The 48,818-nt window shown below is 42.8% G+C and carries 63 protein-coding genes; 55 read left to right on the plus strand and 8 right to left on the minus strand.

Annotated features, from left to right (window positions below; all coding sequences use genetic code 11):
* Window positions 1-165: 165 nt before the first annotated feature.
* Genes C234_RS0109450 through C234_RS0109470 form a run of 5 tightly spaced genes read right to left on the minus strand, consistent with a single transcriptional unit; the run spans window position 166 to window position 3,027 of the window.
* Window positions 166-1,437 carry a site-specific integrase gene (locus C234_RS0109450; RefSeq protein ID WP_027325560.1) on the minus strand — a complete coding sequence of 424 codons (1,272 nt, stop codon included), beginning with the start codon at window positions 1,435-1,437 and terminating at the stop codon, window positions 166-168.
* A complete protein-coding gene (locus tag C234_RS0109455) occupies window positions 1,427-1,720 on the minus strand; it encodes a hypothetical protein (RefSeq protein ID WP_027325561.1) in 294 nt (97 codons plus the stop codon). Before C234_RS0109455 ends, C234_RS0109450 begins: the two co-directional genes overlap by 11 nt.
* Window positions 1,717-2,163 carry a hypothetical protein gene (locus tag C234_RS0109460; protein WP_027325562.1) on the minus strand — a complete coding sequence of 149 codons (447 nt, stop codon included), beginning with the start codon at window positions 2,161-2,163 and terminating at the stop codon, window positions 1,717-1,719. Before C234_RS0109460 ends, C234_RS0109455 begins: the two co-directional genes overlap by 4 nt.
* Window positions 2,150-2,344 carry a hypothetical protein gene (locus C234_RS0109465; protein ID WP_027325563.1) on the minus strand — a complete coding sequence of 65 codons (195 nt, stop codon included), beginning with the start codon at window positions 2,342-2,344 and terminating at the stop codon, window positions 2,150-2,152. Before C234_RS0109465 ends, C234_RS0109460 begins: the two co-directional genes overlap by 14 nt.
* Before the next feature lie 2 nt (window positions 2,345-2,346).
* Window positions 2,347-3,027 carry a LexA family transcriptional regulator gene (locus tag C234_RS0109470; protein WP_027325564.1) on the minus strand — a complete coding sequence of 227 codons (681 nt, stop codon included), beginning with the start codon at window positions 3,025-3,027 and terminating at the stop codon, window positions 2,347-2,349.
* Between the two features lie 157 nt (window positions 3,028-3,184).
* On the opposite strand from C234_RS0109470, the gene C234_RS16235 reads away from it, so the two are divergent.
* The 33 genes from C234_RS16235 (at window position 3,185) to C234_RS0109635 (ending at window position 25,746) form a co-directional block, all read left to right on the plus strand.
* Window positions 3,185-3,412, plus strand: a complete 228-nt coding sequence (locus C234_RS16235; RefSeq protein ID WP_034536865.1) for a hypothetical protein — start codon at window positions 3,185-3,187, stop codon at window positions 3,410-3,412.
* On the plus strand, window positions 3,409-3,576 hold the full coding sequence (locus tag C234_RS17670; RefSeq protein ID WP_158330233.1) for a hypothetical protein: 168 nt from the start codon (window positions 3,409-3,411) through the stop codon (window positions 3,574-3,576). The genes C234_RS16235 and C234_RS17670 overlap by 4 nt, the downstream gene beginning before the upstream one ends.
* Window positions 3,563-3,820, plus strand: a complete 258-nt coding sequence (locus tag C234_RS16240; protein ID WP_034536867.1) for a helix-turn-helix domain-containing protein — start codon at window positions 3,563-3,565, stop codon at window positions 3,818-3,820. The genes C234_RS17670 and C234_RS16240 overlap by 14 nt, the downstream gene beginning before the upstream one ends.
* Window positions 3,817-4,209, plus strand: coding sequence for a LuxR C-terminal-related transcriptional regulator (locus tag C234_RS16245; RefSeq protein WP_051290228.1), 393 nt, complete (start codon window positions 3,817-3,819; stop codon window positions 4,207-4,209). The genes C234_RS16240 and C234_RS16245 overlap by 4 nt, the downstream gene beginning before the upstream one ends.
* Window positions 4,210-4,249: 40 nt before the next feature.
* Window positions 4,250-4,450 carry a hypothetical protein gene (locus tag C234_RS0109495; protein WP_034540514.1) on the plus strand — a complete coding sequence of 67 codons (201 nt, stop codon included), beginning with the start codon at window positions 4,250-4,252 and terminating at the stop codon, window positions 4,448-4,450.
* 60 nt (window positions 4,451-4,510) lie between these two features.
* Window positions 4,511-4,744: a DUF3853 family protein gene (locus tag C234_RS0109500; protein WP_235343311.1), complete on the plus strand. Its 234-nt coding sequence runs from the start codon at window positions 4,511-4,513 to the stop codon at window positions 4,742-4,744.
* A 5-nt stretch (window positions 4,745-4,749) separates the two neighbouring features.
* The gene (locus C234_RS0109505) at window positions 4,750-6,708 is read left to right on the plus strand and encodes an AAA family ATPase (RefSeq protein ID WP_027325567.1); all 1,959 of its coding nucleotides are present in this window, start codon (window positions 4,750-4,752) and stop codon (window positions 6,706-6,708) included.
* Between the two features lie 11 nt (window positions 6,709-6,719).
* Complete coding sequence (locus C234_RS0109510; RefSeq protein WP_027325568.1) at window positions 6,720-7,025, plus strand: hypothetical protein; 306 nt, start codon at window positions 6,720-6,722, stop codon at window positions 7,023-7,025.
* 9 nt (window positions 7,026-7,034) lie between these two features.
* On the plus strand, window positions 7,035-7,922 hold the full coding sequence (locus C234_RS16250; protein WP_051290229.1) for a hypothetical protein: 888 nt from the start codon (window positions 7,035-7,037) through the stop codon (window positions 7,920-7,922).
* Window positions 7,923-7,948: 26 nt separating this feature from the next.
* Entirely contained in the window at window positions 7,949-8,698 is a 750-nt protein-coding gene (locus tag C234_RS0109520; protein ID WP_027325569.1) for an MBL fold metallo-hydrolase, read from the plus strand.
* A 10-nt stretch (window positions 8,699-8,708) separates the two neighbouring features.
* The gene (locus C234_RS16800) at window positions 8,709-9,332 is read left to right on the plus strand and encodes a hypothetical protein (RefSeq protein WP_051290230.1); all 624 of its coding nucleotides are present in this window, start codon (window positions 8,709-8,711) and stop codon (window positions 9,330-9,332) included.
* Window positions 9,333-9,362: 30 nt separating this feature from the next.
* Window positions 9,363-9,794 (plus strand): hypothetical protein, encoded by a 432-nt coding sequence (locus C234_RS0109530; RefSeq protein ID WP_027325570.1) that lies wholly within the window; start codon window positions 9,363-9,365, stop codon window positions 9,792-9,794.
* A gap of 19 nt (window positions 9,795-9,813) precedes the next feature.
* Window positions 9,814-10,554 carry a hypothetical protein gene (locus tag C234_RS0109535; RefSeq protein ID WP_027325571.1) on the plus strand — a complete coding sequence of 247 codons (741 nt, stop codon included), beginning with the start codon at window positions 9,814-9,816 and terminating at the stop codon, window positions 10,552-10,554.
* A 56-nt stretch (window positions 10,555-10,610) separates the two neighbouring features.
* Window positions 10,611-11,471, plus strand: a complete 861-nt coding sequence (locus tag C234_RS0109540; RefSeq protein ID WP_027325572.1) for a Lin1244/Lin1753 domain-containing protein — start codon at window positions 10,611-10,613, stop codon at window positions 11,469-11,471.
* Window positions 11,465-12,217, plus strand: coding sequence for a hypothetical protein (locus C234_RS0109545; RefSeq protein ID WP_027325573.1), 753 nt, complete (start codon window positions 11,465-11,467; stop codon window positions 12,215-12,217). Before C234_RS0109540 ends, C234_RS0109545 begins: the two co-directional genes overlap by 7 nt.
* Window positions 12,218-12,249: 32 nt before the next feature.
* A complete protein-coding gene (locus C234_RS0109550; RefSeq protein WP_027325574.1) occupies window positions 12,250-13,029 on the plus strand; it encodes a Rha family transcriptional regulator in 780 nt (259 codons plus the stop codon).
* Window positions 13,026-13,628, plus strand: coding sequence for a DUF4406 domain-containing protein (locus C234_RS17675; protein WP_081725133.1), 603 nt, complete (start codon window positions 13,026-13,028; stop codon window positions 13,626-13,628). The genes C234_RS0109550 and C234_RS17675 overlap by 4 nt, the downstream gene beginning before the upstream one ends.
* Complete coding sequence (locus C234_RS0109560) at window positions 13,618-14,685, plus strand: DNA cytosine methyltransferase (protein WP_081688144.1); 1,068 nt, start codon at window positions 13,618-13,620, stop codon at window positions 14,683-14,685. Before C234_RS17675 ends, C234_RS0109560 begins: the two co-directional genes overlap by 11 nt.
* Before the next feature lie 6 nt (window positions 14,686-14,691).
* Window positions 14,692-14,883 carry a hypothetical protein gene (locus tag C234_RS0109565; protein WP_027325576.1) on the plus strand — a complete coding sequence of 64 codons (192 nt, stop codon included), beginning with the start codon at window positions 14,692-14,694 and terminating at the stop codon, window positions 14,881-14,883.
* Between the two features lie 26 nt (window positions 14,884-14,909).
* Window positions 14,910-15,119 carry a hypothetical protein gene (locus tag C234_RS0109570; protein ID WP_027325577.1) on the plus strand — a complete coding sequence of 70 codons (210 nt, stop codon included), beginning with the start codon at window positions 14,910-14,912 and terminating at the stop codon, window positions 15,117-15,119.
* Window positions 15,120-15,131: 12 nt separating this feature from the next.
* Window positions 15,132-15,695, plus strand: coding sequence for a 3'-5' exonuclease (locus C234_RS0109575; RefSeq protein WP_027325578.1), 564 nt, complete (start codon window positions 15,132-15,134; stop codon window positions 15,693-15,695).
* A gap of 277 nt (window positions 15,696-15,972) precedes the next feature.
* On the plus strand, window positions 15,973-16,344 hold the full coding sequence (locus C234_RS17895) for a DNA methyltransferase (RefSeq protein ID WP_200865070.1): 372 nt from the start codon (window positions 15,973-15,975) through the stop codon (window positions 16,342-16,344).
* Between the two features lie 10 nt (window positions 16,345-16,354).
* A complete protein-coding gene (locus C234_RS0109585; RefSeq protein ID WP_027325579.1) occupies window positions 16,355-16,912 on the plus strand; it encodes a nucleoside triphosphate pyrophosphohydrolase family protein in 558 nt (185 codons plus the stop codon).
* Window positions 16,913-16,952: 40 nt separating this feature from the next.
* Window positions 16,953-17,165 carry a hypothetical protein gene (locus C234_RS0109590; protein WP_027325580.1) on the plus strand — a complete coding sequence of 71 codons (213 nt, stop codon included), beginning with the start codon at window positions 16,953-16,955 and terminating at the stop codon, window positions 17,163-17,165.
* Between the two features lie 12 nt (window positions 17,166-17,177).
* Complete coding sequence (locus tag C234_RS16270; RefSeq protein WP_051290231.1) at window positions 17,178-17,573, plus strand: single-stranded DNA-binding protein; 396 nt, start codon at window positions 17,178-17,180, stop codon at window positions 17,571-17,573.
* 115 nt (window positions 17,574-17,688) lie between these two features.
* Window positions 17,689-18,177 carry a hypothetical protein gene (locus C234_RS16275; RefSeq protein WP_051290232.1) on the plus strand — a complete coding sequence of 163 codons (489 nt, stop codon included), beginning with the start codon at window positions 17,689-17,691 and terminating at the stop codon, window positions 18,175-18,177.
* Window positions 18,178-18,268: 91 nt separating this feature from the next.
* Window positions 18,269-18,826, plus strand: a complete 558-nt coding sequence (locus tag C234_RS0109605) for a hypothetical protein (protein ID WP_027325581.1) — start codon at window positions 18,269-18,271, stop codon at window positions 18,824-18,826.
* A gap of 3 nt (window positions 18,827-18,829) precedes the next feature.
* Entirely contained in the window at window positions 18,830-19,375 is a 546-nt protein-coding gene (locus C234_RS16805) for a ParB N-terminal domain-containing protein (protein ID WP_051290233.1), read from the plus strand.
* A gap of 54 nt (window positions 19,376-19,429) precedes the next feature.
* On the plus strand, window positions 19,430-19,924 hold the full coding sequence (locus C234_RS0109615) for a terminase small subunit-like protein (RefSeq protein ID WP_211231529.1): 495 nt from the start codon (window positions 19,430-19,432) through the stop codon (window positions 19,922-19,924).
* Window positions 19,924-21,393, plus strand: a complete 1,470-nt coding sequence (gene terL / locus C234_RS16285; protein ID WP_051290234.1) for a phage terminase large subunit — start codon at window positions 19,924-19,926, stop codon at window positions 21,391-21,393. The genes C234_RS0109615 and terL overlap by 1 nt, the downstream gene beginning before the upstream one ends.
* A 25-nt stretch (window positions 21,394-21,418) precedes the next feature.
* The gene (locus C234_RS0109625; protein WP_027325583.1) at window positions 21,419-22,891 is read left to right on the plus strand and encodes a phage portal protein; all 1,473 of its coding nucleotides are present in this window, start codon (window positions 21,419-21,421) and stop codon (window positions 22,889-22,891) included.
* A 391-nt stretch (window positions 22,892-23,282) separates the two neighbouring features.
* Complete coding sequence (locus C234_RS16810; protein ID WP_211231530.1) at window positions 23,283-25,460, plus strand: hypothetical protein; 2,178 nt, start codon at window positions 23,283-23,285, stop codon at window positions 25,458-25,460.
* A 31-nt stretch (window positions 25,461-25,491) separates the two neighbouring features.
* Window positions 25,492-25,746 carry a hypothetical protein gene (locus C234_RS0109635; protein WP_027325584.1) on the plus strand — a complete coding sequence of 85 codons (255 nt, stop codon included), beginning with the start codon at window positions 25,492-25,494 and terminating at the stop codon, window positions 25,744-25,746.
* Between the two features lie 262 nt (window positions 25,747-26,008).
* On the opposite strand, the gene C234_RS0109640 is transcribed toward C234_RS0109635, so the two are convergent.
* Genes C234_RS0109640 through C234_RS0109650 form a run of 3 tightly spaced genes read right to left on the minus strand, consistent with a single transcriptional unit; the run spans window position 26,009 to window position 27,693 of the window.
* Complete coding sequence (locus C234_RS0109640; protein WP_027325585.1) at window positions 26,009-26,566, minus strand: hypothetical protein; 558 nt, start codon at window positions 26,564-26,566, stop codon at window positions 26,009-26,011.
* Window positions 26,567-26,585: 19 nt separating this feature from the next.
* Entirely contained in the window at window positions 26,586-27,464 is an 879-nt protein-coding gene (locus tag C234_RS0109645; RefSeq protein ID WP_027325586.1) for a phosphoadenosine phosphosulfate reductase family protein, read from the minus strand.
* A gap of 1 nt (window position 27,465) precedes the next feature.
* Window positions 27,466-27,693, minus strand: coding sequence for a hypothetical protein (locus C234_RS0109650; protein ID WP_027325587.1), 228 nt, complete (start codon window positions 27,691-27,693; stop codon window positions 27,466-27,468).
* A 227-nt stretch (window positions 27,694-27,920) separates the two neighbouring features.
* Here C234_RS0109650 and C234_RS17680 point away from each other — a divergent pair, with 227 nt between their 5' ends.
* From C234_RS17680 to C234_RS0109765, 22 genes are all read left to right on the plus strand, one after another.
* On the plus strand, window positions 27,921-28,616 hold the full coding sequence (locus C234_RS17680; RefSeq protein ID WP_027325588.1) for a hypothetical protein: 696 nt from the start codon (window positions 27,921-27,923) through the stop codon (window positions 28,614-28,616).
* A 20-nt stretch (window positions 28,617-28,636) separates the two neighbouring features.
* Window positions 28,637-29,203, plus strand: coding sequence for a hypothetical protein (locus C234_RS0109660; RefSeq protein ID WP_034536873.1), 567 nt, complete (start codon window positions 28,637-28,639; stop codon window positions 29,201-29,203).
* A gap of 20 nt (window positions 29,204-29,223) precedes the next feature.
* Window positions 29,224-30,330, plus strand: a complete 1,107-nt coding sequence (locus C234_RS0109665; RefSeq protein ID WP_027325590.1) for a major capsid protein — start codon at window positions 29,224-29,226, stop codon at window positions 30,328-30,330.
* Between the two features lie 9 nt (window positions 30,331-30,339).
* Window positions 30,340-30,711: a DUF6706 family protein gene (locus tag C234_RS0109670; RefSeq protein ID WP_052001849.1), complete on the plus strand. Its 372-nt coding sequence runs from the start codon at window positions 30,340-30,342 to the stop codon at window positions 30,709-30,711.
* Window positions 30,712-30,713: 2 nt separating this feature from the next.
* On the plus strand, window positions 30,714-31,046 hold the full coding sequence (locus C234_RS0109675; protein ID WP_027325592.1) for a hypothetical protein: 333 nt from the start codon (window positions 30,714-30,716) through the stop codon (window positions 31,044-31,046).
* Window positions 31,037-31,504 (plus strand): hypothetical protein, encoded by a 468-nt coding sequence (locus tag C234_RS17805; RefSeq protein WP_034536875.1) that lies wholly within the window; start codon window positions 31,037-31,039, stop codon window positions 31,502-31,504. The genes C234_RS0109675 and C234_RS17805 overlap by 10 nt, the downstream gene beginning before the upstream one ends.
* Window positions 31,504-31,905, plus strand: coding sequence for a hypothetical protein (locus C234_RS0109685; protein WP_027325594.1), 402 nt, complete (start codon window positions 31,504-31,506; stop codon window positions 31,903-31,905). Before C234_RS17805 ends, C234_RS0109685 begins: the two co-directional genes overlap by 1 nt.
* A gap of 11 nt (window positions 31,906-31,916) precedes the next feature.
* A complete protein-coding gene (locus tag C234_RS0109690) occupies window positions 31,917-32,414 on the plus strand; it encodes a hypothetical protein (RefSeq protein ID WP_027325595.1) in 498 nt (165 codons plus the stop codon).
* 60 nt (window positions 32,415-32,474) lie between these two features.
* Window positions 32,475-33,044 (plus strand): hypothetical protein, encoded by a 570-nt coding sequence (locus tag C234_RS0109695; RefSeq protein ID WP_027325596.1) that lies wholly within the window; start codon window positions 32,475-32,477, stop codon window positions 33,042-33,044.
* A gap of 210 nt (window positions 33,045-33,254) precedes the next feature.
* Window positions 33,255-37,187, plus strand: coding sequence for a hypothetical protein (locus tag C234_RS0109705; RefSeq protein WP_027325597.1), 3,933 nt, complete (start codon window positions 33,255-33,257; stop codon window positions 37,185-37,187).
* Between the two features lie 30 nt (window positions 37,188-37,217).
* Complete coding sequence (locus C234_RS0109710; protein ID WP_027325598.1) at window positions 37,218-37,727, plus strand: hypothetical protein; 510 nt, start codon at window positions 37,218-37,220, stop codon at window positions 37,725-37,727.
* Between the two features lies 1 nt (window position 37,728).
* The gene (locus C234_RS0109715; protein WP_034536878.1) at window positions 37,729-38,934 is read left to right on the plus strand and encodes a LamG-like jellyroll fold domain-containing protein; all 1,206 of its coding nucleotides are present in this window, start codon (window positions 37,729-37,731) and stop codon (window positions 38,932-38,934) included.
* A gap of 32 nt (window positions 38,935-38,966) precedes the next feature.
* On the plus strand, window positions 38,967-42,878 hold the full coding sequence (locus C234_RS16815) for a phage tail family protein (RefSeq protein ID WP_152532455.1): 3,912 nt from the start codon (window positions 38,967-38,969) through the stop codon (window positions 42,876-42,878).
* Window positions 42,879-42,887: 9 nt separating this feature from the next.
* A complete protein-coding gene (locus C234_RS0109725) occupies window positions 42,888-43,115 on the plus strand; it encodes a hypothetical protein (protein ID WP_027325600.1) in 228 nt (75 codons plus the stop codon).
* 93 nt (window positions 43,116-43,208) lie between these two features.
* Entirely contained in the window at window positions 43,209-43,484 is a 276-nt protein-coding gene (locus C234_RS0109730) for a hypothetical protein (RefSeq protein ID WP_027325601.1), read from the plus strand.
* Between the two features lies 1 nt (window position 43,485).
* Window positions 43,486-44,805, plus strand: coding sequence for a hypothetical protein (locus C234_RS0109735; RefSeq protein ID WP_027325602.1), 1,320 nt, complete (start codon window positions 43,486-43,488; stop codon window positions 44,803-44,805).
* A gap of 359 nt (window positions 44,806-45,164) precedes the next feature.
* Window positions 45,165-46,193 carry an RNA-directed DNA polymerase gene (locus tag C234_RS0109740; RefSeq protein ID WP_027325603.1) on the plus strand — a complete coding sequence of 343 codons (1,029 nt, stop codon included), beginning with the start codon at window positions 45,165-45,167 and terminating at the stop codon, window positions 46,191-46,193.
* Window positions 46,156-46,542 carry a hypothetical protein gene (locus tag C234_RS0109745; protein WP_027325604.1) on the plus strand — a complete coding sequence of 129 codons (387 nt, stop codon included), beginning with the start codon at window positions 46,156-46,158 and terminating at the stop codon, window positions 46,540-46,542. The genes C234_RS0109740 and C234_RS0109745 overlap by 38 nt, the downstream gene beginning before the upstream one ends.
* A gap of 18 nt (window positions 46,543-46,560) precedes the next feature.
* Window positions 46,561-46,977: a hypothetical protein gene (locus C234_RS0109750; RefSeq protein ID WP_027325605.1), complete on the plus strand. Its 417-nt coding sequence runs from the start codon at window positions 46,561-46,563 to the stop codon at window positions 46,975-46,977.
* 7 nt (window positions 46,978-46,984) lie between these two features.
* A complete protein-coding gene (locus C234_RS0109755) occupies window positions 46,985-47,449 on the plus strand; it encodes a phage holin family protein (protein WP_027325606.1) in 465 nt (154 codons plus the stop codon).
* Window positions 47,436-48,008 (plus strand): glycoside hydrolase family 108 protein, encoded by a 573-nt coding sequence (locus C234_RS0109760; protein ID WP_027325607.1) that lies wholly within the window; start codon window positions 47,436-47,438, stop codon window positions 48,006-48,008. Before C234_RS0109755 ends, C234_RS0109760 begins: the two co-directional genes overlap by 14 nt.
* Window position 48,009: 1 nt before the next feature.
* Window positions 48,010-48,630, plus strand: coding sequence for a hypothetical protein (locus C234_RS0109765; protein WP_027325608.1), 621 nt, complete (start codon window positions 48,010-48,012; stop codon window positions 48,628-48,630).
* Window positions 48,631-48,818 lie beyond the last annotated feature (188 nt).

Raw genomic sequence — 48,818 nt, forward strand, 5'->3', positions numbered from 1 at the left:
TCCTGATAATCAATTGAAATCGTGGAGCGTATCGCTCTCTGTTGGTATTATTCATAACATATCAATAAATGCCAAATAGCTGAATATCAATTAAAAATAGAAAAGTGGAGACATCTTTAAATTTTATAAAATAGCATAAAATCGTGTACGGAATCGTGTACGAGGTCATAATTGGTCGAATTTATCCATTTCTGAACGCTTTAATGTGTCAACAATGGCAACGTATGGCTTTAAAGCATCATAATTAGAATGCCCCGTCCATCTTATTATCACCTCAACCGGAATGCCAAGTTGTAAGGCAGTTACGACAAATGTACGCCGGGCAACATGGCTTGTCAACAGTTCATATTTGGGGTAGTATTCATCATATCGTCTACCCCCTTTATAATATACTACTTGGGTCTCGGTATTCAAGCCCGCCAATCTACCAAGTTCCTTTAAATATTGATTGTATTTTTGATTGGATATTACCGGGAGAGCAAGGCGCCCTTTCACCCCTTTATATCTATCCAAAATATCAATAGCTTTTTTATTTAGGTCAATAATTATTGCATCAGCTGTTTTTTGAGTGACAACTCGAAACTTATTTCCCTGTATGTCTGATTTATTTAGTTTTTTTACATCGGAATATCTAAGTGAAGTATAACAGCAAAATAAAAAGACATCACGAACATGATAAAGGTGTTTCTTGGTTACCGGGATTTGGAAAGACTCTAATTGCTTTAATTCATCAAGTGACAAGTATATTATTTCCTTCTGATTTCCATCGGTGCCTTTCAAGCGTGGACGGAAATCTTCATCAGCACGCCCATTGTAATATCCTTTTCGCCGTGCCCAGCTAAGAAACCAACGGACAAACTGATAGTCTTTTGCCACTGTAGTATTGCGTAGCCCTTTCTTTAACAGGTATTGGATAAATTCATGAAGAACATCTGTGTCAATATGTAAAAAGCTCTTTCCATTCAATGAAGATACAAAATGCTTCTTCACAGTTTCATTTTTCTTATACGAAGATGGCGACCAGCTATTTTGTACACCAACGGAATTGATATATTCGTCAAAGGCAGATTCTACCGATATAATACCTTGAATTTCGTTCGATTCTTCAAAAACAAGCTTTCGACCTATCTCATCATTAAATAGTTGCTTAAATTCATCAGGCGATGGCTCGCGGTGTTCTAACACGCCATAGCGGATGAATACTTCATTTGCAGACGATTTCCACTTCTCAATTTCTCCATTTATATCATTCGCCTTACGCTCGGCACTGTTCACCCGTTGCCTTTCAGTGTCCCAATTTTCGATGTTGATTCTATGACCCATCGAAATATCAATGGGTCTTTTTGATTTAAGGGTGATACGCATACGAATGACCGCCTTGGTATCATCACTTTTTCGCTTGTGTAGTATAAATTTTATTTTGTAATCAATTATCATCTCTTTTCAACATCTTTCCACGTCCGAGCAACAACCATTCAGCCGACACGCCAAAGTCTGTGCAGATTCCCGAAAGTGCATCAATATCAATCATTTTATATCTCATTTCCCCAAGTGGCTTGTTTAAATCGTTCTTGATACGTGAATACTTGGTGCGATTCAAGTTATGCGATTCGCAAAAACCCTTCAACCCGTTCACTGCACCCAAAGAAACCGCCATTTCCAAGGCTTCAAAGAATCGGCGTTGAATTGCCAATGCTTGTGGATTGATTGACTTTTTCATTGGCTGATTCTTTTTACTTTGACAATGGATGAAGAAGTGTTAGTTTTGCCCTTGATATCCAAACGTGCCTTATATTCCCCATCTTCAACAGGCAAGAACGTGAACCTTATTTCAAGATTCCAACCACGTGGTTCGGTGACGTATGCAACGCCCTTTTTAGCATCAAAAGTCCATTCGCCTTGGGTGTACACGTCTTTGAACATGGTTTTGTCAATGGTGTACTTGGTGAACTTGTTTGGTCGTTCAAATTCGTATCGCATATTTTCATCACCCGATATGTCCACGAAGTAACCGCCGGAACACAAATAAGCATATTCAATCCACACGCCGGAAATGTCCGACAGTTGGGTTTCGGGTTGTTCATCTTCATTTGATGAACATGCGCACACGCACACACACGCACAAATAAGAATGAACGCGCGAATAATCTTAATTGCTTTCATCGTCCATCTTCTTTTTATAGTCAATAATCATTTTATCGAATGCAGTCTTTCCAACGGTTACATATTCTTCACCATTCAGTGATGCAGCTTCAAGTGCATCAAAGATTCCTTGGGGCATTACCGAGTAATAAGACGGGTTACCATAATAGTTATTCACCTGAATTTTGATTTTTTCTTCCATATCTATTTGATTGACATACTTAACAATACACGATAAACGCTAAAAATGTCTTCAAAAGACACTTCAAATGGTGGATAATCAGGGTTAATTGAAACACACTTCACTTTCCCTGGGTCCTTGTCATCCGCCGGGAATATCCTTTTTATAACACTTCCGTTGCAAGTGTCCAACACATACACCTTTCCCCAATCAATGAATGCCCTTTCATTTATTTTTTTGATTAAGATTTGAGACCCGGATGGGTATTCCGGCGCCATGCTATCGCCAGCAACCGTCATGGCAAAGTCAGCCCCCCTTATTGGCGAAATCACACGCTCACAATCGCTATCCTTGACAGACACAACGAAGTCATTCAGAGAGCCGCCTTGTGCCGAAATAGGTAATAATGGAACATACGTTGGCTCTTCAAAGTCTTCACCACCATAGAACACTTGTGTTTCTTTGATTAGTGATTCTTGCAACATATCACCATCGCCACCCATTACCCAATCAATATTTATCCGGTCGTCTAAAATCGAAAGTTTCTTTATAAACCTTTCGGATAATGGCACTTTTTGGTTCAGGATTTGGGACATTGAAGATTCGGTATAACCCATTTTCAAGGCTAAATCCTTTCTTGACTTTACGATTTTCTCGAAAATAAGCCAATCGACAACTTTTATAACTCTTTCAATATCAATCATAAAACATATTTTAACGGCGTTAATATAAAGTTTATTTTGATTTTGTATTGCCCAAATCGAAAGAATCTTTATATTTGCATCTGTAATCAACAACAATACAAAGATAGTATCATTGTGATACATAATAAATAGCAAAAATACGTCAATTTATCGAATTATGGAAAAGAAAACAAGTGAATTTTCATTTTGGAAAGGCTGGTCACAGGTAAGAATGAAAGACCAAGCTGATGTTCGGGACAAAATAATGAAAGCCTTGAACATAAACACAAGAATGGCTTGGTCTCAAAGAAGATTGGGCAAAGTAGAACCAAAGGTTTCAGAAGCGAAAGCCATTGAAGAAATCTTTGCTGAATATGGAATAAAACAAGTTTGGGGAGGTGTATGATGGAAGAAGAAAAAGATTTATACCCGGAAGAAGAAATGATGATTGAGCAAGAAGCGTACAAATCATTTCTTGATGTTGCAGAATATGGGAGAACAGGTATTGAGCATTTCAAAAAAGTATTTGATGAACTTGCAAAACGTTTGGAAGATTATGAAAAAGAATAGTAGTGTTATAGGAGTTCAAAAGCGCTTCCTTTTGAGAAAAGAAGCTATTGAATACTTGGGTGTTTCGCCAAGCATGATGAATCGCCTTTGCTTTAACCGCAAAGTAAAATATTACCGCCCCAATGGTAAGGACACATATTTTGCCATTGAGGATTTGGATGCTTACATAATGGGTGGTGAAGTGATAGAAGTGTGTGAAAACCCGGTACATGGTGATAGGTTTAATCAAGGAAAGAAAAAATGAATGAACTTGCAGAATTAACCAAACGCGAATCCGTAATTGCGGAATTATTCGCTTGGGGAGCAAGCAAAAAAGATGTTGCCAATCGGCTTTTCATTTCGGAACGGACGGTGGAAAATCACACCCGAAACATATATGAGAAAACCGGGTGTTCCAAAGTCAATGAATTATCCGCTTGGTGGTTTTGCAGGACATTCCACATTTCCTTTGATTTGTCGCCATTCAAACGCAACGCAATCACGGCGGTAATGCTTTTATTGATGATTCCACAAATGATTGACTTTGGCAATGTAGCAGTCAGGGCACGCACCAATACTTGTCGGGGTGTGCGCATGGTACGCACAAGAAGAAAATCAGAAAACGACAATGCAACGGTCGATTTAATGGTGTAAAACAATTAAAACTTTCGCAACAATGAAAAAGAGTGAATTAATGAAACAAGTAAGAACATCCATCGTGGGCATATTGGGTTGTATCGCATTCATATTGATGGTTGGCGAACCCGTCGAAGAAGAAGCTTGGTTTCGTGTTTTCTTCATAACAAAAGGGCTTGCATTCTTGATTGGGTATTGCTGTTGTGCACTTTATTGCCATTGGAAATCCAAGAATCTTTTGTCCGACGAAAAATTTTAATCTCCAATGATAAAAATTGACCCAAATATAAGAATTATTGACCTAACGGTTGGTGAGCTGATGGAGTTGTTGGAAACAATCAAGACAACCACACAAGAAGCCGTAAGAATGCCCGAAAAACGATTAGTGTACGGCATATCCGGAATTGCTCAACTATTCAATTGCAGCATGACAACAGCGAATCGCATCAAGGCAAGCGGACGGATAAACGGGGCTATCATGCAGAACGGAAGAACCATAGTAGTTGATGCCGACCTTGCTTTGAAACTATTTAATACTAACAATAAACTTTAAGCAACATGAGACAAGTAATTTTGAAATCCCTTTCCCTTTGCAATTTCAAAGGAGAAAAAGAAAGAACTACTAATTTCAATGTCGATGTCACCACGATTTCCGGTGGCAATGGACTTGGTAAGTCAAGACATTTTGACGCATTTATTTGGTTACTATTTGGCAAAGACGCCCAAGACCGAAAAGACTATGAGGTGAAAACGCGTGTGAATGGTGAAGAATTGCACAATGTGGAATGCAGTGTGTCTGGTGTAATTGTCGTTGATGGTGAAGAAATTACATTGAAACGTGCATTCGTTGAAGATTGGGTGAAGCCACGTGGACAAGTTGAAAGAGTGTTCAAGGGCAACCATACCGAATGCTGGTGGAACGAAACTCCGGTGAATGTGAGTGAATACACCAAGCGCATTGAAGCAATTATTGATTCATCATTATTCAAGATGATAACCAACCCGGCATTCTTTGTCAATATGAATTGGAAGTTGCAACGTGAACAGCTATTTCAGCTTGCCGGAACAATCACAGACGCCGAAATTGCTTCACAGAAGCCCGAATTTGCCCTTTTGCTTGATAAGATAAGCGGCAAATCACTTGCGGACTTCAAAGCTGAATTATCGGCACGTAAGAAGCGACTAAAAGACGAATTGGCACAAATCCAACCAAGGATTGACCAAACACACAAGATGAAGCCTGAAAATGAGGATTTCCACGCAATCGAAGTTGAGATTGAGAAAACCGACAAAGAGATTGCCGAAATCGACAAGGCAATTGCAGACATTACTGCCGCAATCCGTCGTCAATATGAAGCGGAGCAAAGCAAGCAAAACAAGGTGAACGCCTTGAAGTCGGAGTGTCAACAAATCGTTTTCGATGCCAAGACCAAGGCGCAAAATGCAGCCTTTGAAGCCAATGCAAGCCGTCGTGAACTTGAATCACAAATCAAAGGCAAGGAACGTGATTTTGAATTAACCAAACGTGAATCGACATCGGGACAAGTTGAGATTGCCAAGATTCACCGAGAAATCGAAAAAATTACATCCGACCAAGACCAATTGCGCCAAGATTGGTACGCGGAAAATGAAAAGACATACAATGGCGAAACGACTTGTCCACATTGCGGTCAGGACTTGCCAGAAGATATGATTTCCAAAGCCCGTGAAGTATTTACCAAGGCACAATCCGACAAGTGCAATGACCTTTCCACCAAGGGAAAGCAGCTTGGCGAAAAGGTGGCTGAACTTGAAAAAAGGGTTGCAGAAATCGAAAAAGACGTGAACAATGCCAAAGCGAATGCAACCAAAATTGAATCCGAACTTGAATCCCTGAAAGCCGATTTCTTGAAAATCCCGGTTGTCGATGCCGCCGCCGTTGTTCCTGAACTGATACCCGAATGGGTGGCAAAACAAAAGGAAATCGCCGACATTGAAACTACCATTTCAACTGACAATTCCGCCATTGATACAACCGACTTGAAGAATCAAAAAGACGAATGGAACAGCAAACGTGATGGTCTGAAATCACGTCTTGCAAAGCGCGATACCATTGCCCGTTGTGAAAAGGAAATTGCAGACCTTGAAGCCAAGGGCAAACAGCTTGCACAGCAAATCGCCGATTTGGAGCGCGAAGAATACACTATTGAACAGTTCACCAAGACCAAGATTGATGAATGCGAAAAGCGCATCAATACCATGTTTAAGTTCGTGTCATTCAAATTGTATGATTACACCCTCGATGGCAATGCCATTGAAACGTGCATTCCGCTTGTCGGTGGTGTGCCTTATGGTAGTGCCAACACAGCCGGACAAGTCAATGCCGGGTTGGATATTATCAACACCCTTTGCCGTCACTATGGCATTTGCGCCCCGATATTTTTTGACGGTCGCGAAAGTGTCAATGAAATTATCCCGACAGAAAGTCAGATTATAAACCTTGTTGTCACTAAGGACAACAAATTAACAATTAAATAATTATCGCAACAATGGAAAAGAGTATTGAAAAGGGCGAATTTCTTACCAAAGTGGAAGATTTCGCAAAGAGTATGTCAGAAATGACAAGTGAGCATGAGGGCGTAAAACGTGGCTTTGTAATCCTTGCAGCCGAAAAGGTCAAGGGCGAAGATGGCACAAAATCCATCATTTCACTTGTGGGCGATAAGCGTAAAATCGCCGAAGTAATTGCTGAATTTTCAACCCGTGAAGAAACGAAAGAAGTCTTCATTCAGGGAATAAAAATTGGCTCATTAAAAATGTTATTCGAAAAGGAGAAAGAGTTATTTAACAACTAATTTTTTATTATGAACGAAATTCAAAAAGCAAATGGCGGTGCAATGGTAGTTGCACAACAAAACCAATTAGGGTTCAACTTTTTTGACCCCATACAATTCGAGACCATGCAACGTGTGTGCAAGTTGTTCGCTTCATCCGAACTTGTGCCGGACATGTACAAAATCAGCGAAAAGAACCCGATTGAAAAAGCAATGGCTAATTGCATGATTGCCATTGAGATTGCACAACGTATCGGTGCAAGCCCTTTGATGGTGATGCAAAACATGGTTCCCATCTATGGCAAGCCGTCATGGTCGAGTAAATTCCTTGTCGCAACGGTGAATACTTGCGGTCGTTTCAACCCCTTGCAGTACCGATTCACCGAAAAAGGTATGTTGGGCATGGTTGATTATACCGACTACGTTTGGGATAATGCCACACGTTCAAAAAAGCCCGTTATCAAGCAGTTTGATGGTAAAAAAATAATGGATATTGAATGCGTGGCATTCACGACCGCCAAGGGGTCGGATAAGGTGTTGGAAAGTTCGCCCGTGTCCGTTCGACTTGCCATACAAGAGGGTTGGTACACCAAGAACGGAAGCAAGTGGCAGACAATGACAAAACAAATGTTGATGTATCGTGCCGCATCCTTTTGGACAAGCGCCTATGCCCCGGAACTTTCAATGGGCATGAAAACCGTTGAAGAATGGCAAGACATTCAGGATGTGGATTATCAAGAAATCATTGATGTCGAAAGGGAGAAAACGGATAATGCCAACAAGGTAACTATCGGTGTAGACCTTGCAGATGGTCAAGATACCACGACAAAAGCCGTTGTGGACACCGAAACGGGAGAAATAAAGGAAAGTACAACCGAAGCGCCACAAGGCGGACAAAAGCCGAATCCGGGCTTCTAAATAAGCAAATCCGAAAGGTTAAGGTTATGGAATTGAAAATTTTGGGTTCAAGCTCAAAGGGTAATTGTTACTTGCTTGACAACGGTAAAGAATCATTGGCAATAGAATGTGGCATTGCTTTCAAAGAGGTGCAAAAGGCGGTCAATTTTGACGTTTCACGCATCAAAGGTGCAATCGTGTCACATGAGCATGGCGACCATGCCAAATACGTTGAAAACTTCATTCAAGCACGTATTCCCGTGTATATGTCCACCGGGACATTGCACGAAGTGGTCAAGAAGTTTAAAAGCCCCTATTTGTCCCCACTAATGGCAGAAGCGGGATGTAAATTTGAAATCGGCAATTTTAGGATATTGCCGTTCAATGTCCAACATGATGCCGCCGAACCTTTCGGATTTCTTATCTATCACCCAGAATGTGGAATGGTCTTATTTGCGACTGACACGTATTATTTACATTACACCTTTGCCAAGTTAAACAACATCATTATTGAATGCAATTACCGACAAGACATTTTGGATGCTAATGTTAAAGCCGGGTTATTGCCCAAGGCATTACGTGCCCGGACTATCAAAAGCCACATGGAGTTTGATACGTGCAAAGAAACATTGCTTGCAAATGATTTGTCAGGGGTGAACAACATTGTGTTGATACACCTTTCTGATGGCAATTCAAGTGCGAGTGAGTTCCGGCAAGGAATCATGGAAGCGACAGGTAAGACCGTCCACATTGCAGAAAGTGGAATGACAATAAATTTCAATAAATCACCATTTTAATTTTACGAAAATGAAAAAGTTTGTATTAAAGAGAAAAGGAGAATCCGATCCAATCGCAACCTTTGCCACAAGAGTAGATGCAGCGGAAGAAATGGAGTGTATCATTGATGACAATAACGAATATCTTGATTCATCCGATGATAAATACTTGACCCCATTTGATTTTGACCTTGAAGAAGTAGAAATCAAGGAAGTAAACGAGTGTATCACCGACTTTGAGAAAGCCCGAAAGCATATTGGGGGCAAGCCTAATGCAGACTTCACCGTGTCGAAAAAGGTATTGTCCAGCAATTGCGTTCAGCTTGCAGACGTTGCACGTTTGGTTCAGGACGTGAACCCAAATCACATCAAAGCACTTGTTGCCCTGAACGAGTTATTCACCATTGCAGAGGCTTGGAACAAGGCGGACAACTTTGTGCCTGATTTCAGCGATGCAAGCCAATACAAGTATTACCCTTGGTTTGTATATGACAAAGGGGCTGCGGGGTTCGTTTGTGCGACTACTTATAATACGGCTACGCTTGCGGCTGCGCATTTCGGTTCTCGGCTTTGCTTCAAAACACGAAATCGAGCAATCCAATTCGGCAAACAGTTCGTGGGCTTGTATAACCAAGTTTTCTTGCTCAATAAGTAAAAATGTATCACTATAAAACAAAATCGAGTTATGGAAAGAGAACTTGGACAGGAATACAAGAATCTTGCACAACGTGAAGCATTCTTGAAAGACAATTGCGATGCTTGCGAACAAAAAGGCTATATGAAGCCATACACCCCGGAAGAATTGCAAGGACACAAAGAAAAACTTGCCAATGTGTCGATTGAGATTGCCGAAATCGAAGCAGAAAAGAAACAAGTTGAAGCCGACTTCAAGGGTCGCTTGAAACCATTGAAAGAATCAAGGTCAATAATGGTTTCCAACATCAAGTCAAAGGCGGAATATGTGAACGAAATATGCTATCGTTTCACAGACCAAGAAACCAAGGAAACCGGGTATTACAACAAAGAGGGAATTTTGGTTGAATGTCGCCCGGCAACGGCTGATGAACTACAACCGAACATCTTTTCAGTGGTGAGAAATACAGGAACAAATGATTAACTTTTAATTTTTGAAGAATATGCAGAACGAAAAATTGCAAATCAATCTTGCACCGGGAATGACAACCGCCGAAGTAATCTTGCGTGAGGGTGCAGCCGTGAAACAGCTTGAACCGAAAGCACCCGTAAAAACCGACCTGAAAGGTGTTATCGGTTGCGTGGTGGAGTATCTAACAAAGAGAATCAATGTTGGTCAGTTCGCCCAAAAGTATTGCCACATTCTTATCGACCGCGACAATGTGGAAATCACCTTGATAACCAACGAATCGGACGAATACACACGTGGAAAGGTTGTTGGCAAATTGAGTTACAACCCAAAATTTGTTGAGTTCGGAATCAACGGAAACAAGGCTTGGACACCAATTGAACTTGGCTTGTTTATCAAGATGAACCGTGCATTCTTTGCCGACCGCAAAACGAATATGGACTTGGTTTCAAAGCTGATGAACTTTACCGCCACCGTGAACAACAAGATTGAACGTGCCATTGCCGAAAATGGCAATCGTACCGACAATTTCGCCCAAGTGGTCAATTCCAACTTGCCGGATTCATTCACCATTCAAATGCCGATTTTCAAGGGAATGCCCGCCGAAACAATCGAGGTGGAAACATTCGCTCAAGTGAACGGACGTGAAGTTTCTTTCGTGCTTCTTTCACCCGGCGCGCAAGCAACACTTGAAGATTTACGCGACAAGGTAATTGATGATGAAATTGTAAAAATCAAAGAGATTGCACCCGAAATCGCAATCATTGAAATTTAGTGTACAACGCCCCCGGCTTGCCATTTGGCAGGTCGGTGGGCTTAACAATCACAACAATGAAAGATACATTTTATTTTCAACATGATTACAACGCGCGTAATGACCCAAAATTACAAGACGTGTTGATTAACCTTGGGGTTGAAGGTATCGGCGTATTTTGGTGCATTATCGAACAACTGTATGAACAGGGCGGAAAGTTGCCATTGCGTTCTTGCAAAAGTATTGCATTTGCATTGCATGTGGATTACAACAAGGTTGAATCCCTTGTGCATGACTACGGTTTATTTAAGAATGATGGTGTCAATATGTGGTCTGATTCAGTTTTAAAGCGATTGGACAAACGAAAAGACATTTCCGACAAACGCAAACAAGCAGCCATTGCAAGGTGGAAACAAAACCTTGAAAATCAAGCATTACAACCCCAATCGGCAAATGACAAGCAAACTACAAACAATCCAAATGTACTGCAAATGCAGAACACAAGCAATGCAAATGCAGGACATAAAGAAAAGGAAAGAAAAGAAAAGAATAATATATCTACTAACGTAGATACGTCAACTTGCGTTGACGCGCCGGAGCAAAAACGGGATTTTTCGATTGATTATTCAAGATTGTTGGCAGCTTGGAAAGAACATTGCCCATCATTTCCGCAACCGCGTTCCCTTGCTGATGACGACAAACGCAAGATTCGGCAACGGTTCGGCGAAATGATGACCGCCAAAGACCCGGAAACGGCATACCAGCGCATCAAGGAGATATTCCAAACAATAAACGCATCCGACTTTTGCAAAAAGGGGAAATGGTGTACTTTCCGATGGATATTCACCAACGCAACCAATTGGCGCAAGGTTGAGGATGGCAATTACAACGACCTCCCCGGCGGACAAAATAGCAAAAGAGCAAACGAAGAATGGTGAACAACGAAAATAAAAAACCGATAATGCCAAGCATCGCGCAAGTGTTGAACGCGATTGAGCAGCGCGAAATGTTCGCCGGATTCAAGCGTTACCAATACACCAAGCCGGGTTGGTATGACCTTGATAACGCGATTAAGATAATCGAAGCAATCGGGAAAAGCCGGAATCTGGCATTCGTCATTGACGATGAAAACCGATTCACATTTGAAAATTTCATCAAGTGGGCGCACGGTGACGCATCAATGAAGTGTCTTGACCCTGTTTCGGGACAAGTCATCCCCGGCAGACTGAAACGCGGAATATATATCGCCGGAAACACAGGAACGGGCAAAACGTGGTGCATGGAAATCATGCAAGCGTATATCCAAGCAATCGGAATCAAGGTTCTTTGGCATACCGACAACGACCCGCGCCCGTTGTATTGGCGCACAATACGCGCCGATGGCTTGTGTGATGTGTGGGCGGAATCCGGCAACATCCAGCAATACAAGACCGCGCCGATGCTTGCCATTCAAGACCTTGGCAACGAACCATCGGAAACGCTTTACATGGGCAACCGTCTTGATGTGGTGCGTTACGTCATCGAATACCGGGGTGATATGCACGCCGAAATGACATTCATCACGTCAAATTTGAGGATGGGCGGCGAAATCCTCAAAGAACGATATGGCGACCGTGTAGCAAGCCGATTGCAAGAAATGTGCAACTATCTTGTGATAAAAGGCAAAGACCGCCGCAAACTTTGATTTGGATATACTAACAATGAAAATTTACAATTATGAATGAAATCATCCAATCAAGCGTTTACAAAACGCAAAAGGGAACACCCGTGACCGATTCCGTCAAGGTGGCACAGGTGTTCGGCAAGATGCACAAGAACATAATGAAGTCCATCCGCAACATCATGGGGTCGGCTCAAAATTTAGCCAACGAACATTGGTTTGCCGAAACCACATACACGGATGCACAAGGGAAGCGGCAACCCATGTTCTTGATGAACCGCGATGGCTTTTCCTTGCTTACAATGTCATTGACCGGAGAAAAGGCAATGGCGTTCAAGGTGGCATTTATCAACGCATTCAACAAGATGGAGGAAACAATAAAAGGGCTTGCGCCAGCAACCCCGGCGATTCCTCAAACGTTCGCACAGGCTTTGCGCCTTGCGGCGGAACAGGCGGAAACAATCGAAATCCAACAAAAGCAGATTGAAGCGCAAGCCCCGAAAGTGGCATTCGCGACCGCCATCATCAATTCCCCGTCATCGTGCGGGATTGATGAACTTGCAAAGATTCTGAAACAAAACGGCGTGGATTTTGGAGAAATCCGGCTTTTTCAATGGTTGCGCGACAATGATTATTTGTGCAGTGTTGGAACGGCACGAAACCAGCCGACACAAAAAGCCCTTGACCTTGGGTTGTTTGAAATGAAACCGCAAACGTGGACAAATCCACGGACGGATGAAGTTATGACAACCACGCGAACGATGGTGACGGGAAAGGGCAAGGAATATTTCATCAATAAATTCATCTATAATGCAGAGAGGAAGAAAAGCCAATGAAAATTTATGTATCGGGCAAGATTTCGGGCTTGCCAATCGAAGAAGCAAAGCAACGGTTCGCCGATGCTCAAGCCTTGCTTGATGGAATCGGATTTGAAGCAGTGAACCCAATGAAAAAGAGTTTGCCAGCCAATGCAACTTGGGAACAACACATGGTCAAGGACATTGAATTGCTTTTCAAGTGCGATGCCATCTACATGATGGACAATTGGATTGATTCAAAGGGTGCGCTAATCGAATATGATATAGCGAAGCGCCTTGGACTTGATATCTGGTTCGAATCCAATGTTCGCCGAGATAATGACATAGTGACGCGTGTTCAAAATGCAATCCACGAGGTTACAGGAATGCAATTTAACGAGTACACAACCAAGAGCCGCAAGCGTGATGGATTCTTTGCCCGAATGTTGTTTGTTTACCATTGCCGCCGCAATAAAATGAAATTGACACAGATTGCCAAGTACGTGCATCGTGACCATTCTTCAATGCTTCACTTGTTGAACAAATATGAAGATGACTTCAAATACAATCCGCAATTCCGAGAAATGGCAACAAGAGTAAATAATATATTAAATACAACAAGCGCAAATGAAACATAAATTTGATTACCGTTGGAAATTAGCGGATACCAACTTCACGAAAAACAAAGGCACGGTCTTTTCGTGTTTCGCTTGTGGGGGGGGCAGTTCAATGGGTTACAAACTTGCCGGATTTGATGTTATCGGTTGCAACGAGATAGACCACCGCATGATGTACGCATATTGTCAGAATCACAACCCGCGTTTTCCTTTTCTTGAACCGATACAGGAGTTCAAGACAAAGGAAGATTTGCCACCCGAATTGTTCAATCTTGACATTTTGGATGGTTCACCGCCTTGTTCCACATTCAGCATGGCAGGAAGCCGGGAAGATGCTTGGGGTAAGATGAAGCACTTTCGAGAGGGTCAGGCAGAACAAGTGTTGGACACCTTGTTTTTCGACTTCATAGACCTTGCGAAGCGGTTACAGCCGAAAGTTGTTGTTGCGGAAAATGTAAAGGGATTGCTTCTTGGAGAAGCGAAACAATACGTGCGCCGCATTTATGAATCATTTGATGATGCCGGGTATTATTGCCAACATTACTTGCTTGACGCTCAAACAATGGGTGTACCTCAAAGGCGGGAACGTGTGTTCTTTGTGTGTTTGAGAAAAGATTTGATTGATAAAGTGCTGTGTCAATATGACTTATTCAATGCTTATCCATTCTTGGATATGGATTTCAAGGAAGAACCGATAATGTTTGGAGAGGTCGCCGACTTCAATGGGCGTGAAGCTAAATCAAATGTTATCCGCCTATTGTGGGAGAATCGCCAACACGGGGACTTGAACCAAGGAGCGGCAAATGAACGATTGTATGGCAAAGGAAGCAACTTCAATCAAACTTATGTGTACTTGGATAGGATATGTCCCACCCTTGCAAGCAAGGAATCATGCTTGATTCACTTTGAGCAACCCCGGTTTTTGAGTGCAAACGAAGTTTGTTGTATATCGAGTTTCCCACAAGATTACAACTTTGCCGGGCAAAGCCCCCAATACATTTGCGGAATGTCCGTGCCGCCTGTGATGATGGCACAAGTTGCATCCCGGATATATGAACAATGGCTATCAAAAATATAAAGAACAATGAATGCAAGACAATTTTTCGACAAGGTGGTGGAAATGCGCCGATTGCAAAAGGAGTATTTCAAAAGCCGCAATCATTTCATCCTTGAAAAATCAAAGATGATTGAAAAAGAAATCGACAAGGAAATAAAGAGGGTGCAAGACGTTGAAGCAGCCAACAAGCCATCCGAACCAAATCTTTTTAACCAATAATTGTGTCACTATAAAACAAATTAGATATGAATCAATTTAATAAAGGCTGGTGGAACTGCTTTTTATCCTATACGGATGAATTAGCGCAAATAAAACGTGACTTTGACGTGATAGCAAATGCGCAACTCAAAGCTGCTGGTGTTGAAAAGAAAGAGATTGAGGGTGTTCTTAAAACAGAAATGATGTCTGATAAAACGAGAGAATTTCTCACAGAGTACAAGGATAATTTAACGTAAAACAATACAGTAATGAAACTATTATTTTTTGACCTTGAAACGACCGGGACGAATCCCGGAAGAAATGGAATCCATCAAATTAGCGGTTCAATCGTGATTGATGGCAAACGTATTGAAGATTTCGACTTCCATGTGCAGCCGAACCCCAAAGCCGTGATTGAAGAAGAAGCCTTGAAAGTTGCCGGGGTGACACGTGAACAAGTCCTTGCATACCCACCAATGCAACAAATGTACCAAGAATTTGTGGCAATGCTTGGCAAGTATGTGGACAAGTTCAACAAGAAAGACAAGTTTTTTTTGGTCGGCTACAACAATGCGGCTTTCGACAACCAATTTTTGCGCGGATTCTTCTTGCAGAACGGAGATAATTATTTCGGCTCTTGGTTTTGGTCGAACACCCTTGATGTGATGGTTCTTGCGTCGGCGTACCTTGTAACCCGTCGCCCTGATATGGAGAACTTCAAGTTGTCCACCGTCGCAAAGACTCTTGGAATCGAGGTGAAAGATGATTCCTTGCACAATGCGATGTATGATATTGAATTGACACGGGCGGTTTATGATATTGTGAAGCGATGAACATTGAAACTTTCGGAAAAATTCAACTTGTGAATGCTGATTGCATGGATGTTATGCGAGAGTTGCCCGACAACGCCTTTGATTTAGCGATTTGCGACCCTCCTTATGGAATTGGGATTGATGGACAAAAGGAATGTATTTGCAAGAACCCAAAGCATAACAGGAAACAACATACGCAAAAGGGGTGGGATAAAATGCCCCCCCGGATGCGTATTTCAGAGAATTGGAACGGATTTCACGCAATCAAATCATTTGGGGCGCAAATTACTTTGTTCCGATGTTAAACAAAGGCACAAAAGGATGGATTGTGTGGTTCAAAGGACAAACAGGACTTACAATGTCGGATTGTGAACTTGCATATTCATCTTTTAATTGCCCAACGCGAGTTATTACAATAAATCGATGTGAGCTTGCAAAGCAACACACGATTCACCCGACAGAAAAACCAATTATGCTTTATGAATGGTTGTTGATGAATTATGCAAAACCGGGTCAAAGAATCATTGACACACATTTGGGTTCAGGTTCAATATGTCTTGCGGCACACGAAATGAATTTTGAAATGTTGGGGATTGAACTTGACCCCGGATATTATAATGCAGCCAAACAACGGTTGTTGTATAAACAAGCACAATTAAAGTTATTCTAAAAACAAAAATATGAATTACAACGAATTAAAAGAAAAAGCACATTCCAATGCCGTGAATCATGGTTTTTGGAAAAAACGGTTAAGCAACGAACATTTTTTGATGCTTGTTATTACAGAGATTTCCGAATTGGTGGAAGCCGACCGAAATGAATTAAAAGCCAACAAAGCGCGTTTTGATACAGGGATGGCAAATGCTTCTCAAGGCATAATCCACCCAGATTTGTTCAATAAAGTTTTTCGTGCGTGTATCAAAAACACACTCGAAGATGAAATGGCAGACATCGCCATTCGTCTTTTTGACCTTGCCGGGGCTTTGGGTGTTGATTTCGAAAAGATGCAACCATGTCGATATTGCAGGGATTTCGACCGATTCAGCTTCACGGAAAATGCTTTTGCGTTGGTGAAAGGTCTTTCCAAAGACCAAATTGCCATTGAAAAGCGCATCCAATTCGGGTTGAATTACATCGAAAGTTGGGCGAGACAACAAGGAATCAACCTTAAATGGCATATCACAAAAAAAATGAAGTATAATCAATCCCGTGAAGTAATGCACGGCAAGAAGTATTAACAAGCAAATGCAATGCACTTGCATAACAAATGAAGTACAAATGAAACGTGTTAAGATAACAGAAGACGGCTTTGTTTGGCACGTTCTGACAGAAGCGGAAGCCAAACAAGCATTGGGCAAAGTGGAAGTGTTCGCCTTGTATGACGATGATTCCGAAAGTCTGATTGAGAATGAAAAAGATATTGAAACCCATATTCGCCGGGGCGGTTATGTCGGCATTGAAGTGGGCTTCATGGATGATAACCAAAATTAAATTCAAAAAGCGATGTTACAATGTGAAGTTATCGGCAATATTGGAAATGATGCCGAAATTAAAGAGTTCAGCGGCAAGAAGTATGTGTCTTTCAATGTCGCACATTCTGAAAGAAGAAAGGATGCCAACGGAACAACCGTTGAATCGACAACATGGGTGTCCGTCTTGTGGTATGGTGATGGTGGCGGTCTTATTCAATACCTCAAAAGAGGTTGCAAAGTGTTCGTCCGGGGTCGCTTATCGGTGAAATCTTATCAAGACAGGAGTGGAAACATGCAAGTTGCCATCAATGTGAACGCAAGTGAAGTTCAGCTTTGCGGAATCAGGGTTGAAACAAATTCTTCACAAAGCGGTGAATCTAATATGGCAACAACACATGAAGAGACCATTAATGATGTTCCATTTTAATTTGAAGAGATATGGACGATGGATTTGAAAGAAAGATAATAACTGTTGTATCATCTATATTGTTAGTTGGAATAATATTTGGTATGATTGTGGGTTTCTTAATTGGTTATATGTTATGAAGTATGACAATATCATTGCCATTGACCCTGATAGGGAGAAATCGGGCGTGGCATTCCTGAAACCATCCATAAGACAAATTGAAGTGTCGAACCTTGCGTTTCCCGCCTTGCTTGATTATCTACAACATGCAAGGGAAAAGGCAGGGAGTGCAAAGGAAACCTTGGTTGTGGTCGTTGAAGCCGGGTGGATGGTGCGCAAAAGTAATTTTCACGAAGCACAAGGACGCCGCGCCGAAAAGATTGCAAAGGACGTAGGGGCAAATCATGAAGCTGGGCGAAAGATTATTGAAATGTGCAAGCATTACAGAATTGAGGTCGTGCAGCATCCGCCGTTGATTAAATGCTGGAAAGGGAAAGACCGCAAGATTACGCATGAAGAGTTAGCATCATTTACCGGGCTGATAGGGCGAACAAACCAAGACGCCCGTGATGCGGCTTTACTCGCTTGGTCTTTTGCCAACTTGCCTATAAGGGTGAAAGTTTGATAAGTTGTGCCTAACTTTTTTTATTAAAGCGTGTATTACTATAATGCACGCTTTAATTTTGTATTTGAATGCAAGATAATTTCAAAAGCAGATGAAGCCAGTTGATTTTGCGCAATCCACAAAGGTATTGCAAAGACCGTCCACGATGGCGGAAAGTGAATGTCAGTCGTTGCCCGTGTGGAACGATGGCAAACAATGTGTGTCATGTTGGAAAGTGACATTCAAAGAGAGATTGAAGATTTTGTTCGCCGGAAAAGTGTGGCTTGGTGTGCTTTCAGGAAAAACGCAACCGCCCGTTTTCGTGTCGGGTGAATCCGTTTTTGAGAATCCACCATTAAAAGCTCGAATTTTGGCTTTTGTTGCCGAAGTCAAGGAAGGTATCATTGGCATATGGGAAAACGTCAAGGAAGCCGCGAAACAGCCCGACAAACGCAAACATTTCATTGTTGGGTTGGCAATATCCCTTGTTTTTGGGTCTTTGCTTGGTTGGTGGGTTGGTTTTATCGCTGGAAGCCTTGCCGGAATTGTCAAGGAGTGGTGGGATTCCAAAGGACACGGAAAAGTTGAAGCAATGGACGCGATTTTCACGTTCATTGGTGCAGCTTGTGCAACCCCATTTTCCATATTGTTTCACTTCTTGATTTGGTAACGTATGGCAAAGATTATCGAAACGAATGTCGAAGTTCTTATTCCTGATAATAAAAACTTCAATAAGCATACGGAATATGGTATGCACATCCTTGAAGAATCAATCCGTAAGTTCGGCTTGGGGCGTTCAATCCTGATTGACAGGAACAACCGAATAATTGCAGGGAATGGAGTTGTTGAAACAGCTTCACAAATTGACCTTGATAAAGTCTTGGTTGTAGAAACAATGGGTAATACGCTTGTAGCGGTCAAAAGAACGGACATTGATTTGGATTCAGCCAAAGGGCGTGAACTCGCACTTGCGGATAATGCAACAGGCAAAGCGAACCTTTGCTTTGACACGGATTTGATAATGCAAGAAGCCGAGAAATTCGACTTTGACCCTGAAGATTGGGGCATTTCAATGGAACAGCCCGAAGAAGAACAATCTGAAGATGGTAAAAAGGTGATTGACACACGATTGATTGTTGAGTGTGGCGATGTTGCCAAGTTATCATTGTTATTCAGCGAGTTACAAGATAGGGGCTTTAAATGTGAATTGAAAGAATAGTCCTACCAAATAAGATAATTAAGATAAAAACAACCGTAAAAAGGGATTTTGAAGATGGCAAAGTATAGTAAAAAAGTGGTTGAAAGGGTTGTCGGACTTGTGAAGTCAGACACCTATACCATTGCGGAGATTTGCCAACAAGTAGGGATTTCGCAAGCCACCTTTCACAGATGGCAAGAGGAACACGAAGATTTTGCACTTGCTATCGAGGAAGCACGGGAATCACGAACGCAATTCTTCGTTCAGGAAGCCAAAAAGTCGTTGTTGAAGAAGATACAAGGCTATGAAGTAACCGAAACAAAGGTTGTAACCATCCCGACAAAAGGCGACCATTCAAAGCCTACTATCAAGGAACAGACGACAACGAAGAAGCATATTCAGCCCGACACGGCGGCAATTATCTTCACCTTGACAAATGGCGACCCTATGAGATGGCGAAACAGACAAACAACAGAAGTAACGGGCAAGGACGGCAAAGACCTATTCGCTAGCAAGACAGATGAAGAGTTGAATAATGAGATTGAGGACTTGAAACGCAAATTGGGGTGATGCAAAAAAGGGCGGACAAAATAAAGTTTTGCAAGGCATTGAAAGAACGGCTTATTCGTGAAAGTCGCTCCGATTTGTTGCGTTTTACCCTTTCCACAATGCCCACATTTCGCCCGGCAGACTTTCACCGCCGATATTATAAGGTGTTGACTGACTTTGCGGATGGGAATATTCGCAAACTTATGGTATTTATGCCCCCGCAGCATGGGAAATCGGAGGGTTCAACAAGGCGTTTGCCTGCTTTTCTCTTAGGTAAAGACCCAGACAAGAAATTGGCGATTGTGTCGTATAATGCACCCAAAGCAAGAAAGTTTAACCGAGAAATCCAACGTATCATTGACAGCCCCGAATATCACGAAATATTCCCCAATACAACCTTGAATGCTTCCAATGTTACAACGGTGGCGGGTTCTTGGTTGCGAAATGCCGATGAATGCGAAATTGTGGGTTATCGTGGCGGATTCAAGACGGTTGGTGTTGGCGGTGCATTGACGGGTGAACCCGTCGATATTTTGATTATGGACGACATTTACAAGGACGCAAAAACGGCTTGGTCGCCCATCGTCCGTGAAAGTGTTTCCGATTGGTACGATACAGTTGCAGAAACCCGACTTCACAACGATTCGCAACAACTGATTGTGTTCACCCGATGGCACGAAGATGATTTGGCGGGTACATTGTTACGCCAACAAGGTATTTATGACCCCGAAACGAACCCCGATGGTTGGGTGGTTGTCATATACAAGGCAATCAAAGAGGGCAAACCGACCGAATACGACCCAAGGCAAGAGGGTGAAGCATTGTGGGCGGAACGGCACAATCTGAAAAAGTTGCAGTCCATCCGCAAAAGAAATCCGCAAGTGTTTGATTCCTTGTATCAACAAGACCCGCAACCACGTGCCGGATTGATGTATGAAAGTGGATTCGTTGAATACTTGATTCGTCCGGCGACAAAGTATGTCAAGCGCAAATGTTATGTCGATACAGCCGACACAGGCGCGGACTATTTATGTGCAATCATATATGACGAAACCGATGTGGGTAACTACATCGTTGATGTGCTTTACACCACACGCCCGGTTGAGTACACCGAACCCGCACTTGCAAAGATGCTTACCAAACATGATGTTGCCGAATGTATTGTGGAAGCCAATAACGGCGGTCGCTTGTTCAAAAACAACGTGGAAAAACAATGTCGATTACTTGGTAATGGAAAGACCAAGTTTTCATCATTCCACCAAACCGAGAACAAGGACACACGCATTTACCAACATTCGGCAATGGTGCAGAACCTCACATTTATGCCCCAAGGGTGGAAAAGCCTTTTCCCGGATTTCTCCAAGGCAATTTGCGGTTACTTGAAAGCCGGACAAAACGACCACGACGATGCCCCCGATGCTTTGACAGGAACAATTGAAAAGCGCGCAAACCAAAAGAAATCGGACGTGGCAAGTCTTTTTGGATATTAGAGTGTATCACTATAAAACAATAATTATGACAATTGAAGAAATTATGAAGTTGGCGCGGGAAAACAAAGGCAATGCCGTGATTCCCGAATTGAAATCGCACCGCTACATTTCCCAACCAGACACGGAAGCAGCGAACAAGGCGATTGACCCCAAGTTGCATGATATTAACGACCATATCAAGCGACCCGACAAGCGAGTAAAAGTAACTGATGATACACAAGGAGAATCCGCGCAAAAGGTGATTGACACCAATGGGGAAAGTACGAATTTTCGCATGGTAAAAGTGGCGCGTGTCGCCCTTGCGCTTCAAAAGCTGATAATATCCCGTGCGGTGTCATTCTGTTTTGGCAATGCCCCGGAATACAACAGCACCCCGGAGAATGAAAAGCAAGCAATGATTGTGAAAGCTTTGAATCGCATTCTTTACGATGTCAAATGCAAATCATTGAACTGCAAAATTGGGCGGTCAATATTCGGTTACAAAGAATGTGCAGAGTATTGGCATTCCGTGGAAAAAAGTAAGAAGCATTCCAAGTATGGATTCCCGACGCAATTCAAGTTACGTTGTACATTGTTTTCTCCCGCTTATGGTGACACCCTTTATCCTTTTTTTGATGAAATCGGGGATATGGTCGCATTTTCAAGGGCATTTAGCCGGAAAGATAACAAAGACAATGCGGTTGATTACTTTGAAACATTCACAGACACGGAGCATTGGCTTTGGGTCAATGGCAACAATGGGTACGAGGTTGTAGAGGGCTATCCTAAAAAGATTGCTATCGGTAAAATTCCTATTGTGTATGGCAATCAACCGAAGTTTGAGACGGAAGATGTGGACGCACTGATTGACCGACTTGAAACCCTTTTGTCAAACTTCGCCGATACCAACGACTACCACGCAAGCCCGAAGATATTTACAACTGGGCAAATTACAGGTTGGGCGAAGAAAGGTGAATCCGGCGCAGTTATCGAGGGTGAAGAGGGTGCAACGATGCAATATGTGTCATGGCAGCAAGCCCCGGAAGCGGTTAAATTGGAGATTGAAACCCTTTTGCGCATGATTTACACCATTACCCAAACGCCAGACATTTCGTTTGATTCGGTCAAGGGGCTTGGTGCTATTTCCGGGGTTGCCCTGAAGTTGCTTTTCATGGATGCACATTTAAAAGTACAAGACAAAATGGAAATCTTCGATGATTACTTGCAAAGGCGCGTGAATGTCATTCTTGCCTACATTGGCATGATGAACACAAGCCTTGAAGAAGAATGCGAACAAGTGGAAATTGAGCCTGAAATCATACCATACATGATTACAAGTGATATTGATGATTTGAACTATTGGCTTACGGCGAATGGCAATAAACCCGTGATTTCACAAGAAGAATCAGTTGAACGTGTGGGAATATCCAAAGACCCATCCAAGACCATTCAGAAAATCAAGGAAGAACAGACCGCCGAAAATTCATTCTCTATTGGTGAACCCATAATTGATGCGTGATGGCAAAGCGAGTAATCAAGGCAAAAGGAGTAATCAAGTACAGATGTATAGATTGTGAGCATTCATACGATTGGCACGAAATAGGGGCAAACGGCAAGCCATTTATGTGTCGGTGTCTGTATTACACAGATGGCAAGTATTGTCGTTTCCTGAATGACCCACAATGTGAACACTTCAAAATGCGGCAATAATGGCAAAAAGGCAAAAGGCAACAAGGTTTTCAATCCAAGCATTCGACAATGCCCATTACAAGACAACGGAGCAATACACACGCGCCGTTGATGCGTTGTTTGATTCCACAACCAAAGCAATATCCCAAGCGGCGGCAAAAGGCAAATACGACCCCGAAAAACCCTTTTCTTTCGATGATTATCCCGGTGTTAAGTCGGTGATGCAAGATGTTACAACGCAGCTTGCAAACCGCCTTACAACCACCATTGAAACCGGGGCACGGAAACAATGGCTTTTCGCTTGCAAAAAAAATGATGGCTTCATTGCATCCATCATGGATACATCCAAGTTAAGCAAGGCACGATTGAACAAGATGCAAGACCAAAACTTGGATGCGTTGAAAGCCTTTCAGGTGCGCAAAGTCGAGGGTTTGAACCTTTCGGAACGTGTTTGGAGGTATGTTGGGCAATACCGGGAACAAATGGAAACCGCTCTTGATGCAGGATTGGGAGAGGGTCGCAGCGCACAACAGTTGGCAAGGGATGTCAAGCAGAACTTGAAAGACCCGAACCGATTGTTCCGCCGTGTTCGTGACAAACGTGGAAACCTTGTGTTGTCGAAAGCCGCCAAAGCATTTCACCCCGGACGCGGTGTTTACCGTTCAAGCGTGAAAAATGCACAGCGCCTGACACGTTCCGAAATCAACATGGCTTATCGTGAAAGTGATTGGCAAAGGTGGCAATCGCTTGATTTTGTTGTTGGTTTTGAGGTGATACGGTCGAACCACGAGCCATTGTGTGAGTGCAAGACGTGTGAAAGGCTTGTTGGTCGTTATCCAAAGACGTTTAAGTTCAAAGGTTGGCATCCTCAATGTATGTGTTACGCCGTTCCAATCCTGATGGACGAAGAGACTTTTGATGAAAATGAATTGGGCGACCTCAAAGCGGCATTGCGCGGAACGACATACAAGCACAGGGAAGCGGCAAATGTTGTCCCGGATGTCCCACAAGGATTCAAAGATTGGGTGAAAGACCATATTGACGCGCAAAAGAATTGGGCTTCAACCCCCTATTTCATCAAAGACAACTTCAAAGATGGCAAGTTGTCCGAGGGGCTAAAGATTGACTTGCCGAAACAGACCGTCCAAGTTGATGTTCTTGCACCCTACCAAACACAAATTGCCCAAGCAAGGCAACAAGCAACCAAATGGGGTTTGTCCGTGCAGCTTACAATGTTGGAAAAATATGTTGCCGACAAGGACATATCAAGCATTCAAAGCCGTGTTGCAACCATACAATCAAAAACAATGCAAATGGAACAAGCCGATGCGGATATTCGCCGCAAGTGTGCCGAATGGGGGCTTAATACATATCCCCTTGATGAAGCAATGCGCAATCCTGATTCAAAGAATATCTTGGCAAAAATGGCGGAATTGGAAACCCGTGTTTTTGATGCAGAAAAAGAATACAAGCAATTCATTTCAGATGCCAACAAAGCAGTAATCGAAGCCCGAAAATGCAAAGGTATTGACATTTCGGGAATGCTTGCAGATATTGCCACCATTACAGGCGACAAGCGCGAATGGGTTGTGGCAAAAGCATCTTATAAAAAGGCATTGCAAGAATTTTTGTACAAGATTTCAAATGCAAAGGGGGTAATGCCGATTTCAAGCCAAATGCCAAACGAATTGAAAGCGAAATCAACGTATTTGAATGGTGAAGATTATACCTTTGACAAAGATTTCTTTGATTTGATAGACCCGAACAAGCCGATTCGACTTGAAATACTTGATTCGGATAGTGGTTCGTATTCGTCTTATGGTGGTGATTTGGTACATATTGCTGGCAAGAAACGAAACGCAAACAGTTCTTGGGAAACCAAGGCGGTTATTTATCACGAATATGGACATTGTATTGATGCACAACGTGCATTATGGACGGATAGTAAATTGATTGATATGCGAAATGCCCAAATAAAGATGTTGAAGAAGAAAGGTGAATACACCGTTTATGAACGCAAATGGAATCACAAAGATGGCGGTTGGTATCATGAAAGAGTGACAAAAACAATGCCGATGGTTGAATATATTGATACCAAGCTACAACAGTTGCAAGAAAAAATTTTGGGAATGAAAGAAGATGTGTTCCAAAAACGCGGAATCACCAAATGGGATGCTATTGAGCAAATCGGAAGCACGCGCGACACCATTAAATCCCTTGTGGTTAAATACGGGAGCGGGCACACAACATCTTATTTCAAGAAAACGCGAATGTCCGAAACCGAATATCTTGCACACGCATTTGAAAACACATTCTTGGGTAATCGGGTATTTCAAAAGTATCTTCCAGATATATACAACGAAATGATTGCTTATATTAGAGCGTTGAAACCTATTTAATAAAGAATTTTGCAACCAAATTTGATTTATTATGATTGATATTAAAAAACTAAAAGGAGAGGATTTGTTTTATTACATTGTCGATAATGGCGAAAGAGAGTTTGCAGAAGCGGCGCAATTGCTTATGTATGCAGAACCCGACAGGGACAAGGCGTTGGTTTTGCTTGAAAAGATGATTCAGGACGGAAAACGTCTTGTTGCTATTTATCCCGGCAATGGAGATGTTCCGCCAAAGAGCGCGGAGTTGGTCGGTGATATTCCCGACGGTGCTTTGTATCTTGTATAAATAATAGGGGTTGCTTTGTCGGCAACCCCTTTTTCTCACCTCGATGGTTTACGATTCGTTTTCTTTCGATGTATCACACCCCGGTATATGATGCACTTGTTGTTGCGATATGGCTTTGATTCCGTTATCTTATACGACCACAACCGGGATTTCGACACACCCAAATCAACCGGGTTGAATGTGTCGAATATCGCGGCGATAGAACCGAAATAATGGTGGTTGTCGTCGCCGAAGCAAACGTGATATATCGTTGTTCCGTTCATTACGATTTTATGTTGAAATCAAACCATTCTTTGGGCGAATTGAATGCCGCCTTTTTGATTTGGCGATAAAACGCCTTGTTCAGCTTGCGAAGCCTTGCCAAGATTTCGTGCGGATTCCAACGAAATTCGGGCATTACTTCATTGTTGGCGGCGTAAATACCACCTTGTTTTGGCTCAAAACGCCCAAAGGCAACCAAGTGTCCGCCCTTGATGAAAACAACGTCCCTGATGGCTTTATTTGGCTTGTGGCGGTATGTTAAAGACGTGCAAGTGTTGTAATACTCAACAATCTTGCGGTGTTGTTCCATTGCTTCTTTCATCTTGCTTGCCTTGTTCTTGCGGAAATCCCACATATTCTTGGCGACCTGATGCCGGAGTTCCGCCACGTTGATATGCTCTTTCGCCATTGCCACATCATACGGCAATGTGCCATTGGCAAACATTCTTACAGCACGAACAAGACTTTCCTTGTCCACCACCTTGTCGTGAAGTTCTTTCACGAAATCCACCGTCAAGCCATACTTGCTTGCAAGTGCTTCAAAATTCATCTTTTCCATTGCAAAGTAATTATTTTATTTAATAGAAAAACTTTTTATGTCTATCTTTTGCCAGCCAAGTATCGGCATTTTCGCCCGAAACCCACCATTGAAACACTTGTTCCGGGGAATCGAACTTGTCGTAATTGCCGTATTGTTCCATGACTTCACGAATTGCACGGATATAAACCTTTTCCGCAACCCTTGGGAACATTTCAAGTTCACGCCTTTTTTCTTTTGGTGAAGCCATTGGGCAAAATAAACAACCGATTCGATGAAAGCCTTTGTCATACAAATCGCAATACGGCATATTGTTTCCCTTGATGAAGCCCCAAACATCGTTGTCCGTCCAATCGAAAATCGGGGAAATAGCAACCTTGTCTTTGCCATTGACGCAATAAACCTTTGTGTCGGAATCGGTTTCAAATAGTTGTTGCCCCCCCCGTGTGGATTGAACAAGTTTGCCATTCTCGATGTCGTACCCAACACGTTGCCCCAATACCTCAATCGGGTGACGTTTCGCCCGTTTAGTTGATTCCGCCTTGCGTATGCCCAAGCAAGTGCAAGTTCCCGCGCCCGCTTGTTCTTTAAGGCAGGCGCAACAAAACCGGGCTTGACGTGTCGGCAACATTTTCTTTTTGACGATAAGTTGCCGCATATTTAATTCGGGCAAATTCAATTTGACTTGCGGATAATTACCACGAACAAACTTCATTAAATTAGGAGAATCAACCGTTGTAACTTGCATTTCCGCGTGATGCTTGACCCCCGCCATTTCAACGAGGGCAAGCAACACTTGCGAATCCTTGCCCCCGGAAAAGGCAACGTGAAAGCCCCTTTCGTCCATTCTCAATGCGAGGGATTCCGCATCTCGTACGAACTGAATTGCCTTTCTTTCAAGTTCAATAATCCGATTCATATCAAAAGCAAGTTTTTAATTCGTGTTGTTTGAATCTGAATCCCGAAATGATTTCCAAGGCTTCTTCAATCTTGAATGATGATGCCATTGTGCAAGGGCAACCGTGGTCACCTGTTGGGTCGAGGTATTGGAAGCAAGCCCCCGAACCATCTTTGTAAAATTCCACAGCCGAAACACGACCGTTTGCAAGGGCTTCACGCACCTTTGTGATTCTTCTTTGATTTTCCATTGTCGCGAAAATTTAAGTTTAAAAATAATTGCTGCTGTATGGTGTATTATAGTGAAACACTGCAATGTAACAACTTTATTTAATATAACAAGCAAAAACATAAGAAAAATGCGTTTGCAATGCAAAATGTGGAAAAGTAAAGCATAAGTTTCCCTATATAGAAAATTGTGTTACTATAAAACATCATAATTTTGAAAATGATTTGTAACACATAAAACATTTATCGAATGAAAGAAAAAATTTTAGCACTACTTGTGGCACGGTTCCAAGGCGTGCGAAAAGATTGCTTGTTGATGATGGCACGCGCATTAGCGTTACAGGCTTCAACAGAAGATGAAGCGAAAGCACTTGTCGACAAGGTGACAGATGCGCAAGTTACCGAATTTGTCAAGGATGTTCGCGCAGATGTGGACAAAGAGGTGTCCGAAAGTAACAAGACTTTTGAAACGAACTTGAAAAAGAAGTTTGATTTTGTCGCCAAAGCCGAACCCGGCGGCAATGGTGGTAAAAAAGAACCCGACCCCAACGACATTTCCGAGATTGTAAAATCAGCGGTTGCCGAAGCGGTCAAGCCGTTTCAAGAAAAATTGTCCGGCTATGAAGCGGACAATATTGCAAAATCAAGGCTTCAAGCATTGAACGAGAAATTGAACGGATGTAAGGACGAAACTTTCAAGAAGCAAACCTTGAAAGACTTTGCCCGTATGACGTTCGACACTGACGATGCGTTTAACGAATACTTGAATGAGAAAGCAACGGACATTGAAACTGCAAATCAAAATGTGGCAAATGCAGCATTGAGCAATGGCGCGGGAAGCCCCCTTTTCGCTCAAAAAGAGGAAAGCGGTATTTCCAAAGGCGTTGCCGAATATGTGGAAAGCCAAAAGCCCGAAAACAACAGCTTCACGGGCAAAGAAGTGTAAAACTTTAATTCATCAAAACAATGTCATTAACGATTAAACGAAAGAAAGACAATCGCGTTGTGAAGTGTATTCTTCACCGCATTGCCGACATTCCCGGTGGCGTTACGGTTTCCGTTGCCAATTTGGGTGGTTCGGCTTTGTTTGAGGGAACGCCCATTGGAAAGGGCGCGGATGGTTTATTTGTAGTTTGCAAAACCGCGCAAGTTATCACGGAAGCGAATGAAAGTGCAACAACCTACGAAGTTGCAAAAGGACACCACTTCAAGGTCGGTGACAGATTTGCAACCGATGCTTGCAACGGTCAAACAATTAAAACCATTGACAAGACTAATTCCGCAAAGGATGTCATTACCCTTGGAACAACGCTTGGCGCAACCGTCAAAGCCGGAACTTGTGCATTTGAATCAAGTGGCGCTAACAAGACACTGAAAGTTACCCCGGTTGCCATTGCTGGGTCAAACTACGATGTTGAAAATGGCGACAACTTATTCACAGATGCTTGGGTTATCGGCGTGGTGAATACAGCCAATGCCCCTATTGTGAATGATGCCGTTAAGACGGCATTGAAAACAATTGCTTATGTGTAACCCATAAAAAGTAAACCAATATGCAGAAATCATTAATGGTTGGGTTGAATGAAAAGGATATGGAAGCCGTAATTCGCACTTACGACCTCAAAGATTACTATTATCCAACCCTTTTCCCACTTAAAGAAACAAATTTCTTGACGTGGAAGATGCTTGAAGCGCAATCAGGTTTGAAGATTGCCGCCGACCTTGTTGCAAGGGGAGCGACAATTCCGAAAAAGACCCGTGAAGCGATTTCAAGGATTCAGGGTGATATACCAAAAATCACCATTTCGAGAGAGAAGAACGAAGATGAATTGACCGAATACGACATAATGGTTGCAATGTCGAGCAACAACCCCGACTTGAGAGCCCTTGTTGAATTTTGGGCGGAAGATACCAAGTTTTGTTGGGATGGTGTTGCAGCCCGTGCCGAATGGATTGCATTGCGCCAAATTTCGCTTGGAAAGGTCAAGTTCACCAACTCCAACAACGCGGCGGTTGTTACCGAATATGATGTTGATTATCTGATTCCGGCAGAACAGAAAATTGGCGTTGCAATAGCATACGATTCCGGCACAGCTGCAAAGCCTTTGACAAAGGATTTCCCAGCAGCGTTGAAGTTAGGTAAGAAGTTGCATGGGGCGACCTACAAGTTCGTATTTATGAATGTTGATACCTTTGAAAAATTCGCTTCACAAGAAGAAGTTTGGAAGAAGTGTTCTTCATTCATTCAGAATGCAACAGGTACACAGGATGCGCCCGACCTTGCGACCGTGAACGCATATCTTGCCAAGAAGAAAGAACTTTATCGTGGCTTGCAGATTATCATAATCGACCAAGAGATTACAATCGAACTTGCAGATGGTACACGTACCACCTCAAATCCTTTTGAGGACGATGTAATTCTTTTCTCTGAAAGCAAGGTTTTGGGCAATACTTATTGGAAGAAGCCGATTGATGCAAAGAAGATGCCCGGCAGCGTAGCCGAAAAGGTAATGCACGGACATACCCTTATCAAGAAGTATTCCAATGAATCGCCCGTTCAGGAAGTGACCGAGGGAATCGCAAACCTTTTCCCGGCTTGGAATCTTGCGGGTCGCTCTGTATTGATGCAGACCAACGCAACTTCTTGGAATAAAAACTAACATCGACCGATGGGGTGTGATGATTTCGGTTATTTCACCCCAAAGGTCTTTTTGCAAGACAATGTTATGACCAATAAAGAGTATTTGACTAAATCATTAAATGGGCTGAACCTGATGGAAGATGATATTGATGTTATCTTGGCGAAAGGTGGGCTTGAAACGGACGCAAATGCAGACGTGAATGCGTGTGACATGGCAGTATATCGCCGAATGTCGGCGGTGATTAAAGGAATGACGCAAAATGTTTCCGAGGGTGGATATTCTATTTCTTGGAACATGGAAGCCGTCAAAATGTACTACAACGCATTGTGTAATGAGTTGGGACAAGAAAATGTGTTGGTCGCACGTCCGAAAATTCGCAACCGTTCAAATATTTGGTGATTATGGCAGTGAAGCAATATCCACATTTCCTTTTCATTGAGGAATCAACCGAAAGCATCCAAGACGCGGATGGTAATTGGATTGAATGTGAAACATCACGCAAATTCATATCCATGTGCCGTGAAGAATCGGATGGCAAAGGCACAGAATTTCAGGTTGCCGGGGGTGAATACCACAAGGCAACATCCGTGATTCAATGCCCCAAGACTTGCCCAAAGGTAAGCAAAGGCACAAGGGTAATTGTTGCAAATGACCCTGATTGTACGGACATACGCATTGACGGAATATGCTTGAATTTTGACCCGGCGCAACTTCATTCAAGATTATGGCTATAAAAGCAAACTTCACAAAAGATGATGTCAAGGCGCATTTCGATGCGTTTCTTGATGAAATCCAAAGAAAGCAGATTGCAAGGTTGCAACAACTTGGCGAAATGTGCTTGATTGAAGCCCGGACAAACAAGGGCTACATGATGCAAACAGGCGCATTGCTTTCTTCAACGGGTTATCAAGTTTTTGTTGATGGTGTTGCGGTACATTCCCAATTTGATGCAGCAAGCGGCGCACAAAGTGATACAGCCGCAAAGGGCATTAAAGCGGGTCAGGAATTGGCGGAATCAATCGGGAAAGAAACAAAGGGCGTTGCCCTTGTGGTTGTCGCTGGCATGAACTACGCCGCGTATGTCGAAGCGAAAGGATATAACGTGTTGTCAAGCGCGGAACATCTTGCGGAACGGGAATTGCCCCGGATGTTGGAAGATTTGATAAGTAACATTAATCGTGCTGCGGAATAATGAAAACAGCATTTGACACTGATTCGATTTTGTTTGCCTTGCTTAACGGTAAAATATCAAACAAAGGCGGGGTATATGTCGGCGACGACCGCCCCGAAGATTCCGCCGATGAAGATGTGGTTGTGAACACGATTGATTTGCCCCAAGATTGCTTGCCGCAAATCGGAACCTCCAACATAAACATTTACACGGCGGACACGACAAAGAAAATCAAAGGAAAGATGCAGGTTTCGGCAAATCGGACACGATTAAAAGCCTTGACAAATGAAGTCTTGGCGATAGTGAGAAACGCGGAAATACACGGAATTAAAGCCGTGCCCGGTAATATGACAATCATGTATGAGCCAACGACAAAGCAACATTTCGTGAACATCCGCGTGAATTGGAATATTCAAATTTAATTTTTATAAGTATGGGAACAAGAACATCACTTATTACGCTTGGATTGTGTGAAATCCAAGTAGGAACGGCAGGGAAAAACGGGAAAATGCCCGGTGAGCTTGCCAAAATAGGGAAGACCTATAAAGACACTTGTAAGATGACACAAGATGCGTCAGACGTTACGGAACATTTTGAAGAGGGCATGGCAGCCCCCGAGGTGCGCAAAAAGTCAAGGAAAATGCCGAAATTGACATTTTCTATAATGGACGCAAACGTTGATGACCTTGTTTCTTATGTTGGTGGCGAAAAGGTCGATACCAACAAATGGGGATACGATGGAAATGAAGTTGTAGCAAACAAGGCAATTAAAGTTGTAACAGAGCAGGGATTGGACTTTGAAATTCCTAATGGAGACATTGAAGCAGTAATCAATGCTGATATGTCCGCAAAAGGTATATTCTTAGTTGACTTTACCGTAACGCCAATGGCGGTAAGTGAGGGCAAAGCCTTGCGTGGCGTACCGAAGTAGTAAACCTCAAGCCCCGGTGGCAATTATATGTTTCCGGGGTTTCATTTTTAATAACGTGATATGACGGATGATAAGAAGAAGCTTGAACAAGAACGTGCAGAGCTTAATGCCTTGATTGGAAAGGGTGTGTCATTTGAGGTGAAAGACACCGAATTTGATGTGGAAAAGCGGTTCTTTGGTCTTATTAAGAAATACAAGCCCCGTGAGATAACACGCACATTCAAGATTGAAGAATTGACTCTTTCAACACTTGACCGTATTTCGGCGGAAACAATCGAATTTGCAATTGACGAAACTGTGATGAAGTCGGCGGATTCGATGAAATGTGCAAGGGGTTTGGCGCACAACCATTCAATCCGATGTGCAAGGGTTGTTGCCATTGCGGTGCTTGGTGAAGATAGATTGATTCCCTTGCAAGGCAAGGGATGCACAAAATGGGTGGAAGATACCAAGCGAATTGACGAATTAACATCGTTGTTTGCCCGAACAATCAAACCATCGGTGCTTTACAAACTTTTCGTCCTCGTGAATGCAATGAGCAATCTTGGGGATTTTATGAGCTCTATTCGATTGATACAGCAAGAAAGAACCACAATGCCGATTCGGATAGAGGAAAGCAAAGAGGGTTAAACAGTCCACACGGTCGCCGGGGGGCTATATGTCAGCATTTCGGGTGGACTTATGATTACTTGTTACATGGCATTGCATGGTCGGTTGTTCAACGTATGATGATTGATGCCCCAAGTTACGATTTCAGTGACAACAACGGGGTTGAAGAGATAGAATTGACCGAGAACAACGGTGAACAGATTTTGAATTTCGTAAATAGCATGATGTAATATGGCAGAAATTGACGGTGGGGCATTATCTTTTAAGTCCGTAATGGATAATGACCAACTAAATTCGGCAATTGACGAAACCTTGCGTCGCGTGCAAGGTTTTTCCGATGCGGTAGTTGGAAGCGGTGATGTGATGGACAAGACCACGCAAGAAATGATTGTGCAAGTTCGTTCAGCGCTTGGGAAAATCGGTGATATTTGCGTTGAGCACGAACAAGCACTTGACCGCTTGGGTCAGGAATATGACCGTTTGGGCAATGAAATGAACCGTGCCCTTAAAAGTGGACGTGATGATGAATTTCGCGCCTTACAGGAGCAAAGGAATGCAATTCAAGGCGAAATGACGGTTCGCAAGCAGTTATTGAAAGAGTTGCGCGAACAGTCCAACGCCCTTGAAAAAGAAGCCGCAAAGTTAGAAGAATCGGCGCAGCAAGCGGAAAAGACGGCGCAAGCCCACGTTTCCTTGCGAACCCGAATCCGCGCTTTGAAAGAAGAAATGGCATTGTATCGTGAGCAATTCGGAGACCAGACTGATAAATACCGGGAAATGACGGCGGAACTTGGACGCTTGATGGATATTCAGGGTGACATACAGGCACAAGGAAGCATTCTTGCTAACGATGAAGCCAACTTTCAAGGATTTATTCAGGGTCTTTCAGGGATTGCAGGTGGTTTTTCAGCCGCTACGGGTGCAATATCATTGTTCGCTGGTGAAAACGAGAACCTACAAAGGGTAATGACAAAGGTTCAAAGCGTGATGGCTGTTGCAATAGGAACGCAACAGGTTGCACAGACGTTGAATAAGGATAGCGCATTTCGGCTTGTAACCGTCCGGAAAGCCAAAGAATTGCTCACTGTCGCCGAAATGAAGTTTGCCGCCGCCCTTGGTATATCCAATGTCGCGGCTAAGGCTTTGATGGCAACGCTTACACTTGGATTGTCGGTTGCCATAACGGGAGCGATAGTGCTTATTGATAGAATTATATCAAAAAACAAAGAAGCCAAGAAAGCACAAGAAGAATTCAACAAAGAACTTGTCGAGGGTTCATACAAAGCAATCGGAGCAATTGAAAGTCTTTCCATAAAGTGGAATCGGCTTGGCGGTGATTTGGATGCCAAGAAAAAGTTTGTTGAAGAAAACAAAAAAGCATTTGAAGAACTTGGTGTTGCCGTTCGTGATGTTGCCGATGCGGAAAGGATTCTAAATTCGGGAAAGGGTGCGTTTATTGCCGCACAAATTGAAAAGGCAAAAGCAATGATTTTTGTTCAGCAAGCGCAAGAAAAAGTGAAAACTTTGATGGAGAATGAACAAAAAATTGAATCGATGCCAAAAACCAGAAGTCAATGGGTGCAAACTTCTTCATTTGGAACAGGATATTATATTGAAGTCAAAAATGAAGAAAGAGAGAAATTGATTCAAGCAAACAAAGACTTGTACACAGAGATTGAGAATGGTTACACGAATGCCGCCGCAGCCGAAACAGAGGGGGCAAACATTCTTAAAGAAGCAGAGATTGAGGCAGTTAAGACTATTAAGGACGGGACAATTGCAGCCCTTGAACAAGCCATTTCGGAGAAAAATGAGAGGTTGAAAGATTTGCACATCGGAAGCGATGATTTTAACAAGGTACAAGCCGACCTTAAAAATCTTCAAGACCAATTAAGCAAAGCACAAGGGAACAAAGGCGGCGGTGGTTCAGGTGCAAACAAAGACCCATTCTTGGAGAAATTGAGCAAGCGCAAAGCTGAATACCAACGATTCAATAAGTGGTTAAATTCCGGTGATGCGATATTAGTTCAATCGGCGAACAAGGAATTTGAGGGTCTTTTGAAAGAGGGTTCAACGTATATCGACTATTTGAAAAAACAGCGCGACGAACTTTTGACGGTTGATATTTCCAAGCGTACCAAGGCGCAAAATAAACAGTTGAGCCAACTTAACGATGCCATTGCAGAAGAAACTAAGAAAACCGTTTTGGAAGCATTCAACAATGAATTGTCCGAGCAATTGACAAACGCCAAGACTGTGCTTGAAATGCTGAATATAATAGAGCAAAAGCGCAAGAATTTGTCCGGGGACGGTACAGAGTTGGACAATGCCAAGAAAGAAACCTTGGACAACGCCGAAAAGGATGCCAAAGAACAACTTAAAGAAGAAATCGAAGTATTGCTTGAAGAATATGCTTCATACGCGGAACAAAAACGTCGTATCGATGAAGCTTACAACCGCGATTATGAAGTATTGATGGCGAAACGCCAGCAAGTAACCACCGATGCGGAACGTGCCGAAATTGACGCCGCCATTGCCAAGCGTCAAAAAAAGCGAGACAACGATGTGAACGGCATTGGTGGCGTTGATTACGATGCGTTGTTGGCGGAATATGGCACATTTGAGCAGCGCAAGCAATCAATCATTGACAGTTACGAAGAAAAGCGCAAGGCGGCGCAAGCCGTCGGCAATACCGAAATGGTGGAAGCCTTGAACAAGGCGCAAGCCGAAGCCCTTTCAAAGTTTGCGTTGAAAGAACTTCAAGCACACCCGGATTGGGAATTGATGTTTGGCGACCTTGACGAAATAAGCACCCGAAAACTTCAAGAACTGATTGATAAAATCAGCAATCTTGATGGGGCTTATCTTGGTATTGAATTTAACCCGAAAGACCTTGAATCTTTAAAGGGTAATATCGAGAAAATGAAGAAAGAAATCCAAGAACGTAATCCCTTTTCTTCTTTGGTATCTTCTATCAAAGACTATATCAAGGCAGAAGATGAAGCAAGCAAGAAAACAGCCCTTACAAATGTATTCAAAAGCGCGAGCGGTGCAATAGACCTTGTAGGCGGAGCAATTGATGCAGTCACTTCCGGGATGGAAAAGATGGGCATTAGGATGGATGAAGAAACCCAAGCGATAATGAATGACATCGGCGGAATCCTTGATGGCGCAAGCCAACTTGCAAGTGGTATCGCGACAGGCAATCCATTATCTGTTATTCAAGGCTCAATCGGTCTGCTATCATCCGCGTTTGACCTGTTCAATTCGCGAGACCGAAAAGCAGAAAAGCAGATTAGAAAGCACCAAGAAGCAATTTCAAAACTTGAAAAGGCATACACGCAACTTTCTTGGGCTATTGACAAGGCGTTGGGTGGTGACGTTTATAAAAACCAAAAGGCGGCAATCCGCAATATGCAACAACAGCAAGAGCGTTTGAGAGCGTCCTGGGAGGCTGAAATATCAAAAAAGAAAACCGATTGGGGCAGGGTTGATGACTTCAAAGAACAATATGCCGAATTGGAGCGTCGGATTGCCGATATGTATGCGGAGATTTCCAACGACTTGTTGCAGACCAATGCAAAGGACTTTTCAACGCAATTGGCGGACAACTTGGCAAGCGCATTCAAAGCGGGTGAAGATTCCGCCAAGGCTTTTGAAGAAACCGTGAATCAGGTGTTGCAAAACTTGGTTGTGAACCAATTAAAAAAGAAATTCTTGGAACAACAACTTCAAGGGGCACTTGATAGCCTTGAACAATCAATGGGTTGGTGGAATGGTGACACCTTTGTATTTGACGGCTTAACGGATGAAGAAATTGAATCTTTCAAACGCAAGGTGCAAGCAGCCGCCAACAACTTCAATCAAGCGTTGGGCATTTATTCGGATTTGTTCAAGGACTTGAATGAAGAGTCCAATGATTCTTTGACCGGAGCGGTCAAGGGAGTTACGGAAGAAACCGCAAGTCTTGTTGCCGGACAAATGAATGCAATTCGCATCAATCAACTTGAAGCGACCCAAATTTTACGCCAACAGTTGCAGACCTTGAACGCCATTGCACAAAATACGGCATACAACCGATATTTGGCAAGAATTGAAAGGATTATCACTATCCTTGAAAACAAATCAAGCGGTGATTCTTTAAGGTCACAAGGTTTGTCGTAATCAAAAGTGTTTCACTATAAAACAAGAAATATGAAGTTATCGAAAGAACTTGCAAGACAAGCGAAAGCCAAGGGGATTTGTACCCCTTGGCATGCCCAATTGCTAACATTACAGAACAAAGAAGCAATGGTTGATATGTACTTGAAAGGTATTGACTTTTGCTTGGCGAATGATTACCCCAAAAATGACTTCATAAGAACGCATTTCAAAGGGGTTATGGAAGCGAAAGGGGTTTTCCTTGACGACAACATAAAAGTCGAAAATAAGCCCAAATGCGTGTGTTTGGGAACAACCCAAGGACGTATTGACGTGAACAGGTTTGAGGTATGCGAGGTTTTCGCAAAACACAATGCCGAATTGAATGTGGTTGCCAAGGACAACGCCTTTGTGATGATAGACATTTTCGATGATGCCGTTGTGAGTATTCACGCAAGCGACCGGGCAAAAGTTTGTGTGAACCATTACGGCGGTTCGATAACAAAAAATGCAATGGGTGATGCCATTGTGAAAATCCGGGAGAAGAACAAAAAAACATATTGATATGGATGCAAACAGCATAATTTTTCAAATGCCTTTCGATGAAAGCGACGGTGCGTTGATTGCATACGATTACAGCCAAAACCGTGCCGATGGTTCGGTTGTCGGTGCGCATTTTGTCGCTGGAAAGAACGGCAACGCAATTTCATTCGGCGGTGATGATTATTGCGAGGTGTCGAAAAGCATTTTGCCGAATATGAACACCGAATTTTCGATTCTTGCTTGGGTTCAGGGTCGGGAATCTGAATGCGGTTCGCCCCAAAAGATGATTTGGGTATTGAGTTTTTCGGGGCTTAACAACTTTGTAGAAGTTACGATTGAAGCAAAGCCCGGTTCTTGGTTTTCACTTGCCGTTACAAGGTGCGGAAGCACGTTCAATTTCTATGTCAATGCACAGTTGATTAAGACCGTGAACAATTCCGGCGCATTGCAAGGCATTTCGCTTAACCAAGATTATTACGGCGGTGAATACGGTTTCGGCTTGCTTGACGATGTGAAGATTTACAAGGTTGCCTTGCTTCAAGCCGACCTTATCAATGAATTGTCGTCCGGCAAGCAACAAGCATATTTGTTGGATGGTGTGGACTTCAAGGAATATGGCGTATATGTGTCAGGTTCGGACGGCATTATGAACCGACCGAAAATGAAAGCGCCCGCAACATTGAGTTGGGACAACTATCATGGTGAAAGCGTTGATTTGGCGCATAAATTTTATGAATCAAGGGAAATCACGTTGTCATGCTTTGTCAAGGCTGAATCAAAAATTGACTTCATTAAAAAGGTCACAACCTTTGAACAGCAGTTTGACAAGGTAGGCACAAACCGCCTTGTCATAGACGTTCACCCGGTAAAACCATTGATTTATGAAGTGTATTGCAAGGATGCAATCGAAATTCAAAAGGAATGGTCGGATGAATTGATGGTGGGTACATTCAAGTTGAAGTTGATTGAACCCGAACCCGTGAAACGTGTTTTGAAGCACATTCGCGTGAATGAATCGACCAAGACTTGCACAATCACCTTGACAAGTTCCAAGTATGTAAACATCTATTGGGGTGATGGTTCGGTTGATTATGACATAAGCGGTGATTCCGTAACAGTCAAACACTATTATGATGTAAACGGTGACTATTTCCCCGTTGTTACCGGGTGCATTGATGAAATTTCTTCATTTGATACAAACGCGATTATTGTATGGGAGCGAATATAATTATAACACAACCCAATGGAAACCGTGTGCCAATGCAAAATCGGCGCACGGCAACCGGGATTGTGTCCGCAAAGCAAAATTGGGGCTTGAATGCGGAAGATACGGTGGATATAACCGTTGAATCACCTTTCCCCCAAACGTACAACATTGGTGACAAAATCACCATATTTGGACGTGATTACAAGTTGAACCGCTTGCCGTCTGTAAAAAAGACAGGAATGCACGAATTTCAATATACGTTGCAATTTGAGGGTGTGCAATATGATTTATTCCGTGTGACCTATGATTTGACCATTGACACAACCACCAACGTATTGCAAGACGTGCAAGGTGACACCCTAACGGGCAATTTGCGCCGCTTCATGCAAGTTCTTATTGCCAATGCCAACCGCGTATTCCCCGGCAAATGGAAGTTGGGGAAATGCCCGGAAACAATCGGCGACAAGACATTGACGTTTGGTGAATCTGACAATTGCTTGTCGGTATTGCAGAACCTTTGCGGTCAATCCAACTTCAATGTAGAATTTGAAATTGAACAAGCCAATGGAGTTTACACGGTCAATCTTTATGAACGTGTCGGACAAACTTTGCCATATAAATTTGAGTATGGCAAAGGACGTGGATTGTATGATTTGCACCGTGAAAATGTTTCATCCTCAAACATTGTTACCCGGTTGAAAGTTTATGGTTCATCCGAAAATATCACATCAAAATATCGTGCCGACCGCCTTTGTTTGCCGGGCAAGACAAAGGGGCAATCATACATTGAAAAACCCGAAATGGTGGCAAAATATGGCATATTTGAGGGGCGCAAGAACTTTGATAATGTCAAGCCGACATTCACGGGGGCGGTTGAATCGGTGGTTGATGTGTTCAGCTTCATAGATAGAACATTTCCTTTCGATTTGAACGCAAAGAATGCAAGTGGCGAAACATTGTATCTTGTCAATGGTGTGGCGGCAAAAATCCACTTCAATACGGGGAATCTTGCCGGATATGACTTTGAAATTAAGGAATACAACCATGCCAAAAAACAATTCACACTTCGGAAGTTCACAGACGACCGGGGCGATGTGTTCCCATCCGAAACATCATTGGCATTCCAATTCAGTGCGGGCAACGAATATAAAATTCTTGATGTAGCATATCCAAGCGATATTGAAGCAGCCGCCGAAACCGAATTGGCAGAAGTGGCAAATAAATACTATGACCAAAATTGCCAACCAAAGGTGCAATATGGGTTGAGTGTGACCAAGGCATACTTGAAAAAGATTGTCGGAACGGATGATTCGATAATGAATTTCTTTGCCCCCGGTGACTTCTTGCAAGTGGTGGACAAAGATATTGACGTGGACAAGGCGATTCGCATAAAATATTTTGTGCGCAATATCCTTGACCCTTACGATTACACCCTTACCATTTCGGACATTGCCACAAGTGCATCAATAACCAACCGTGTGATTTCCGACTTGATAGAAATAGACAAGATTATTTCAATAAACAACCTGAAAGACCCCACCCGTGCCCGCGCCAATTGGCGGTCAAGTCGTGAAGTGTTGGACATGGTTTTTGACCCGGAGGGCGATTATTACACCGACAAGATAAAGCCAAATTCAATTGACACGTTGGCATTGTCTGTTGGTGCTAAATCAATGCAATTCGGCTTGACAAATACCGTATTTCAACCGAATTATAATGGCAATAAGAATGTCGTTAAGTGGCAAGGCGGTGTCTTGACACATTACACCATCAATGAAGAAACGGCGGTATCTTGGGTTCTTGCAGATGGGCAAATTACACTTGCCAAGGATGATGATGCCTATTACATTTATGCGAAATGTGAAAAGGTGGGGCAAGCCGGAACAATCATATTCACGAAAGAGCAACACAAAGTGGATGATGATGCCAACTATTACCATTTTTGGATTGGTGTTATCAATTCGGTTGATATTGAATTAAAGGCACGTTCCATTGCCTTGACTTATGGTTTTACAATGGTAAATGGTCGTTTCATCAAAACGGGTCGCATTGAATCCGCCGATGGAACAACATATTTTGACCTTGACAATTCCGAAATAGGCGGTCGAATCGTGTTCACTTCAAATGGCGAGCAAAAAACGCTTGAACAATTGGGCGCGGAATCTTTGGAAAGCAAGGACTTTATCAACAACACCTTGCCGGGCTTGTTGTCGGAAATCCAAGCGCAATTGGATGGTCAGATTGAACAATTCTTCGATACATACGACCCAACCTTGGATAATGCCCCGGCAAGCGAATGGATAACATCGGAGTTGAAGGAAAATCACCTTGGCGACTTGTTTTATAACACAGACACGGGCAAGGTGTTCCGCTTCATCAAGAACGGCAATACTTATTCGTGGCAAGAATTGCGGGATTCAGAAGTTGCACAAGCATTAGCAATTGCAAATGATGCTTTGAAACTTGCCGGAACAAAGCGGCGAATTTTCACTTCAACCCCTTACACCCCTTATGAAGTGGGCGATTTGTGGGTTCAGGGTGCAAGTGGTGACATTATGCGATGCAAAACCGCCCGTGCATCCGGGTCTTATTCATCCGGCGATTGGGGAAAGGCTTCAAAGTACACCGACGATTCGGGCTTGAATGACTTTATCAATAGTTCATACAATAGCGATATTGCTGACATTTTGGAGCAAATAGATGGAAAGGTTGAATGTTGGTTTCAAACTACCGACCCGGCTTCATCTTGGACAACAATAGCCGTGAAGAAAAAGCACGTTGGCGATATGTGGTATCATACCTCCAAGAACGAATTGAAGTATTACACAAATTCGTATGCTTGGAAAAAGGTAGAAGATGCCAAAGCGATTGCAGCTTATGAAGCGGCAAGCCAAGCACAGGATACCGCAGACAGTAAAAGGCGTGTGTTTGTCGTAACCCCCTATCCACCTTATGAGGTTGGCGATTTGTGGGTTGACGGAAAGGAGTTGCGCCGATGTATCACCAAGAAGACATCTTCACAGTCTTACAATGTGAATGATTGGGATATTGCCGTGTATTATGACAATACACAAACAACCATTGATGGCGGAATTGTAACGTCTGGCACAATTCAGGTTGCGGGAGACAATCAAAGTATTCTTGCAGGTATGACGGGGCAAGGAACAACGGCAAGTTCGGTTCGCTTTTGGGCGGGCGCATCATTTGGCAATCGAGCGACCGCGCCTTACAGGGTTATGCAAGATGGTTCGGTTGTTATGACCAAAGCCACCGTTGAGGGTGTTATAAATGCAATATCCGGCTATATTGGCGGCTTCAAAATCCAACAAGGGCAAATCGGTTATGGTTCTTCATCTGAACAAGATTCAACGCAAGGATTGGCGTTGTTGCGCGATTTTATCCGTTTTTACAATGGCTCGCAAAGGGTGTTGTTGGGATGCCTTAATTCTTTGGGCTATCCGTTTAATGGTCTGATGGAATTGACCGGGATAATGGGAACGGTGCTTGAATTGCATCATAAATATGCAAAAACAAGTGATGAGCAATATGAAACATGGTATCGTCCCAAAGCCCTTGGGGTGTATGGAAATCAATTCAACATTGGAAAAGTAGCGTTTTTTGAAAGGGGGTACATCGGAGTGGCATACTCGGACACGATTGTGTCCTATATCGGAATCACCCACAAGTTCTTATTTACAGGCACGGGGACATCTTTCATCGGGGTAAATCTACCCACCAAATCGGATATAGACACCCTTACAGATAATGCAGTTGTGCAATTCGATATTGAGATTGTTTGTGACCATATAATGCCCAATAAGGTGAGAATTTATTCAAAAAGTGGGGCATATATCTATAACAATGATGGAAAGGCGATTTCCGACGGGATTAACATGGAGAAAGGCGATGTTTTGCGCCTGCGCTATTATAACGGAGCTTGGAATAAGGTGTATTATCATAACTAATGTACATGTATGGCAAAAATTCTTTTGGCAAAATTTGAAAGTGTGGATTCCCCACTTGACTTGCGGCAAGTAGATACCGCACAAGGCGCCTACATAACGAAATTAAGAGAATCCGGCTTTCTTGATTTCGTCGCAAGTGAGCAACCGATGGCAGAACCGGGAGAATCGGTTATCGAATCACTTGAAATCATAGACGGAAAGTTGATACAATCTTGGGTCGTTAAAAGCAGTATCTAAATAATTAAGCGTTGGTAAGTTATGTCCAACTTATCCACCTTGTGTTATAATAACGCATTAAATGAATATTTTTGTATCAAAACCTTATCAATTATGCGCGAAACAAGAAGTGGCGAATACGTTTCCGCCCAAATAGGAAAAATGGGAGCTATTAACGGATTAAGCGATGGCGATTTCACCTTGCCGGACGGTCAAGTGTTCAATGTCAAAAATGACGGTTTGCAGCCCATAACATTATCGGTGCAGCTTGCCGGAATGAGTGATGGGGATTTCATAGAAACGCAATTTGAATGCGGTTGGAATCCTGAAATAATTAAGACAGTGAAGCAAACTTCATTGTCGGGTACTAATTTAAAATGGGGTTACTAATATGGGACTTTTAATTGGTGTCGGCGGAACAAAGCCGCAATTCGCCTATGATTATTATTATGGCATCGAATGGGATATAACCGTTTCCAATCCGAAGCCAACGCGCATTGGAAAGATGGAGTTGCACAAGGAATTGCCCTTGCAATCATTGATGCGTCGGTGTATCTTAAATGATGATGGTAGTGTGAATTATTACTTGCACGCCAATGATTCAACTAAACGTGATAATGGTGCAGTCGCAAACCTAACGGGCAAGGATGGGCAATATATGGTAGAATTGCCGGATATGTATGTGCGTTTTGAAATGGATGGTAATAAATGCCGCCACTTGCAATCAACGCAACCATTACCCGGTTTCCATCTTTGGCGAAAAGGCTATGTTTCAGCGGTGGAAGCGACCGTACAACGGTCAACCAACAAACTTGCCGCCGTTTGTTCTATGGATGCAGATTACCGCGGTGGAAATAATGATGCTTCACGTGATGGAACAGCCAAAACGCAACTTGGTATGCCAGCAACGGCAATATCATTGACCAATTTCCGTGCGTATGCCCGAAAGCGTGGCACAACTGAATGGAATTGCAATCTATATCATACACACCGCAAGTTATGGTGGTTGTATGCCGTTGAATATTGCACATTTGATTCACAAGACACATTTAATGCAGCACTTGATGAAAGTGGTTATCGCCAAGGTGGATTGGGTGCAGGTGTAACAAATTTGAATTGGGGTAAATGGAGCAATCTAAATGGCAATTATCCCGTTGTCCCTTGTGGCAAAACAAACAGTCTTGGAAACAAAACGGGAGTGGTAGAATACACATTGCCCAATGAATACGACCCCGGCAAGGAAACAAAAGTTAGTGTTCCGTCATACAGAGGGGTTGAAAATCCTTTCGGTCATGTGTGGAAATGGACTGATGGTTGCAAATGCTTGATTCAATCAGAAGCAGATGGCGGCTTGTCTGAATTTTACGTTTGTGACGACCCGGCAACATTCACAAGTTCGGGTGTGGCAAACTACAAATTTCGCGGTAATTTACCCCGAAAAGAGGGCTATGTAAAGAAGCTGATTCTTGGTGAAGATGGCGAGATTATGCCATTGGAAGTTGGCGGTGGTTCGACCACCTATTTGTGTGATTACTTTTACACAAGCATTCCCGAAAGTGGCGTAAGCGAACGTGGCGTTTTGTTCGGCGGTCCTGCGTATTCTGGTGCGAATGCGGGGTTCGTTTCTGCGTATACGACTCATACGGCTACGTATGCGCATGCGTATTTCGGTTCTCGGCTTTGCTTTGACCCGCAAATCGAAGCGGAGTGAAATGCCCAATCGAACCACAACAATTGAATGATGGAATTTTGATGATTGAATGAAATTAAATAAGGTTGTCCGATGTCGTGGCGTTTTGTTCAGCGGTAATGCGAATAATGGTGCGAATGCAGGGTTCGTTTATGCGAATACGAATAATACGGCTACGAATGCGAATGCGAATATCGGTTCTCAGCTATGCTTGTAAAAATATAGTTGCATATCGGAAACCTTGCCACAAAAACAGCCCAAACGGGGTTGAATGAGTTGGATGAATCCAACGGCAAAAAATATAATAAGTAAAACGGTTTTGGTAGGGATAACACCCGAAGAACCCTAATATACAAGCAAACTTGTGTTATAGTGATACAATGAAGCGAATTGGAAACATATTTAACGAAGTGATTTCACTTGAAAACTTACGTCTTGCCGATGAAAGAGCAAGGAAAGGCAAGTTGAAGTCATACGGTGTCAGGGTTCACGACAAGAACCGTGAAGCCAATTTGCTTGCTTTGCACGAAATTTTGAAAAACGGCACATTCAAGACATCGAAATATCACATTTTCACGATTTACGAACCAAAAGAACGTCTTATTTATCGGTTGCCATACTATCCCGACCGCATATTGCACCACGCAATAATGAATGTTCTTGAACCCGTTTGGGTTTCGGTGTTCAACAAGAACACATATTCTTGCATAAAGAATCGCGGAATCCATAAGTGCGCCAAGGACGTGAAACAGGCGTTGAAGCAAGACCCGGACGGCACACGGTATTGCCTGAAAATAGATGTTCGCAAGTTTTACCCGTCAATCGACCACGAGTTATTGAAAGGGGTTGTGCGGCGTAAAATAAAAGATGGTCGCCTTTTGGCATTGCTTGACGAAATCATTGATTCAGTTGATGGCGTGCCAATTGGCAACTATCTTTCACAATACTTTGCAAACCTTTTCTTGGCATATTTCGACCATTGGTTGAAAGAGAAAAAGCGGGTGAAGTATTATTGGCGTTACGCCGATGATATTGTGATTCTTTCACCGAACAAGGATTTTTTGCACGGATTGTTGCACGAAATCCGGGTATATTTACGCGACAATCTCAATTTGGCTGTCAAGCGGAATTATCAAGTATTCCCTGTGGAAGCAAGAGGTATTGACTTCTTGGGATATGTCTTTTATCATTCCCACACTCTTTTGCGAAAGTCAATCAAGCAGAAACTTTGCCGCCGGGTGGCGAAGTTGAACAAACGCAAGATTGTCCCGACAAAAGAAACTTATAAACAGCAAATTTGCAGTTGGTGGGGGTGGTGCAAGCATTGTGATTCAATCAATTTAGTGAACAAACTTTCAAAAACATTTCCGTATGAAATTAAATTCAATCGAAGCAAACGCGCATTATGATATGGCGCACGGTATGCCCGCGATTTTGGAGAAAGACAACGATGGTTCTTCAATTTATCGTTTCAACATCGAACCCGAAATGGGCATTCCTGATGGTCAGGAACAGGAAGTTCAAGTTGGTTGGAAGTGCTGCGAGATTCGCACATTCAATAAGCCCAATAAGGCGAACTTGAAGAAAGTAATTATCCGTTCAGTTCTTGATGAAACAGCAGAATTTGACCTTGTAAACAGCTATAACAAGCACGTTTTGGGCGTTGCCCCGGATGATAAGGCAGTTGCCGAATATAAGGAATATTTGCAATTCACCGAGGATTTGGACGTATTGTTGGTAAACACATTGTCGAACTAAACATTGAACCGAACAATAATGGCAAAATTTTGTGAACTTGGGATTGAATCGGACGTGGTTATTGGCAAGGGAATCGAGATTGAAGATTTGTTCGGTCGCCGAATCCTGATTGAAAAAACAATCATTCAGCCAACAAAATATCCGGGAAAGAATGCGTCCGGGTTGCGTATGCAAATGCAAGTTGTGCTTGCCACATTCAATGAATCACCAGACCAAAACGGCGATTATTACACTAAGAACCCCGATGGGACACCCGTTGGGGAAAGACGTTCTTGCTTTACCGGGTCGGACATTTTGATTTCTGCAATCCAAAAGGCGGAAATTAATTTGCCTGCAATTAACAAGAAACGAAATGAAAGTGGCTTGCCTTTTTTGTCTTTGTACCCAATGGACACTACCATTGTCAAGGTCGGAAAATGTTTTCAATTTACTTAATTAAAAAATGGAAAAAATAATTGTAACACTTTGGATGCTATTTGGCATCTACATGCTTGTTTTATTTGCAATTCTTGCCGATTTATGGTCGGGGGTTAGAAAAGCAAAGAAAAATGGAATTGCCCGGTCAAGCTATGGATTCAAACGAACCATTGATAAGATTGCAAGATATTATAACGTATTACTTGCTCTCACCGTTATTGATGCTATGCAGATGGCTTCAATATGGTATTTGGAAACTTATTATCAATATCGTTTCCCGATGTTCCCCTTTATAACCCTTTTGGGCGCTATTGGAATAGGGTTAATAGAAATAAAATCCATATACGAAAAAGCGGAAGATAAAGTAAAGATTGATAATGTTGCGGCGTTGGCGGGGCAAATTGTGGCACACAAAGATAATATAGATGCTATCGCAAGGGCTGTTAGTGAGTACATGAATAAAAAAGGAACAGAAGATGGCAAAAATTGAATTATTAGCCCCTTACATCAAGAAATGGGAAGGTGGCTTTGCGGATGACCCCGCTGATGCTGGCGGGGCAACGAATATGGGTGTAACGATTGCAACCTTTGAAGCCTATTGCAAGCGAAAGGCATACCCACGCCCGACTGTTGAGCGTTTGAAAAGGCTAACAGAAAATGAGTGGTTGGATATTCTCAAAACAATGTTTTGGGATAGATGGAAAGCCGACCTTATCACCTCACAAAAGGTGGCAAACATCCTTGTTGATTGGGTTTGGGGGTCAGGGGCGCATGGCATTCTTATACCTCAAAGATTGCTTGGTGTCAAGGTGGATGGCATTGTAGGTAAAAAGACGCTTGAAGCCCTTAATGCACAAGACCCGGACAAGTTCTTTCAAACTGTATTTGATGCACGCAAGAAGTTCTTGCAGGACATCACGGCAGGGAGTGTAAAACGCTATGAAGCAAGAATTGGGCGCAAGGCGACCGAAAAGGAGTTGTTGACGCACACCAACAAACGCTTCTTGAAAGGTTGGCTTAACCGATTGAATGACTTAAAAAGACTATGATATGAAAAAGGTTATTGCATTGGTTTTATGGATTGTGTTGCTTGTATTGCTTACATCGTGCAGCGCGACCAAGAAAGCGACAAGAACCAAGGAAATGCAGCTTGATAGTGTTGCAGTTGCCAAGGAAGTAACGGAAAGAACCGAAAAGGTTGTGGACACAACCCGAACGGAACATGGAAAAGTTACCATAACCGAAATTGAGTTTTACCCACCGACCACAACCCAACCACAAGGTGAACTTGCCAATCACAAAGATTCATCCAAAAAGACTTCAAATGAAACAAAGCCGATGGCAAGTATTGAATTGAATGATATTGGCAAGATGCAAGGTGTGGTGAAGTCAATCCGGCAAACGGTAATTCAATCTGATGTTCAGGAAAAGGGAGAAAGTAAAGAATCAAGAGAAAGTGACAATTCGGAGAATGCCGCCACCATGTCAAAGCAAGAAACAAACATGGATAAGCAGCAAGAACCGACCCCCGACCCCAAGCGTTGGCGGTACATCTTTTATATTATCGCCATAGGTGCGCTTGCGCTTCTTTACTTGAAACGTGTTCCTGTCCTGAATTGGATAAAAGGATTTTTATTGTGGTTACACCGTATTTTTATAAGAAAATATTAACTTTGCAATATCATTGTTGCAAAAGCTATCTAATCAATTAGATAGCATAAGTAGCCCGGCTTATGTCGGGCTATTCTTTGCTTATATATAAATGGTTTATAAATGTTAAATAGAGGGAGTTCGTGTACCTTTCCGTGTACCGCTCTTCTTAATATCCTGATAATCAATTGAAATCGTGGAGCGTATCG

Origin of the sequence: Bacteroides pyogenes DSM 20611 = JCM 6294, from assembly GCF_000428105.1 — a bacterium.
Lineage (GTDB): Bacteria > Bacteroidota > Bacteroidia > Bacteroidales > Bacteroidaceae > Bacteroides > Bacteroides pyogenes.

Coding starts and splice junctions, on each gene's coding strand:
- C234_RS0109640 (WP_027325585.1), bottom strand. CDS start 26,566: ATGGAAAAGATGAATTTTGAAGCACTTGCAAGCAAGTATGGCTTGACG.
- C234_RS16240 (WP_034536867.1), top strand. CDS start 3,563: ATGAAAAAGAATAGTAGTGTTATAGGAGTTCAAAAGCGCTTCCTTTTG.
- C234_RS0109685 (WP_027325594.1), top strand. CDS start 31,504: ATGAAAACAGCATTTGACACTGATTCGATTTTGTTTGCCTTGCTTAAC.
- C234_RS16250 (WP_051290229.1), top strand. CDS start 7,035: ATGAACGAAATTCAAAAAGCAAATGGCGGTGCAATGGTAGTTGCACAA.
- C234_RS0109605 (WP_027325581.1), top strand. CDS start 18,269: ATGAAGCCAGTTGATTTTGCGCAATCCACAAAGGTATTGCAAAGACCG.
- C234_RS0109765 (WP_027325608.1), top strand. CDS start 48,010: ATGAAAAAGGTTATTGCATTGGTTTTATGGATTGTGTTGCTTGTATTG.
- C234_RS0109760 (WP_027325607.1), top strand. CDS start 47,436: ATGGCAAAAATTGAATTATTAGCCCCTTACATCAAGAAATGGGAAGGT.
- C234_RS16800 (WP_051290230.1), top strand. CDS start 8,709: ATGAAAAAGTTTGTATTAAAGAGAAAAGGAGAATCCGATCCAATCGCA.
- C234_RS0109715 (WP_034536878.1), top strand. CDS start 37,729: ATGGATGCAAACAGCATAATTTTTCAAATGCCTTTCGATGAAAGCGAC.
- C234_RS16275 (WP_051290232.1), top strand. CDS start 17,689: ATGAAGTATGACAATATCATTGCCATTGACCCTGATAGGGAGAAATCG.
- C234_RS0109495 (WP_034540514.1), top strand. CDS start 4,250: ATGAAACAAGTAAGAACATCCATCGTGGGCATATTGGGTTGTATCGCA.
- C234_RS0109635 (WP_027325584.1), top strand. CDS start 25,492: ATGATTGATATTAAAAAACTAAAAGGAGAGGATTTGTTTTATTACATT.
- C234_RS0109535 (WP_027325571.1), top strand. CDS start 9,814: ATGCAGAACGAAAAATTGCAAATCAATCTTGCACCGGGAATGACAACC.
- C234_RS0109520 (WP_027325569.1), top strand. CDS start 7,949: ATGGAATTGAAAATTTTGGGTTCAAGCTCAAAGGGTAATTGTTACTTG.
- C234_RS0109650 (WP_027325587.1), bottom strand. CDS start 27,693: ATGGAAAATCAAAGAAGAATCACAAAGGTGCGTGAAGCCCTTGCAAAC.
- C234_RS0109625 (WP_027325583.1), top strand. CDS start 21,419: ATGACAATTGAAGAAATTATGAAGTTGGCGCGGGAAAACAAAGGCAAT.
- terL (WP_051290234.1), top strand. CDS start 19,924: ATGCAAAAAAGGGCGGACAAAATAAAGTTTTGCAAGGCATTGAAAGAA.
- C234_RS0109645 (WP_027325586.1), bottom strand. CDS start 27,464: ATGAATCGGATTATTGAACTTGAAAGAAAGGCAATTCAGTTCGTACGA.
- C234_RS0109460 (WP_027325562.1), bottom strand. CDS start 2,163: ATGAAAGCAATTAAGATTATTCGCGCGTTCATTCTTATTTGTGCGTGT.
- C234_RS0109510 (WP_027325568.1), top strand. CDS start 6,720: ATGGAAAAGAGTATTGAAAAGGGCGAATTTCTTACCAAAGTGGAAGAT.
- C234_RS17680 (WP_027325588.1), top strand. CDS start 27,921: ATGAAAGAAAAAATTTTAGCACTACTTGTGGCACGGTTCCAAGGCGTG.
- C234_RS0109565 (WP_027325576.1), top strand. CDS start 14,692: ATGAATGCAAGACAATTTTTCGACAAGGTGGTGGAAATGCGCCGATTG.
- C234_RS0109470 (WP_027325564.1), bottom strand. CDS start 3,027: ATGATTGATATTGAAAGAGTTATAAAAGTTGTCGATTGGCTTATTTTC.
- C234_RS0109755 (WP_027325606.1), top strand. CDS start 46,985: ATGGAAAAAATAATTGTAACACTTTGGATGCTATTTGGCATCTACATG.
- C234_RS0109570 (WP_027325577.1), top strand. CDS start 14,910: ATGAATCAATTTAATAAAGGCTGGTGGAACTGCTTTTTATCCTATACG.
- C234_RS0109690 (WP_027325595.1), top strand. CDS start 31,917: ATGGGAACAAGAACATCACTTATTACGCTTGGATTGTGTGAAATCCAA.
- C234_RS0109615 (WP_211231529.1), top strand. CDS start 19,430: ATGGCAAAGTATAGTAAAAAAGTGGTTGAAAGGGTTGTCGGACTTGTG.
- C234_RS0109660 (WP_034536873.1), top strand. CDS start 28,637: ATGTCATTAACGATTAAACGAAAGAAAGACAATCGCGTTGTGAAGTGT.
- C234_RS0109740 (WP_027325603.1), top strand. CDS start 45,165: ATGAAGCGAATTGGAAACATATTTAACGAAGTGATTTCACTTGAAAAC.
- C234_RS0109585 (WP_027325579.1), top strand. CDS start 16,355: ATGAATTACAACGAATTAAAAGAAAAAGCACATTCCAATGCCGTGAAT.
- C234_RS0109540 (WP_027325572.1), top strand. CDS start 10,611: ATGAAAGATACATTTTATTTTCAACATGATTACAACGCGCGTAATGAC.
- C234_RS0109505 (WP_027325567.1), top strand. CDS start 4,750: ATGAGACAAGTAATTTTGAAATCCCTTTCCCTTTGCAATTTCAAAGGA.
- C234_RS0109530 (WP_027325570.1), top strand. CDS start 9,363: ATGGAAAGAGAACTTGGACAGGAATACAAGAATCTTGCACAACGTGAA.
- C234_RS0109590 (WP_027325580.1), top strand. CDS start 16,953: ATGAAACGTGTTAAGATAACAGAAGACGGCTTTGTTTGGCACGTTCTG.
- C234_RS17895 (WP_200865070.1), top strand. CDS start 15,973: ATGTTAAACAAAGGCACAAAAGGATGGATTGTGTGGTTCAAAGGACAA.
- C234_RS0109730 (WP_027325601.1), top strand. CDS start 43,209: ATGCGCGAAACAAGAAGTGGCGAATACGTTTCCGCCCAAATAGGAAAA.
- C234_RS0109710 (WP_027325598.1), top strand. CDS start 37,218: ATGAAGTTATCGAAAGAACTTGCAAGACAAGCGAAAGCCAAGGGGATT.
- C234_RS0109450 (WP_027325560.1), bottom strand. CDS start 1,437: ATGATAATTGATTACAAAATAAAATTTATACTACACAAGCGAAAAAGT.
- C234_RS0109725 (WP_027325600.1), top strand. CDS start 42,888: ATGGCAAAAATTCTTTTGGCAAAATTTGAAAGTGTGGATTCCCCACTT.
- C234_RS16235 (WP_034536865.1), top strand. CDS start 3,185: ATGGAAAAGAAAACAAGTGAATTTTCATTTTGGAAAGGCTGGTCACAG.
- C234_RS16810 (WP_211231530.1), top strand. CDS start 23,283: ATGCAAGATGTTACAACGCAGCTTGCAAACCGCCTTACAACCACCATT.
- C234_RS17675 (WP_081725133.1), top strand. CDS start 13,026: ATGAAAATTTATGTATCGGGCAAGATTTCGGGCTTGCCAATCGAAGAA.
- C234_RS0109745 (WP_027325604.1), top strand. CDS start 46,156: ATGAAATTAAATTCAATCGAAGCAAACGCGCATTATGATATGGCGCAC.
- C234_RS16805 (WP_051290233.1), top strand. CDS start 18,830: ATGGCAAAGATTATCGAAACGAATGTCGAAGTTCTTATTCCTGATAAT.
- C234_RS0109465 (WP_027325563.1), bottom strand. CDS start 2,344: ATGGAAGAAAAAATCAAAATTCAGGTGAATAACTATTATGGTAACCCG.
- C234_RS0109575 (WP_027325578.1), top strand. CDS start 15,132: ATGAAACTATTATTTTTTGACCTTGAAACGACCGGGACGAATCCCGGA.
- C234_RS0109695 (WP_027325596.1), top strand. CDS start 32,475: ATGACGGATGATAAGAAGAAGCTTGAACAAGAACGTGCAGAGCTTAAT.
- C234_RS0109675 (WP_027325592.1), top strand. CDS start 30,714: ATGGCAGTGAAGCAATATCCACATTTCCTTTTCATTGAGGAATCAACC.
- C234_RS16815 (WP_152532455.1), top strand. CDS start 38,967: ATGCAAAATCGGCGCACGGCAACCGGGATTGTGTCCGCAAAGCAAAAT.
- C234_RS17670 (WP_158330233.1), top strand. CDS start 3,409: ATGATGGAAGAAGAAAAAGATTTATACCCGGAAGAAGAAATGATGATT.
- C234_RS0109735 (WP_027325602.1), top strand. CDS start 43,486: ATGGGACTTTTAATTGGTGTCGGCGGAACAAAGCCGCAATTCGCCTAT.
- C234_RS0109705 (WP_027325597.1), top strand. CDS start 33,255: ATGGCAGAAATTGACGGTGGGGCATTATCTTTTAAGTCCGTAATGGAT.
- C234_RS0109750 (WP_027325605.1), top strand. CDS start 46,561: ATGGCAAAATTTTGTGAACTTGGGATTGAATCGGACGTGGTTATTGGC.
- C234_RS17805 (WP_034536875.1), top strand. CDS start 31,037: ATGGCTATAAAAGCAAACTTCACAAAAGATGATGTCAAGGCGCATTTC.
- C234_RS16245 (WP_051290228.1), top strand. CDS start 3,817: ATGAATGAACTTGCAGAATTAACCAAACGCGAATCCGTAATTGCGGAA.
- C234_RS0109560 (WP_081688144.1), top strand. CDS start 13,618: ATGAAACATAAATTTGATTACCGTTGGAAATTAGCGGATACCAACTTC.
- C234_RS16270 (WP_051290231.1), top strand. CDS start 17,178: ATGTTACAATGTGAAGTTATCGGCAATATTGGAAATGATGCCGAAATT.
- C234_RS0109500 (WP_235343311.1), top strand. CDS start 4,511: ATGGAGTTGTTGGAAACAATCAAGACAACCACACAAGAAGCCGTAAGA.
- C234_RS0109670 (WP_052001849.1), top strand. CDS start 30,340: ATGGGGTGTGATGATTTCGGTTATTTCACCCCAAAGGTCTTTTTGCAA.
- C234_RS0109550 (WP_027325574.1), top strand. CDS start 12,250: ATGAATGAAATCATCCAATCAAGCGTTTACAAAACGCAAAAGGGAACA.
- C234_RS0109455 (WP_027325561.1), bottom strand. CDS start 1,720: ATGAAAAAGTCAATCAATCCACAAGCATTGGCAATTCAACGCCGATTC.
- C234_RS0109545 (WP_027325573.1), top strand. CDS start 11,465: ATGGTGAACAACGAAAATAAAAAACCGATAATGCCAAGCATCGCGCAA.
- C234_RS0109665 (WP_027325590.1), top strand. CDS start 29,224: ATGCAGAAATCATTAATGGTTGGGTTGAATGAAAAGGATATGGAAGCC.